At 69.3% G+C, this 57,671-nt stretch carries 43 protein-coding genes (1 of these 43 running past the window's edge); 15 read left to right on the top strand and 28 right to left on the bottom strand.

Features of this window, described 5'->3' with window-relative positions; all coding sequences use genetic code 11:
- From VGV60_04010 to VGV60_03945, 14 genes are all read right to left on the bottom strand, one after another.
- Positions 1–104 carry the start of a GNAT family N-acetyltransferase gene (locus VGV60_04010; protein HEV8700421.1) on the bottom strand. Its footprint begins 361 nt before the window's first position, so only the first 104 of its 465 coding nucleotides appear in the window; the start codon lies at positions 102–104; its stop codon lies beyond the left edge, outside the window.
- Positions 105–165: 61 nt separating this feature from the next.
- Entirely contained in the window at positions 166–783 is a 618-nt protein-coding gene (locus tag VGV60_04005; GenBank protein HEV8700420.1) for a hypothetical protein, read from the bottom strand.
- A gap of 34 nt (positions 784–817) precedes the next feature.
- Positions 818–1,159, bottom strand: coding sequence for a cupin domain-containing protein (locus VGV60_04000; protein HEV8700419.1), 342 nt, complete (start codon positions 1,157–1,159; stop codon positions 818–820).
- Positions 1,156–1,500, bottom strand: a complete 345-nt coding sequence (locus VGV60_03995) for a YbjQ family protein (GenBank protein HEV8700418.1) — start codon at positions 1,498–1,500, stop codon at positions 1,156–1,158. Before VGV60_03995 ends, VGV60_04000 begins: the two co-directional genes overlap by 4 nt.
- Positions 1,501–1,791: 291 nt before the next feature.
- Positions 1,792–3,681 (bottom strand): C1 family peptidase, encoded by a 1,890-nt coding sequence (locus VGV60_03990; GenBank protein ID HEV8700417.1) that lies wholly within the window; start codon positions 3,679–3,681, stop codon positions 1,792–1,794.
- A gap of 15 nt (positions 3,682–3,696) precedes the next feature.
- The gene (locus VGV60_03985; GenBank protein ID HEV8700416.1) at positions 3,697–5,112 is read right to left on the bottom strand and encodes a hypothetical protein; all 1,416 of its coding nucleotides are present in this window, start codon (positions 5,110–5,112) and stop codon (positions 3,697–3,699) included.
- Positions 5,113–5,230: 118 nt separating this feature from the next.
- Positions 5,231–6,490, bottom strand: coding sequence for a bifunctional glutamate N-acetyltransferase/amino-acid acetyltransferase ArgJ (gene argJ / locus VGV60_03980; GenBank protein ID HEV8700415.1), 1,260 nt, complete (start codon positions 6,488–6,490; stop codon positions 5,231–5,233).
- Positions 6,487–6,984: a GNAT family N-acetyltransferase gene (locus tag VGV60_03975; protein ID HEV8700414.1), complete on the bottom strand. Its 498-nt coding sequence runs from the start codon at positions 6,982–6,984 to the stop codon at positions 6,487–6,489. The genes argJ and VGV60_03975 overlap by 4 nt, the downstream gene beginning before the upstream one ends.
- Positions 6,971–8,482 (bottom strand): argininosuccinate lyase, encoded by a 1,512-nt coding sequence (gene argH, locus VGV60_03970; GenBank protein ID HEV8700413.1) that lies wholly within the window; start codon positions 8,480–8,482, stop codon positions 6,971–6,973. Before argH ends, VGV60_03975 begins: the two co-directional genes overlap by 14 nt.
- Positions 8,483–8,583: 101 nt before the next feature.
- The gene (locus tag VGV60_03965) at positions 8,584–9,891 is read right to left on the bottom strand and encodes an argininosuccinate synthase (protein HEV8700412.1); all 1,308 of its coding nucleotides are present in this window, start codon (positions 9,889–9,891) and stop codon (positions 8,584–8,586) included.
- A complete protein-coding gene (locus VGV60_03960; GenBank protein ID HEV8700411.1) occupies positions 9,888–11,162 on the bottom strand; it encodes an acetylornithine transaminase in 1,275 nt (424 codons plus the stop codon). Before VGV60_03960 ends, VGV60_03965 begins: the two co-directional genes overlap by 4 nt.
- Entirely contained in the window at positions 11,159–11,962 is an 804-nt protein-coding gene (gene argB, locus VGV60_03955) for an acetylglutamate kinase (GenBank protein HEV8700410.1), read from the bottom strand. Before argB ends, VGV60_03960 begins: the two co-directional genes overlap by 4 nt.
- Complete coding sequence (gene argC, locus VGV60_03950) at positions 11,959–13,101, bottom strand: N-acetyl-gamma-glutamyl-phosphate reductase (GenBank protein HEV8700409.1); 1,143 nt, start codon at positions 13,099–13,101, stop codon at positions 11,959–11,961. Before argC ends, argB begins: the two co-directional genes overlap by 4 nt.
- 72 nt (positions 13,102–13,173) lie before the next feature.
- Positions 13,174–13,668 carry a hypothetical protein gene (locus tag VGV60_03945; GenBank protein ID HEV8700408.1) on the bottom strand — a complete coding sequence of 165 codons (495 nt, stop codon included), beginning with the start codon at positions 13,666–13,668 and terminating at the stop codon, positions 13,174–13,176.
- A 238-nt stretch (positions 13,669–13,906) separates the two neighbouring features.
- Here VGV60_03945 and VGV60_03940 point away from each other — a divergent pair, with 238 nt between their 5' ends.
- On the top strand, positions 13,907–16,342 hold the full coding sequence (locus VGV60_03940) for an ABC transporter permease (protein ID HEV8700407.1): 2,436 nt from the start codon (positions 13,907–13,909) through the stop codon (positions 16,340–16,342).
- Positions 16,343–16,387: 45 nt separating this feature from the next.
- Here the strand turns inward: VGV60_03940 and VGV60_03935 are convergent, their stop codons facing one another.
- Together VGV60_03935 and VGV60_03930 are read right to left on the bottom strand one after the other, a co-directional pair.
- The gene (locus VGV60_03935) at positions 16,388–17,797 is read right to left on the bottom strand and encodes an Nramp family divalent metal transporter (GenBank protein HEV8700406.1); all 1,410 of its coding nucleotides are present in this window, start codon (positions 17,795–17,797) and stop codon (positions 16,388–16,390) included.
- A 31-nt stretch (positions 17,798–17,828) separates the two neighbouring features.
- A complete protein-coding gene (locus VGV60_03930) occupies positions 17,829–18,062 on the bottom strand; it encodes a hypothetical protein (protein ID HEV8700405.1) in 234 nt (77 codons plus the stop codon).
- A gap of 93 nt (positions 18,063–18,155) precedes the next feature.
- Between VGV60_03930 and VGV60_03925 the strand changes: the two genes are divergently transcribed.
- Together VGV60_03925 and VGV60_03920 are read left to right on the top strand one after the other, a co-directional pair.
- On the top strand, positions 18,156–18,371 hold the full coding sequence (locus VGV60_03925) for a hypothetical protein (protein ID HEV8700404.1): 216 nt from the start codon (positions 18,156–18,158) through the stop codon (positions 18,369–18,371).
- 42 nt (positions 18,372–18,413) lie between these two features.
- Positions 18,414–18,830, top strand: a complete 417-nt coding sequence (locus VGV60_03920; protein ID HEV8700403.1) for a hypothetical protein — start codon at positions 18,414–18,416, stop codon at positions 18,828–18,830.
- Here the strand turns inward: VGV60_03920 and VGV60_03915 are convergent.
- On the bottom strand, positions 18,827–19,315 hold the full coding sequence (locus VGV60_03915) for a hypothetical protein (GenBank protein HEV8700402.1): 489 nt from the start codon (positions 19,313–19,315) through the stop codon (positions 18,827–18,829). The two genes, VGV60_03920 and VGV60_03915, sit on opposite strands and share 4 nt — an antisense overlap.
- Positions 19,316–19,552: 237 nt before the next feature.
- On the opposite strand from VGV60_03915, the gene VGV60_03910 reads away from it, so the two are divergent.
- The 5 genes from VGV60_03910 (at position 19,553) to VGV60_03890 (ending at position 34,181) form a co-directional block, all read left to right on the top strand.
- Positions 19,553–21,658: an ATP-binding protein gene (locus VGV60_03910; protein HEV8700401.1), complete on the top strand. Its 2,106-nt coding sequence runs from the start codon at positions 19,553–19,555 to the stop codon at positions 21,656–21,658.
- 353 nt (positions 21,659–22,011) lie between these two features.
- The gene (locus VGV60_03905; GenBank protein HEV8700400.1) at positions 22,012–24,762 is read left to right on the top strand and encodes a S41 family peptidase; all 2,751 of its coding nucleotides are present in this window, start codon (positions 22,012–22,014) and stop codon (positions 24,760–24,762) included.
- A gap of 320 nt (positions 24,763–25,082) precedes the next feature.
- Positions 25,083–26,168 carry a hypothetical protein gene (locus tag VGV60_03900; GenBank protein HEV8700399.1) on the top strand — a complete coding sequence of 362 codons (1,086 nt, stop codon included), beginning with the start codon at positions 25,083–25,085 and terminating at the stop codon, positions 26,166–26,168.
- A 195-nt stretch (positions 26,169–26,363) separates the two neighbouring features.
- Complete coding sequence (locus VGV60_03895; protein HEV8700398.1) at positions 26,364–27,632, top strand: hypothetical protein; 1,269 nt, start codon at positions 26,364–26,366, stop codon at positions 27,630–27,632.
- Between the two features lie 21 nt (positions 27,633–27,653).
- Entirely contained in the window at positions 27,654–34,181 is a 6,528-nt protein-coding gene (locus VGV60_03890) for a translocation/assembly module TamB domain-containing protein (GenBank protein HEV8700397.1), read from the top strand.
- A gap of 56 nt (positions 34,182–34,237) precedes the next feature.
- Here VGV60_03890 and VGV60_03885 read toward each other — a convergent pair whose 3' ends face one another.
- From VGV60_03885 to VGV60_03875, 3 genes are read right to left on the bottom strand one after another with little or no spacing between them, the layout of a single operon-like run.
- Positions 34,238–35,659 carry an FAD-dependent oxidoreductase gene (locus tag VGV60_03885; protein ID HEV8700396.1) on the bottom strand — a complete coding sequence of 474 codons (1,422 nt, stop codon included), beginning with the start codon at positions 35,657–35,659 and terminating at the stop codon, positions 34,238–34,240.
- Positions 35,660–35,709: 50 nt separating this feature from the next.
- Positions 35,710–36,975, bottom strand: coding sequence for a PP2C family protein-serine/threonine phosphatase (locus tag VGV60_03880; GenBank protein ID HEV8700395.1), 1,266 nt, complete (start codon positions 36,973–36,975; stop codon positions 35,710–35,712).
- Between the two features lie 27 nt (positions 36,976–37,002).
- On the bottom strand, positions 37,003–38,928 hold the full coding sequence (locus tag VGV60_03875) for a tetratricopeptide repeat protein (protein HEV8700394.1): 1,926 nt from the start codon (positions 38,926–38,928) through the stop codon (positions 37,003–37,005).
- An 87-nt stretch (positions 38,929–39,015) separates the two neighbouring features.
- On the opposite strand from VGV60_03875, the gene VGV60_03870 reads away from it, so the two are divergent.
- Both VGV60_03870 and VGV60_03865 read left to right on the top strand, forming a co-directional pair.
- Entirely contained in the window at positions 39,016–39,561 is a 546-nt protein-coding gene (locus tag VGV60_03870) for a heavy-metal-associated domain-containing protein (protein ID HEV8700393.1), read from the top strand.
- On the top strand, positions 39,558–40,103 hold the full coding sequence (locus VGV60_03865) for a TlpA disulfide reductase family protein (GenBank protein HEV8700392.1): 546 nt from the start codon (positions 39,558–39,560) through the stop codon (positions 40,101–40,103). The genes VGV60_03870 and VGV60_03865 overlap by 4 nt, the downstream gene beginning before the upstream one ends.
- A gap of 62 nt (positions 40,104–40,165) precedes the next feature.
- Here VGV60_03865 and VGV60_03860 read toward each other — a convergent pair whose 3' ends face one another.
- Positions 40,166–40,510 (bottom strand): hypothetical protein, encoded by a 345-nt coding sequence (locus VGV60_03860; protein ID HEV8700391.1) that lies wholly within the window; start codon positions 40,508–40,510, stop codon positions 40,166–40,168.
- Between the two features lie 112 nt (positions 40,511–40,622).
- Here VGV60_03860 and VGV60_03855 point away from each other — a divergent pair, with 112 nt between their 5' ends.
- The 4 genes from VGV60_03855 (at position 40,623) to VGV60_03840 (ending at position 44,351) form a co-directional block, all read left to right on the top strand.
- The gene (locus VGV60_03855; GenBank protein HEV8700390.1) at positions 40,623–40,976 is read left to right on the top strand and encodes a hypothetical protein; all 354 of its coding nucleotides are present in this window, start codon (positions 40,623–40,625) and stop codon (positions 40,974–40,976) included.
- Entirely contained in the window at positions 40,976–42,604 is a 1,629-nt protein-coding gene (locus tag VGV60_03850; protein ID HEV8700389.1) for a sigma-70 family RNA polymerase sigma factor, read from the top strand. Before VGV60_03855 ends, VGV60_03850 begins: the two co-directional genes overlap by 1 nt.
- A 110-nt stretch (positions 42,605–42,714) precedes the next feature.
- Complete coding sequence (locus tag VGV60_03845) at positions 42,715–44,226, top strand: sodium:solute symporter family protein (protein HEV8700388.1); 1,512 nt, start codon at positions 42,715–42,717, stop codon at positions 44,224–44,226.
- The gene (locus tag VGV60_03840) at positions 44,223–44,351 is read left to right on the top strand and encodes a hypothetical protein (protein ID HEV8700387.1); all 129 of its coding nucleotides are present in this window, start codon (positions 44,223–44,225) and stop codon (positions 44,349–44,351) included. Before VGV60_03845 ends, VGV60_03840 begins: the two co-directional genes overlap by 4 nt.
- Here the strand turns inward: VGV60_03840 and VGV60_03835 are convergent, their stop codons facing one another.
- The gene (locus VGV60_03835) at positions 44,352–45,728 is read right to left on the bottom strand and encodes a cysteine synthase A (GenBank protein ID HEV8700386.1); all 1,377 of its coding nucleotides are present in this window, start codon (positions 45,726–45,728) and stop codon (positions 44,352–44,354) included. It abuts the gene before it with no gap.
- Positions 45,729–45,784: 56 nt separating this feature from the next.
- Positions 45,785–49,453: a carboxypeptidase regulatory-like domain-containing protein gene (locus tag VGV60_03830; GenBank protein HEV8700385.1), complete on the bottom strand. Its 3,669-nt coding sequence runs from the start codon at positions 49,451–49,453 to the stop codon at positions 45,785–45,787.
- Positions 49,454–50,565: 1,112 nt separating this feature from the next.
- Between VGV60_03830 and VGV60_03825 the strand changes: the two genes are divergently transcribed.
- On the top strand, positions 50,566–50,946 hold the full coding sequence (locus VGV60_03825; protein ID HEV8700384.1) for a DUF4440 domain-containing protein: 381 nt from the start codon (positions 50,566–50,568) through the stop codon (positions 50,944–50,946).
- Positions 50,947–51,000: 54 nt separating this feature from the next.
- On the opposite strand, the gene VGV60_03820 is transcribed toward VGV60_03825, so the two are convergent.
- The 5 genes from VGV60_03820 to uvrA form a co-directional block, all read right to left on the bottom strand.
- The gene (locus tag VGV60_03820) at positions 51,001–53,040 is read right to left on the bottom strand and encodes a S9 family peptidase (protein HEV8700383.1); all 2,040 of its coding nucleotides are present in this window, start codon (positions 53,038–53,040) and stop codon (positions 51,001–51,003) included.
- Positions 53,037–53,939, bottom strand: a complete 903-nt coding sequence (locus VGV60_03815; GenBank protein ID HEV8700382.1) for an NAD(P)-dependent oxidoreductase — start codon at positions 53,937–53,939, stop codon at positions 53,037–53,039. The genes VGV60_03820 and VGV60_03815 overlap by 4 nt, the downstream gene beginning before the upstream one ends.
- Positions 53,936–54,406, bottom strand: a complete 471-nt coding sequence (locus VGV60_03810) for an N-acetyltransferase (GenBank protein ID HEV8700381.1) — start codon at positions 54,404–54,406, stop codon at positions 53,936–53,938. Before VGV60_03810 ends, VGV60_03815 begins: the two co-directional genes overlap by 4 nt.
- A gap of 32 nt (positions 54,407–54,438) precedes the next feature.
- Positions 54,439–55,326 (bottom strand): CPBP family intramembrane glutamic endopeptidase, encoded by an 888-nt coding sequence (locus tag VGV60_03805; protein ID HEV8700380.1) that lies wholly within the window; start codon positions 55,324–55,326, stop codon positions 54,439–54,441.
- On the bottom strand, positions 55,323–57,671 hold a 2,349-nt coding region (gene uvrA / locus VGV60_03800; protein ID HEV8700379.1), incomplete at its 5' end, for an excinuclease ABC subunit UvrA. The genes VGV60_03805 and uvrA, both read right to left, overlap by 4 nt.

Below are 57,671 nucleotides of genomic sequence, written 5' to 3'. Positions count from 1 at the left end.
GCCTGGTGATCCGTGAAGCCCATGTCCTCGAACATGCGCCGGCGGTGGTAGAGCACGGTATCAAGATCCTGCGGAGTCGCCGGCCGAATCTGATAAGTGTTCACCAGGCCTCCTCGGACGATTGCTGGGCCGCCCGCGATCTCACCAACACTTGGGCCCACGAATTCACTCCTGCGTAGGCGAACGCCGGGCTCCGGCGAGAACGCGGTTGACCAGAACCCACTGCCACCCTACGAGCGCGACGCCAATCACGTTCTGGGCGCTCTGGATTCCACCCGACCGGAACATCAGCACCTCGAGCGGTATGATCGCGACGAGAAGCAACAATCTTACACGTGCCGCGCGTGTCCAGTCCCATTCCGCCACCTGTCGCGGCCGCCGGGCGCGGAGGTCCCGGAGGACCCAGAAGATGGCGGCACAGGCGATGCCGCAGAACAGGACGGGACCGATCAGGGCAAGGGACACGTCGAGGCCGAGCGTCGCTCCTTCGAATCGGAAGCCTTTAGGGTCGGTCCAGGCGGCGTACGTGACGGCCGCAGCCAACGGCACTTGAAACCCCAGAAGCAGCCAGTGAAATGGTTGTCGGCCGCCCCGCCACCCCAGATAGAGGAGTGCCAGAACGAACGCCGCCCCGATGATCAGCACCCAGTACGCCCCGCCGATCCCTCGGCCGCCGATCCCGGCGGTCAGGGCCCAGCTGTACGCAGTGCCCTGGGTCGCGCCCCGGACGAGCGGCAGCCACACCAGGACCCCCGCGAAAAGCGCTGTCCACAACAGAATCACGGCAAGCAGGGGATCCTTTCGCCACATGACCGGGCTAGCTCGCCGTTCGTCGGGTCGCGTCCAGGCTGACGACTGGCTCGTCGCCGACGACCTCGGCGCTGTGCAGCGCCCCTCGCGGCACGGCGATGCTGTCGCCCGCCTGCAGGATGAATCGGCTCCCCCCCATGATGATGCAAAAGCGGCCGGAGAGCACCGCGTCGATCTTGTCCACCTTGTGGTCGTGCTGGGGAAAGAACGTCCCGGGCGCATAGACGTAGCGCGCTACGGTGTAACCGAGTCTCTCCAGCCTCAGCCTGAGCGCCTTCTCGGAGAGTGGCCCGTCCTTCTTCTCGTCCCAGCGCTCGATCCCGGCGGGTCGATCAGTTCGCGGGCTCACGCCTGATTCGCGGCTTCCGGCTCGACGACGACGGCCGTTCCGTAGCACAGGACTTCGGTCACTCCCTGCATGATCTCGTTGGCATCATATCGGACGCCCACGACGGCGTTCGCCCCCACTTCCTCGGCATGCCGCAGCATCTCCTGGAACGCCTCCAGCCGGGTCTTCTCGCATAACTCGGTGAACAGCGTGATATTTCCCCCGACGAGGGTCTGCAGCGATGCGCCGATGGTGCCGAACACCGACCGGGAACGGACCGTGATCCCCCGCACGACCCCGAGCATCCGCCTGACTCGGAAGCCGTCGAGCGTGAAGGTCGTCGTGGTCATCGATGGCTTCATCGTCCTCCCCCCATTGCGCTCCGTCCGGGAACGTGGGCGCTCATTCGATCACGGTACGTGGTTTGCTGGCCGGCGGTTCCAGCCAGATCCGGGCTCGCTCGTGGTCGCCAAGAGCCAGCGACACAGGGTCGCATGGGCCTCGCTGCCCGGGTCGAGGTAGGACGACCACCACGTCGTCTACCGCTCGAGGCGAGGCGGCGACCGGCTCGACAATCGCGTCTGCGTGTGTCGCTTCCGCAACGAGCGCCGGGTCGTGAGGCAACCTGGATGAGCCCCGGGCGGAAATCCTGGCTAAAACTCCCGGGCGAGCGCGTTGCCGCCCGTGATGATCCGCAGGGTCGAGTTCAGGGTGCCCTCGTCGTTGTCGAATCCGCCGTGCGAGGTGCAGCGCGAAGCGAGCTTGATGCCCGCGGGGACGCCGGCGGTGCGGATGACCGTGGGGCCCGCGGCGACGGCCGGCTGCCCGAGCGCCTTCTTGATCGCCGCGTCTTCCGTGAGGAACTTCTCCATCCCGAGGAGCGCATCGTGCTTCCCCTCTTCGAAGGCCTCGGAGACCAGGTAGAGCAGGCTCTTGTTGTAGGCGGGCCCGATCGAGTCGGCGCGCTCCGTCTCATCATTCATGTTGAAGACCGCCAGCTGCTCGATGGCGCGTCCGACGTGGGGGAGGATGTTGGCCTCGAACAGCTCCGTGGTGCAAGCAGCGGCGTACAGGGTCAGCGTCTTGATGGGCACCTTCATCTCGACGAGCAGGGGGATGAGGTAGGCATAGAAGATGCTGCCCGCGCTGTGGCCGATGAGGTGCAGCTCCGCATCGGGATGCCGGCCGACGTGGGCCGCGATCCGGGAGGCGACGATGCGCGCGCCCCCGTCGGCCTCGACGCTGGCGCGCCGGGCGTTGTCCTTGATTTGCCGCCAGATCGGCCGGCCGAGAGGCCGCGCGCCCAGCTCGATCGCCTCGTCGAGGAGGTCCCTGAAGCGCTCCTTCAGGTCGGGGCGCCATCCCACGAGGCGGTCCCGCCGGAAGGCGTCCTGGACGATGCCGGTGCAGGAGTCCAGGAAACCGGTGTGCCAGATGAAGCTGAGAGGGTAGATCCGGTTGCCGAGGAAGTACGGCTGCAGGCTGGCGATGCGCGAGGCGGCCGCCTTCTCGTTGTTCAGCCCGCCATGGGCATAGAGCGCGAGCCTCTTCTTGCCGCGCCAGCCGGCCGTCTTGTTGTCGAACTCCTGGCCGATGATCCGCTCCACCTCCGCGGGGCCCGTCGCATACCGCCCCGAGGATTCGAGCCGCCCGTCGTTCCCCAGGCTGACGTAGTGGGAGCGGATCTCGGCCTGCACCACCTCCTCGTGGGGGATGTAGTCGAAGGTCGCCACGCGGCCACGGGCCGCCTCGCCCGCCATGGCGGCGCTGACGGCCGGCACGCCCAGGCGGGCGACCCAGCAGTCGTAGCTGTTCTCGAGCCAGTCGTCGTAGCTGATCCGGCAGAATCCCTTCAGCCCCCATTTCGGTCCCCACGAGTTCTGGATCCAGAAGCCCACGTCGTCGTACCCGACGATGGCGAACGCGTGTCCTCCGGCCTTCTTCCTGCTGTACGGGATCTGCCCGGTCCGGGGATCGACGTCGTACCATCCCTCGTGCACGTCCGAGCTGGCGTAGAGGATCCCCGCTTCCCGCAGCGCGCTCTGCATGTGGTTCAGGTGCAGGTGCCGCACGCGGAAGTAGGCGCCCAGGGGACGGCGGCAGGCGTCCTTCTCCCGCTCCTTGGTGAACGTGCCCGGCTCGTTCTCGACGTAACGCCAGACCTCGTCCCGGCAGACGCCGTGCCGGTGCCACCCCTTCATGGCGCCGCGGATGCTCGAGCCGTCGTAGTTCTCCCCGCGCCACTCGTCGTAGCGCTTCGCCATCTCGTAGAGCATGCGGGGGCTGACACGATCCTTCATGGGAGGGGGATACTCCCGATTGCGAAACAGGAAATTCACCACCGCCGCCAGGCCGAAGCCGGTGCAGGCCCCCTCCTTCTTCTGGTCGAGGATCTTCGGCACCTTCTTCCGGTTGTCGAGCTTGAACGGGAGCTCGAGGAGGCTCCCCTCGTACATGAAGTCGCGCAGGTCGAGGGGGTCCTTCGTCACGCCCGCGAAGGGGCGTTGTGTCCTGAGGGCCGCGATTCGCGCCTTGGGGGGCATGCCACACCTCCGGAATTATTGCTCGATCAGGAAATCCACCGCCACGCTCGCGGCGAAGGGGCGGCCATCGGCCAGCCGGCCGCGCACGCCGATCGTCAGCGCGCTCTGGCCATAGCCGGGGCGCATGAAGCGCACCACGCTCCAGCCGTCGAATACGCATTCCCAGCCGTCGCGCGCTCGTGCGATGCGGGAGGGCTTCACGGGATTCGGAAGCGGCAAGCCCCCGACGGCATGCACCTGCGCCTCCGACGGCTCGACCGGTGAGGCGAGGAGGATCTTCAGATCATCCGGCCTGTACCCCTTGTGTGGATTGAAGTGAACCGAATCGGGGCCGCGCGCCTCCAGAACGACGGCGGCCGCGGTTGTGCTGTCTTCAGTCGACGCGCCGCCGGCGGCTTCGGTCCGTGGCCGCTCGGCCGCGCCGGGATCGGAACCCGGCTGGACCCAGGCCTCTCCGCGCGTCCGGGCCTTGATCAGGTCGCCCGCCAGACAAAACGCCTCCCTGCCGCGCACGGCCAGGCCCGGAAGAAGGCCAAGCTGGAACCCGGCCACAACGTCTTCGCGCCCCTTTCCGGCCGGCGCCAGCTGGGCAACAAGCGGCAACTTCGTGCCGTCGGTCGCCTGCAGGAATGGGACGACAATCTCGAGGACTCCCGCCTTCCCGAGCCCGCCGGCCTGCTCGGCCTCCCGCACGACCCCTTCCACAGGCGTCCCCTGGCGTACGAAAACGTGGCCGTCCACGGAGGCGTCCTCCGCGACGCGAAAATGAACCGGAGAACCAGGTGGACTGAACTCCGACGTGACGCTTTCCAGGAGCTCCAGCTCGATGGTGGTGTACGCGGGGATCCTGAGCATTCCTTCGGCGTGTTCCGGTGCCGGAGGCGCGTCCACCTCCCCCACCGGGGCCTTCTCCTTCAGGGCCTCGTTGTCCACGGCGTCGCTGTAACGATTCCGGATATGGGAGGCCGAAGTCTTGACCTCGCGGGCCGTGGCGGTGACCAGTTCTCCCACTTTGGATATGAGCGCTTTCCCCCGCTCCTCGTCCACGACGGCGACGTCCTTCCAGACTTCCAAGTAGTAGGTCTCGCCCGGCACCAGGTCGAGCTCGCGCGTCACGACGGTCCAGTTGGTCCAGATCAGGTGCCGGCCGGGATCCACGTACGCGACGCCGTAGGACCCGTTGTCGATGACGCCGAGGAAGGTCTGGTCCGCATAGACAAACATCGTCCTGGCTCCTCCAGTCATCCGGCCAGTCCGGATGAAGTAGACCAGCGCCTTGTCGGGCCGGGGCTCGGCGAAGCTGACCGGGTGCTTCTCGCCTGCGAAACCCAGGGGAGAGGCAACAGACGCGAGCAGCACGACAAGCGCCGGAAGCCGGCGCGGCTTCGACGCAGGGAGCCGATCTTCGGAGATTGCGGTGGTCTTGATCATCGCGATTTGCCTCGGTTGGGTCCAGCCTGCCTGTCCAAAACATGACGCAGCGCGCATGCCGCGCGGAGCGAAGCCTGGCGCTACAGTACCAAAGACTTCGATGTTGCGCGCGATTTTTTCAGGTCGTATAGCGTGCGTTGATGTCGATGTAGCGGCGGGTCAAGTCGCAGGTCCAGAGAACGGCGCGGCCGGGGCCGGAGGCGAGGTCGAGCCGCACCCGGACGCGCGGGGTGGCGAACAGGTGGCGGAGGCCGTTGCCGTTCCGCGCGCCGTTCCCGGACGGGACGGCGCGGCCGCGGCGGACGACGGGGACGTCGCCGATGTTCATGGAGACGCCGGCGGGGGAGAAGTCGATGCCGGCGGCGCCGGCCGCGGAGAGGATGCGCCCCCAGTTGGGATCGCCGCCGGCCAGGGCGGTCTTGACCAGGGGGGAATTGGCGATCGACCGGGCGACGCGGTCGGCCGCGGTCTCGCTGGGGGCGCCGGTCACCTCCACCTCCAGGATGCGGCGCGCGCCCTCGCCGTCCGTGACAATGTCGAGGGCGAGGGCGCGGCAGACCGCGCGCAGGGCGCGGACGAACGGCTGCTCGTGAGGTCCGGACCGCAGGAGAGCGCGATGGGTGGCGGCGCCGCTGGCCATCAGGAGGACGGTATCGTTGGTGGAGCAGTCGCCGTCCACGGAAATGGCGTTGAACGAATCCCGCACGGCCTCGCGCAGCAGGCGGTCGAGCAGCCGCGGGTGCACGCTGGCGTCGGTGAGGATGAACGCCAGCATGGTCGCCATGCGCGGGTGAATCATCCCCGAGCCTTTGGCGAAGCCGGTCACGGTCACCGTGCGGCCGCCGAGGACCGCCTCGGCGCAACGGATCTTCGGGCGCGTGTCGGTGGTCATGATGGCGCGCGCGGCGGCGCCGAGTCCCGCGCTCTCATGCGACAGCGCGCGCCGCGCCACGGGGAGGGCGCCCACGAGGCGCCGATGGGCGAGCGGGCGGCCGATGACCCCGGTCGAGGCCACCAGGATCTCCTCCGGCCGGCAGTCCACGAGACGGGCCGCGGCCGCGGCCACGGCGCGGGCTCGGCGCTCTCCCTCGAGGCCGGTGGCGGCGTTGGCGCAGCCGGAGTTGATCACCACGCCGCGGGCCTGTCCCAGCGAGCGCTCGAGGTGATCGCGGCACACGACGATCGGAGCCGCCGCGAACCGGTTGGTCGTGAACACGCCGGCGGTCACCGCCCTTCCCTCGGAAACGATCAGGGCCAGATCGAGCGGCTTCCCGGCGCGCCCCCGCTTCTTCAGGCCGCAGGCGACGCCCGCGAGGCGGAACCCCCGCGGGACGCGCGGGTGCCGCAGCAGGAGGCCGGCATCGGGGCTGCGTGTCACGTCATCTCCTTCACGAGCGCCATCTCGTCGCAGCGCTCGCGCCGCCGGCAGATCGAGCAGTCGACGAACACCTTCTGCGGCAGGCTCTCGCGCGGCACCTGGGAGAATCGCAGTCTTTCGAAGAGGCCGGGGGCCCGGGTCAGCACGAAGACGCGCTCGAGGCCGTGCAGGCGCGCCTCGTCGAGCAGCTCGTCGACCAGGAGGCGGCCGAAGCCGAGCCCCTGGAACGGGTCGCCCACGACGAGCGACCGGATCTCCGCCAGGCGCGAGGAATAGCGGCGCAGGGCCCCGAACCCGAGCACGATAGGCGGGCCGAATGCGGGGGAGAGGATGCGGAAATCCGGAAGGGCGGCGCGCAGCGCTCCGCCGGACAGCGGCAGGAGGACCTGACGGTCGGACCACTTCCTGATCCACGCCTCGATCACGGGCAGGTCGTCGTGTTCGGCCGGCCGGATGCGCACTTCGAGAACCGCCGATCCGTCAGCGCGGGGCATCGGCACGCTCCCTTCCGCGGGCGCCGGAAAACGGCGCGCCGCCCCGAGCCGCGGCGGCCAGACGCCCCGAGGCCCAGGCGCGCGTGCGATCGAGCGCGTCGGCGACCCTCCCGGGGGCGGTCCCGCCTGCGCAGCCGCGCCGCGCGATCGCGGCGCGCAGATCGAGCCAGGCGAACACGTCGTCCTGGAACAGGGGAGTCACCGCGCGCAGCGTCGCGAGCGGCAGGCGCGACAGCGACAGCCCGGCATCGCGCGCCCGTGCCGCCGCCTCCCCGGCGAGATGGTGCGCCCGGGCGAACGGCACGCCGCGCTCCGCCAGGTACTCGGCGAGGTCGGTCGCGAGCAGGTCGCCGCCGTCGGCCAGGCCCCGCCCCGGCACCGGCTTCAGGTAGGCGATGACGTTCGCCAGGACCTCGAGAGAGGCGCGGGTCGTGTCGAGGCCGTCGAACAGCGCCTCCTTGTCTTCCTGCAGGTCGCGGTTGTAGGCGGCCGGCAGCCCCTTCAGCGTCGCCAGGAGCCCCGCCAGGCGGCCGGCGACCCGTCCCGCCTTGCCGCGCATCAGCTCGAGGGGGTCGGGATTCTTCTTCTGCGGCATGAGGCTCGATCCGGTCGCCGCGGCGTCGTCGAGCGCCAGCCAGCCGAACTCGTCGGCGGTGCCGAGGATGAAGTCCTCGGCGATCTGCGACAGGTGCACCATCGTCAACGAGCAGGCGTACAGCGTGTCCACGACGAAGTCGCGATCCGAGACGGCATCGAGGCTGTTGGCCGTCGGGCGCGAGAACCCGAGGCGCCGCGCCAGCGCCTGGCGGTCGACGGCGATCGTCGTGCCGGCCAGGGCGGCGGAGCCGAGCGGGCAGGCGTCGAGGTGCAGCTGGGCCTCGGCGAAGCGGAGGTCGTCCCGGATCAGCCGCTCGGCGTGCGCCAGGACGAGGTGCGCCAGGAGGATCGGCTGCGCCCGCCGCAGATGCGTGTACCCCGGGATCGCGAGTGTGCCGGCGCGCTCGGCCAGGGAGGCGCACTCCAGGACGGTGGCCGCGAGCGCCCGGCGCATCAGGGCAATCTGCTCCCGGCAGAAGAGCCTCAGGTCGGTCGCCACCAGATCGTTCCGCGATCGGCCGGTGCGGAGCCTGCCCGCCAGGGCGGATCCCGCCAGCCCTTCGACCGCCGCCTCGACGTACGAGTGGACGTCCTCGAAGGCGGGCTGCGCGGCGCCGCCGTCCGGGCCGTCCGGCCCGATGCCGGCGCCGTCCGGGATCGGCGTCTCGCCGACCTGCCGCAGGGCGTCGTCGAGGCGGGCCGCCTCGCCGGCGGACAGGATGCCGGCGCCGCGGAGGCCTTCGACCCAGGCGCGATTGGCGGCGATGTCGGCGGAGAGCAGCCGCCGATCGAAGGCGAACGAGGCGCAGTACCGCTCGATCGTCTCATCGAGCGGCGCGCCGAAGCCGCCCCCCCACAGTCGTCCGGGGAGGGCGCCCGAGCCCGACGATCCCCGCGGCACCGCCGCGCGGAATGCCGCCCCACGCCGCGCCGTCGCGCGGAATGCCGCCCCACGCCGCGACGTCGCGCCCGGGGCGCGACGCGGCTTCCGCGCGCGGCGGCTCAAGGCCGCACCCCTTTGAGCGCGCCACCTGAGCGCGCCGCGGTCCGCGGGCGGATGGGCAGGGCGGGAGCGTGCGAGGACGCGGCATCGGACGCCGCGTCCCCGTCGATCGCTTCGGGCTGCGCCCCGCGCGTCGAGAGGCCGAACAGACGGATGAACCCCTCGGCGTGCTTCGGGTCGTACTCCTCTCCCATGACGAACGAGCCGAGAGCGGCGTCGTAGAGCGAGTGCGGCGAGCGGCGCCCGACGACGGTGATCGTCCCGCGCCGCAGGCGGAGGGTCACCTCTCCGGCCAGGTTCTCCTGGGTCCTGGCGACGAACGCGTCGAGCGCCAGGCGGAGCGGCGTGTACCAGAGGCCGTCGTAGACCAGCTCGGCATAGCGCTCGGCGAGGCGCTGCTTGACATGCTGCGTGGCGCGGTCGAGGCAGAGCGACTCGAGCTCGCGGTGCGCCCGCACGAGAACCGTGCCGGCCGGCGTCTCGTACACGCCGCGCGACTTGATGCCGACGAGGCGGTTCTCGACCAGGTCCGCGCGCCCGACCCCCTGCTCGCCGGCGAGACGGTTCAGGCGCTCGATGAGGGGGACGCCGTCCAGTCGCTCTCCGTCCAGCGCCACCGGCACGCCGGCTTCGAACCCCACGGTGACCTCGATCCCCGCCGCCGGCGCTCCGTCCGGATCGCGGGTCAGCACGAACACGTCCGCGGACGGCTCGACGGCCGGGTCCTCCAGGGGGCCTCCCTCGTGGCTGACGTGCCACAGATTCCGGTCGCGGCTGTAAGGGGACTGCCGGGTGACGGGAACGGGGACGCCGCGCGCGGCGGCATAGTCGATCGCCTCCTCACGCGAGCGGATGGACCATTCCCGCCAGGGCGCGAGGATGCGCAGGCCGGGAGCCAGCGACTGGTACACCAGCTCGAAGCGCACCTGGTCGTTCCCCTTGCCGGTGCAGCCGTGGGCCAGCGCATCGGCGCCGTGCATGAGCGCCACGCGCACCTGCTCGCGCGCGATGACCGGGCGTGCGAGCGCCGTGCCGAGCAGGTAGCCGTTCTCGTACACGGCCCCCGCGCGGAGCGCCGGCCAGATCTGCTCGTGGACGAAGGCGGCCCGGAGATCGCGCCGCACGAAGTGGTCGGCCCCGGAGTTGAGCGCCCGGCGCTCGAGCCCGGACAGCTCGTCACCCTGGCCGACGTCGGCCACCATGGCGATCACCTCGCAGCCGTAGGTCTCCTTGAGCCAGGGGATGATGATCGAGGTGTCCAGGCCGCCCGAATAGGCGAGCACGGCGCGCTTGACCCCGGGCCTCATTCCCCGCCTCCACGCAGCACGGACGCGAACGCGTCGAGAAAGCGATCGATCTCCCCGTCCGAGATGACATAGGGGGGCAGCAGGCGCAGCACCCGCTCTCCCGCGGTGCCGGTGACGATGCCCCGCTCGAACAGCGCCTCCACGACCCCGGCCGCCGGCCGGCGCAGGGCGACGCCGATCATCAGCCCCCGCCCGCGGACCTCCTCGATGGGACCGGCCGGATCGACCGTGGCGAAGCCGCCCGCGCCGTTCGCGGCGATCGCCGCGAGCCCGGCGGCCAGCCTCCGGCCGCGCTCCTGGGCGGCGGCGAGCAGGCCCTCCGCCTCGACCGCGTCGAGAAAGGCGAGAGCCAGGCGGCAGGCGAGCGGGCCGCCGCCGAAGGTCGAGCCGTGCGAGCCGGGACCGAAATCCTCGGCCAGATCGTCGCGGCCGAGCAGGGCGCCGAGCGGCAGGCCGGCGGCGAGCGGCTTGGCGAGGGTGATCAGGTCGGGCGCGACGCCGGCCTGGCGGCAGGCCGACCAGGCGCCGGTGCGCCCCAGGCCGCACTGCACCTCATCGGCGATGAGCAGCGCCCCCGTGGCGTCGCATGCGGCCCGCGCCGCCTGCACGAATCCCGGAGACAGGGGGCGCACGCCCCCCTCACCCTGCACGGGCTCGAGGAGGATCGCCGCGGTCCGCGGTGAGGCGGCGCGCGCCAGCGCCTCGGTGTCGTCGGGCGCGACGAAGGTGACGCCGGGCACCAGCGGCACGAACGGCGCGCGGTATGTCTCCTGGCCGGTGACCGAGAGAGCCAGCGCCGTCCGTCCGTGAAACGATCCATGCAGCGCGACGATCTCCGGTGGCTCCGAGGCGGCGAGACCCAGGACGCGCCGTGCCCGGGCGCGCGCCAGCTTCAGCGCCGCCTCGACCGCCTCGCTGCCGCTGTTGCAGAAGAAGGCGCGCGGCAGGCCGAAGAGCGCCGCCAGGCGCGCCGCCAGCGGCCCCTGATACGGGTGGTGGTAGAGATTCGAGCAGTGCAGCAGGAGCCGCTCCTCCCCGGCCGCCTCGCGCAGCGCGGCGACGATCCGCGGGTGCGCGTGGCCGAGGGCGTTCACCGCGATCCCTCCGAGCATGTCGAGATACTCGCGACCGGCGTCGTCGTAAAGCCGGCAGCCCGAACCCCCCACCGCGCGAAGCCCCGAGCGCGCGTACGTCGGAAACAGGTGGCGCGCCTCCAGGCCGAGGGCGTGGTCCATCGCCGCCGTGCCGGTCTCGAGCGATCGGGCGCTCACGGCAGGCCTCCTCCTGGCCGGGCGGAGCGCGCCGCCGGCGCGGCGACGATGCGCGTCCCGCAGACGGCGCCGGGCGATCCGGGGAAGCGCGGGGCGATCCGGATCTCGGGCACGCGCGAGCGCAGCGCCTGCCGGCAGGCGAGGAGCTTCGGGATCATCCCGTCGTGGGCCGCTCCCGATTCGATGAGCCGATCGAGGCCGCGCCTCGTCAGGGTTCGGATGACCGACCCGTCTTCGGCCGCCACCCCCTCCACGTCGGTCATGAAGAGCAGGCGGCCCGCGCGCAGCCCGGCGGCCAGCGCCGCCGCCATCAGATCGGCGTTGACGTTCAGGAAGCCGTGGTCCGGGCCCAGGGCCAGGCTCGCGACGACCGGAAGGCGGCGCGCCGCGAGCAGGTCGCGGTAGAAGCGCGCATTCACCGACGCGACCCGCCCGACCGCCCCCAGACCGTCGCCGGCGGGCACGGCCAGGGTCCCCGATCCGTCGGCGCCCGTCAGGCCGATCGCGGCGCAGCCGCGCCGCACGAGTCCCTCGACGATCTGCCCGTTGACCAGGCCGCCCAGGACCATGAGCGCCACCTGGAGGACCTCCTCGCTGGTCGCCCGCTGGCCGCCGACGAACCGGCTGGGGATGCCGAGCCGCGACAGCCAGCGGCTCAGCTCCGCTCCGCCGCCGTGCACCACCAGAACGTCCTCGCCCGCCCTCCAGGCGGCGGCGATGCGATCGAGCACCGCCTCTCCGGCGGGGGAGCTCTCCAGGACGCTGCCGCCGATCTTGGCGACGGTGAGTCGGCGCGTCATCTCGGCAACCCCTCGGCCTCGGAACGGCCGGCCATGAGATTGAGGTTCTGCACCGCCTGGCCGGCGGCCCCCTTCACCAGGTTGTCGATGGCGGCGAAGAGCGTGGCGCGCCGATGGGCCGCATCGCAGGTCCAGCCGATGGCGCACGAGTTGGTGCCGCGCACGTCGCTCGTGGACGGAAGGCATCCTTCTCCCAGGAGCCGCACGAACGGCTCGCCGGCGTACGCGTTCTCGTACGCCGAGGCGACGTCGGGCGCGGCGGCCCCGTCCCGCAGTCGCGCGCTGATCGTGCAGAGGAGGCCGCGATCGATCGGCGCGAGGTGCGGCAGGAACAGGACCTCCTCCCCGGGCGCCAGTCCGGCGCCCTGGGCGATCTCCGCCAGGTGCCGGTGGCGCGGCTGGCCGTAGGGCCGGATCGAGCCTTCGACCTCGCAGAACAGCAGGTCTTCGCGCAGGCGCCGCCCCGCCCCCGAGGCGCCGGAGACCGCGTGGATCATCACGGGCGACCCGGTGTCGAGGAGCCCGGCGCGCCGCAGGGGCAGAAGGGCCAGGAGAGCGGCGGTCGGGTAGCAGCCCGGGTTGGCCACCAGGGAGGCAGGGCCGATCGCGGCGCGGCTCCACTCGCTGAGGCCGTAAGTCGCGCTCGCCAGCAGCTCCGGCGCTTCGTGCTCGAACCCGTACCACTCGGGATAGAGCCCCTTCGGACGCAGGCGGAACGCGCCGCTGAGATCGACGACGCGAATCCCGGCGTCGAGGAGCGGCCCGGCCAGTCGGATCGAAGTCTCCTCGGGGGTCGCGAGAAGCGCCAGCGCCGCGCCCTGCCGGCCGAGCTCCGCCACGACCCGGCCGATGCCGCGGTCCCCCGGCCCCGCGGCCGCCGCCCCCTGGCCGTCCGTGTCGAGGCCGCGGCACGGCAGGTCCACGACACCGCGCAGGGACGGATGGATCGATCCCAGGGGCGCGCCGTCGCGATCCGGCCCGCCGAAGACCGCGGCGAGCTGGAAGTACGGGTGGGCTTCGAGAAGGCGCGCCGCCTCGCGCCCGGCGTAGCCGGTGGCGCCGAAGATCGCCACGCCGGCGCGGCCGTCGCCGGCGCGCCCGCCCGCCTTTCGATCCACCACGATTCTGCCGTCGGACATCCTCGACTCCGCAAAAAAATTCGGCCGGCCCCTTCGTTCGGGACCGGCCGCAACGAATGGCGTTTCGCGTCGCTACCGGCACCCGAGGAGCCCGCGGAGCCTGCGCTCCAGGGCCCGGGCGCGCGACGGGCTCGGGGTGGCGGCGAAGAGCGTGTCGTCTCCCGATACGGTGCCGACCACCTCGTCGAGCGCGGCGCGGTCGAGGGCGACACCGAGCGCATGGGCCAGCCCGGGGGAGGTCTTGAGGACGACCAGGTTCCCGGCGCGGGCCGCGCCCGTCAGGTGGGTGCGCATCATGCGTTCCATCTGCTCCAGCATGCGGTCCGATGCGGGGCCGGATGCGGGCGCGTCCGCTTCGAGATAGCCGGACGGGCCCTTGACCAGGCCCAGCTCGTGCAGGTCGCGGGACAGCGTCGCCTGGGTGACGCGCACCCCGGCGGTCTGCAGGCGCCCCAGCATCTCCCGCTGGCTGCGGGCCGGTCCGGTGCGCACGAACGACCGGATGATCCCCTGTCGGTGCGCCTTGGTCGTCGGACGGCTCTTGTCGAAGACTGCAACTTTATTCATAAGCTTGCATAAAATACCACTGTGTCCCGGCGCGTCAACCAAAAAAGCGCAAACATTCCGCCGCGGTCCGCATCCTGCAACAACGGGACCCGTGCGGGCCGCTCGCGGCAGGAGCTGTCCGAACATGAGGCCGGGACCGGCCGAACACGCGGACCGCCTCCGAGGGGATAGAATCGTGGGCGCGAACCAGGAGGCCGGCCCGATACTCGGACAGGCTCCTATCCGTGGAGGGGACGTGATGGACACTCTGCTGCAGGATCTGCGCTACGGCCTCAGGATGCTCCGGTCGCGGCCCGCCTTCACGGTCGTGGCCCTCCTGGCGCTGGCGCTCGGGATCGGCGCCAACACCGCCATGTTCAGCGTCGTCGACGCGGTCCTTCTGCGCCCGCTGCCGTATCGGGACCCCGGGCGGCTCGTGATGATCTGGCACGAGTACGCGCAGATGAACCTGCCGAAGGCGTCGCTGTCGGTCCCGTCCTACCTCGAGTACCGGGACCACGTGCAGGGGTTCGAGAGCGTGGCGGCCGCGGCCAACTGGAGCGCCAACCTCACCGGCGCGGGGGACCCGGAGCGCGTCCAGGGGGCGCGGGTGACGGGCAACTTCCTGGCGACCCTCGGCGTGCCGCCGATGCTCGGCCGGGATTTCCTGAAGGAGGAGGACGCTCCGGGCGGCGAGCGGGTCGTGATCCTCAGCCACGGACTCTGGCAGCGGCGCTTTGGCGGCGACGCCGGGATCCTCGGGAAGACGCTCGAGCTCAACGGCGAGACGCACACCGTCGTCGGCGTCATGCCGCCACACTTCGTCTTCTTCCAGCCGGCCGACCTGTACAAGCCGATCGCCTTCACCGTCGAGCAGACGGCTCCCGGCAACCACGGCAACGAGTTCCTGATCGGCGTGGCGCGCCTGAAGCCGGGCGTGACGCTTCAGCAGGCCGGTTCGGAGATGGACGGAATCGGCTCGCGACTTCGGAAGGAGTTCTACGTCGAAGGCTGGAGCCCGCGCCTGTTCCCACTCCTGGACGAGATGACCGGCGAGGTCAGGCCCTCGCTCCTGGTGCTCCTGGCGGCGGTCGGCTGCGTGCTGCTCATCGCCTGCTCGAACGTCGCCAACCTGCTCCTGGCCCGCGCCACCGCGCGGCAGAGGGAGATGGCGATCCGCTCGGCCCTCGGCGCGGGGCGCCTCCGCGTGGTCCGCCAGCTCCTGACCGAGAGCGTCGTGCTCGGGGCGGCGGGCGGGGCGCTCGGGCTCCTCGTCGCCTTCCTCGGGCTCAAGGTCCTCGTGGCTGCGGCGCCGGACGCGGCGGTGCAGATGGTCCTGGGGGGCCGGACGATCGGCCTCGACGCGACGGCGCTCGTCTTCACGCTCGTCGTGTCGATTCTGACCGGGATGGTCTTCGGGCTGGCGCCGGCGCTGCAGACCGCGCGGCTCGACTTCAACAGCATGCTCAAGGAGGGGGGGCGCGGCGAGGGGCTCGGCCGGCGCGGCCATCGGCTGCTCGGGGTCTTCGTGGTATCGCAGGTGGCCGTGGCGCTCGTGCTCCTGGTCGGGGCGGGGCTGCTCATCCGCAGCTTCGTCCGGCTGCGCGCCGTCGATCCGGGCTTCCGGCCCGACCACGTCCTGACGATGCGCCTGACCCTGCCGCAGAGCCGGTACGCCGAGGACGGCCAAGTGGCCGCCTTCTTCGACGAGCTGCTGCGCCGGGCATCGGCCCTCCCCGGCGTGGTGTCGGCCGCGACCATCTCCAACCTGCCGATGGGGGGGGACAACGCCAGCGCCTCGTTCGCCATCGAAGGGCTGCAGGTCCAGGAGGGACAGCCGTCCCCGCACGGCGACTCGCACGTCATCAGCCACGACTACTTCAGGGCCCTCGGCATCCCGCTCGTCACAGGGCGCTTCTTCGAGCCGCGCGACGGGCCCGAGGCGACGAAGGTCGCGGTCATCGACCAGGTGCTGGCCGATCGGTACTGGCCGGCCGGGGATGCGGTCGGGCACCGGATGAGGCTCTACTTCGAGGGCTCGGACGACAAGCCGGTCTGGCGCGAGATCGTCGGCGTCGTCGGACACGTCAAGAAGTACGGGCTCGACGGGAGGGTGAAGGAGCAGTATTACATCCCCTCGACCCAGATGCCCCGCCGCGGGATGACCCTGGTGCTGCGCACCGCCACCCATCCCGCTTCGATGGTCCCGGCGGCGCGGGGGGCCGTGCGCGACCTCGACGGCGGCCTGCCGGTGTTCCGCGTCGAGACCATGGAGCAGGTCCTGGATTCCACCCTGGTCACGCGCCGCTTCGCGATGCTGCTCCTGGGGATCTTCGCGTCCGTCGCGCTGGTCCTGGCGGCGGTCGGGCTGTACGGCGTCATCTCGTACTCGGTGGCGCAGCGGACGCGCGAGATCGGCATCCGGATGGCGCTCGGGGCGCGCTCGGGCGACGTCGTCCGGATGGTCGTCCGCCACGGGATGAAGCTGACCGCGATCGGCCTGGTCCTCGGTGCCGGCGCCGCGCTCGCGGTCACGCGCTTCCTGGCAAGCCTGCTCTTCGCCGTCCAGCCGAACGACCTGTCCACCTTCCTGACCATCGCGGCGATCCTCGCCGCCGTCGCCTGGTGGGCGTCCTTCCTTCCGGCCCGCCGCGCCTCGCGCATCGATCCGATGCGGGCGCTGCGGGAGGAGTGACCGCGGGGATCCGGCCCGGGGCACGGACAGGCTCCCGGGCCCCGGTCAGCGCAGGAGCGCCATGAGGTACAGCACCGCGAGGAGGGTGTAGGCGACGCCCGAGAGGACGAGCAGGCTGCGTGACGCGGCCCCCGCGGGGTCGAGATCCGGGGCGAGGCGCGGCAGGACGATCCGGTCGAGGAAGACGAGAGCCCAGGTGTAGATGACCGTGCCGACGAACCCGATCACCGCGGTCATGAGGATGAGGGCCCCCGGCTCGCCGAGCGGCAGCGTGACGATCGTGAGCCCCGACCCGGCCCCCAGGAAGATGTAGTAAAGCCGCCGCGCCGGAACGGCCGCGCAGCGCGGGAAGACGGCGCGGCAGACGTCCGCGTGCACGCGCGCGACCGTATCCATCGTGCCGATCCAGGTGTCGCACAGGAAGGCGGCCGCGACGATCAGGAACAGGACGCGCCCGACGCCGCCGAAGCGCACGGAGAAGAACTCGCTCTGCACCACCGCCAGGTGGTACCCCTCGGGGTAGAGGCCCCGCGGAAAGAGAAGCGCCCAGGCCAGGAGGCAGGTCATCAGGGTCGTCGCCAGGTTTCCGAGGACGCCGACGCCGGAATCGAACAGCAGAAAGCGCTGCCAGAGGCGAAGCTGCGGCCCGCCCCGATCCGGAAGGAGCGGCTCCTCCTGCGCCGCCGACGCGACGGCGCCGGCCGCGGGAGCGGCCGCCTCGAGGTGGCCCGCCATCCCGGCCCCCTTGGCGCGCAGCCAGTAGGAATAGAACAGCGTCCAGAAGCCGCCGAGGCCGGCGAACGTGATGGCGGTCAGCAGACGCGTCGCGTCGCCCGGGTCCCATGGCCGGGGTGGGGGCCATTCGGGGCGCACCAGGCCCGCGAGGAACGAGGGGAGGGCGGCGAGCACCGCCGGGTGGGAGCAGGCCAGCACGAGCCCCGCCAGAGTGCCCAGCGACACGATCCACATGAACCATTCGATGAACCGGTAGAAGCGGCGGCTGACGAGAAACGCTCCGAGCAGGAGCGTCATCGACACATAGGCCCACAGGATGGTGCGGGCGCGGTCGCCCCATCCGGCCGGCCAGTCGACGAGCGCGGCGAGGGCGGTCCCGCCGGCGGAGGCGAACGCCCCGACCCAGACGAACGACAGCGCGAGCAGGACCCAGAGAGCGATCCCGAAGCCGCGGTTCAGGCGCAGGAACCCGCGCACGATCGACTCGCCGGTCAGGATCGTGTAACGGCCGATCGCGTAGTTCACCGGCCACTGGATGAGGCAGGCGGGGACGAGCAGAAACAGGAACGCCAGGCCGTAGCGCGCCACGACGTACGGCCACCAGATCAGCTCGCCGCTGCCCTGCGCCAGCGCCAGCCAGACGATGCCCGGGCCCAGCGCCTTGAGATACCCGGGGAACGGAGGCAGGGGGAGCCTGCGGAACGGCCGGAGCCCGCTCACGCAGGCGGCGGGATCGGCATTCCGCCCGGCGTCAAGCGACGCGCTCCTCGCGATTGGCCCCCTCCGCCCGGGACGGGCGACGGCGGCCGAACAGGGTCGAGGCCCAGCGCGAGGCATAGTACAGGGCGGTCATGCAGATCATCGCCGGCACCGCGACGATCGCCAGGAGCAGGAGCGAGAGGAGGCCGAGGGGCACCCGCACGATGTAGTCGGTCAGGGTCAGGCGCCGCCGCGGGCGCCCCCGCGCGTTGTCCGCACCGCTCATGGCGGGCGATTCTACCATCACGCGCTTGACGCGTGGCGCCGGGCGATGCTACGCTCCCGCCCCTTCCATCAAGGGTTCGACTGGAGGCGCCACATGGCCACATCCGGCCAATTGAAGACGAGAATCGACCGGCTCACGAAGAAGATCGCCGAGAAGGGGCCGTCCATGGCTCCGGACAAGCGGCGGTTGTTCGCCAAGAAGCTGAAGAGATGGCAGCGCGCGCGCCGCGTCGCCCTGGCCATGGAGAAGCGCCGGGCGGCGCCGGCCAAGAAGGACGAGAAGGTGGCGGCCCCCACCCCGGCGAGCTAGACAGTCCACCCAGGATCCACGAATCGAGGAGGAGACAGGAGCATGAACGCTGCGCGCAGCACGAGCGTCGTGATCGGGGCCGCGCTGATCGGGATGGCCCTGGTCGGATGCGGCTCGAGCGTCGACGAGATGATCATGAACCCGACCACCAAGGACGAGCTCATCGGCAAGCTCGTCACCGACGAGGTGGCCAAGCGGGACATCATGACGAAGCTGGCCACGAACAACGATTCGAAGAAGGAGATGGCCGAGACGCTTCTGGGCGATGTGTCCGTCAAGGCGCTCGCCGTCGAGAAGCTCATGGCCGACCCCACCCAGAAGGCGGCGATTGTCGGGAAGCTCCTGGCGGACGCCACGTCACGCGGCGAGCTGATCGCCACCCTGACGGGCGACGAGGCCAGCCGGAAGGAGCTGCAGGAAGCCCTGAAGAAGCCGCTCCCGAAGAAAGAGGGTTCCTAGAGCGCGTTCACCTGGACGGCGTTCGAGATGGCCCGGTGGCCGGTGTGGTCCACCATGCTCAGGCGGACCCGGTACACCCCGGGGCGATCGAAGCGCATCTCGTGCTTGTAGTCGAAGCCGTCCGCCGTCCGTACCAGGGTCCCGGTGGAGCAGGCCGGTTCGTTCGCGGAGTCACCGCGCTCGGGTCGCGATGTCGGGGCCATCGGATCGTCGCCCCCCCTGCCGTCGCGGGACCCGGTGAAATCGGACTGCATCGCGGCCTCGCGGCACAGCTCCAGCCGCCCGGGCTCGACCGAGCTGTTCACCTTTCCGTAAAGCGAGACCGTGAAGGGGACGAAGCCGGTCACCCGATCGGCGGCAATCCACAGCGCGGACCCGTTCTCCTTGGATCTCAAACCTTTGGACCAGGCGGGCGCGACCCCCGCCAGGATCAGAAGGACCCCCCCCGCCACCATCGCCGCTCGCGACCACCCGGTTCCATTCATTGTCCCGCCCTCCCAGCGCGACAGATCTTGCCCGTTCATTGCGTATATGTAATAGAGCAAATTTGACTATGAAACAAGACGTGAATCTATCACACTTCACACAGGAGTCAATGCTAATTTTCGTAATGTTGACTGTGGCTTACGATCAACTTATATTGCAAATGCGTCAGAGGAAATCGGTCTCTCTAGAGCCGCGCACGGCGGAGTCCCTTGCGCATCAGCGGCGAGACGAAACATTTGTCCGAAGAGATTCTTCAGCAGGTCTGCCGCGAAATCGGCGACCTGCTGCCATGCGATCGCATCTGCCTGGCGCTGCCATCCTCCGACGCGACACGGATCACCCTTCTGACCGCCCACCCGTCCAACGAGCGGCACGCCTCGCATTCGGTGCGCCGGAAGGGCTCCCGCGCCGCGCAGGTGCTGCGCAAGGGGGCGGTGGAGTACTCGTCGAACCTGCACAAGTCCACCCCTTTCCCCGAAGACAGGATCCTGAGGAAGCGGGGCGTCGCCGAGGCGGCGTTCGTCCCGCTCGGCGTGGGCGACAGCGCCGGCTGCGTCCTGATCCTGGGAAGCAACGTGCCGGGCGGCATGGAGGGGAAGGCGACGGGAATTCCGCCGGAGGCCCTGGGCCGGGTCGCGGCGGCGATCGGCGCGTCAGGCGGCGCTGTGGAGGCGTCCGGGAGCGTCCTGCGCCGGGTGGCCGAGTTCAGCAAGGTGGCCAACCGCATCGTCCAGGAGGACGATCTCGATACCGTGTGCCGGTTGTTTCTCGAAGCGGTGCGCGGCCACTCGGGCTACACGCGAGCGGTCCTCACGCTTCTGGACGATGACGGTGGCGATCTGAAGTTCTTCTTTACCGGTTTCGACGACCGCCAGGTCGACTATTTCCACGCCCACAAGCCGACGCGGGAACAGCGCGAATCCATCTTCCGGGAGGGCCGTCGGATCGGCAACTCGTACCTGGTCGCCATGTCCGCCTGCAACGACGGCGGCCTGCGTCCCGGCGCGGCGAAGGACCTCCTGTTCATTCCCCTCTACGGCTCCGGCGCCGCCCTGGTCGGTACGGTCATGCTCGTGGAGCCCGCGGCGGGGCCGCCGGCCGCCGAGTCGCTGTCGCTCATCGAGCTCTTCGCCGGACAGATGGGCCACGCCATCCAGAAGAAGCGCCTCGATCGCGACATCAAGAGCATGGAGGCGCAGTTGCTGTCCGCTCAGTCGCAGCTCCTGCAGGCCGAGAAGATGTCGGCGATCGGCCTTCTGATCTCGGGGGTGACGCACGAGCTCAACAACCCGCTCTCGGGGATCATGGGGTTCGCGCAGCTGCTGCTGGCCAGTGAGGTGAATCCCAAGACGCGCAAACACCTCGATCGCATCCACGGCGAGGCGGTGCGCTCGCAGAAGATCGTGCAGAACCTCCTGTCGTTCTCCCGCCGGCACAAGCCCGAGAAGACGTACGAGGACCTGGGCCGGGTCATCGACGGCGTCCTGGATCTGCGCCAGTACCAGCTCAAGGTGGACAACGTCGAGGTGGTGCGCCGCTACGACCCGCGCCTGCCCAAGACGATGCTGGATTTCCATCAGCTCCAGCAGGTCATCCTGAATGTGGTCAACAACTCGCACCACGCCATGATGGAGGTGGGCGACCGTCCGCGGCGGCTGGTGATCGAGACGCGACAGTCGGGCTCCATGCTGCGCGCCAGCTTCACCGACAGCGGCACCGGGATTCCGAAGGACCGGCTCGAGTCGATCTTCGACCCGTTCTTCACGACCAAGAGAGGCGGCAGAGGAACCGGCCTCGGCCTGAGCGTGTCGCGCGCCATCATCAAGGACCACCAGGGCGCCGTGACCGCCGAGAGCGTCGTGGGGGAAGGGACGACGATTCACGTCGACCTGCCGATCGTCGGCGAGAAGCGCGGAGACGGCGCCCCCGAAGAGGAGACCAAGACGACGGGCGCGCCACCCGCCCGCCTGCGGTTGCTGGTCGTCGACGACGAGATGATCCTGGTGGAGCTCCTCACCGAATTCCTGAGGATGCACGGACATCAGGTGGACGAGGCGCGCAACGGCCAGGCGGCGCTCAAGATGGCGACCGCCAACGAGTACGACGTGATCCTGTCCGATCTCAAGATGCCCGGCCTCGACGGCCAGGGATTCTACGAGCGCCTCCTGAAGGTCAAGCCCAGGATGGCGCGCCGCTTCATCTTCACGACGGGCGACCTGGCGAGCCCCAAGACCCAGGCCTTCTTCCAGGCCACCGGCTGTCCCTACCTCTCCAAGCCGTTCCGGCTCGAGATGGTGCTCACTCTCCTCCAGCAGATCACGCGCGACACCCAGGTCGCCTGAGGCGCCCTCGCCCGACCGCGGAGACATCCCCCCATCGAGTTGCGCGCCAGGCAGGGGCGCGGCGGTCTGACCCGCGACGCACCGCCGGGCATCTCTCCGCGCGCGGGTTCGTGTGGCTTCACGTGGAGCGGACTGCACGCGGACAGCGACGAGGGGCATCCTCAATCGCAGGTGGCGGGCGGCAGCGCGGCGCGCCGATTTCGAGCCGCGCGATGTGAGAGAGATGGGCGACCGCGATCCCGCGCGTGCGAGCCATGAGGCGCGCCGCGCTGCCGCCCGCCACCGGTGACTGAGGAGGTTGGGCGTCGCAGGTCGTTGACAGGCGTGTCTTGCCGCCGTACGCTTGGGATCCCGTGACTCCGCCGTCGAGACTCCGCGCCTTCCGCCGTCCCGGCAGATTGCCGGGGATCGCCGCGCTGCTCATCGCCTCGTGCCTGCCGCCGGCGTCGATGTCCGGGACCGCGTCCGCCGCGCCGCCGCCCGACGGAGAATCGAAAACCGAAGCGCAGTCGCCGGAAGCGATCCGGACGGGTCCGACGGGGGTGGAGGAGCTGGTCAAGCGGGGGAACCAGGCCCGGCGGGACGGCCAGGTGCGAGAGGCGATCGCAGCCTATCGCAAGGCGCGCGATCTGGCCCCTCACACGTACGAGATTCGCATCCTGCTGGCCGACACGCTGCGGCGCACGGGCGATGCGGTCCGGGCGCTGCCGGAATACGAGGCCGCTCTCGCCCTGAATCCGTCGCGTTACGAGGCGTATGCCGGGAAGGCCCAGATCCTGAGGACGGGCTACGACCACGAAGCGGCGGCCGTCCTGCTGCAGGAGGCACTGGAGCGGGTCGAACCCGCCGGGCGCCCGGACATCCTCCTGGTCCTGGCGGAGACCCGTCGCCGGCAGAAGCGCCTCGATGAGGCCGGCCACCTGATCGACGCCGTCCTCCAGGCGCGGCCCGGGGACGCTCCGGCGATCGGCATCCGGGCGCGCATGGCGGAGGATCGGGGCGACCTGTCCGCCGCGATCGCCGCATGGGACGCCTATCTCGCGGCCAGGCCGGACGACGAGCCGGCGGATCTGCGGCGCCGGGAGCTGCACGAGCTCAAGGCCTCGATCGCGGCGTTGCGCGAGGCCGCGTCCGGCCGGGCGAGTGGTCCGGTCCTGCGCGAGCTCGGGCGACTGCAGGCGGTGGCGGGGGACGCGGCGTCCGCCGCGGAGTCGTTCCGGGGCGCCCTGGGAATCGCGCCGGCCGACGACGAGGCGCGGCTCGGATTGGCGCAGGCACTGCGCGACACGGGCCCCGCGGGCGCCGCGCGGGCCGCGCGCGAGTTCAGACGGCTCCTGAAGTCGAGGCCCGGCGACCCGGTCGCACTGTTCAATCTCGCGGCGCTGGCCTTCGCCGCGGACGACGCCGCAGGCGAGGGGGACGCCTGGCGGGCGCTTCACGCCGCCCGGCCCGATGATCTGGTCGCCCTGCGCGGTTTCGTCTCGTATCTCGAACGCCAGGGCCCGGAGGCGCTGGCGCGGGCCGCCGGCGCCACACCGGAATCCACGGCCGGGGTGGAGGTCGCCGCCGGCGTGTTGCGCGGCCGGGCGCTCCTGCTCGCCGCCGCGGAACGCTGGGACGGGGCGGCGGACGCGCTCTACCAGGCCCTGCGGCGCGATCCGACCGATCCCTGGACGCTGGAGATCGCCGGCGACATCCTGTTCCTGAATCCGCGGCTCATGACCACGCTGGGGGACAGGCTGCGGGCCGGCCTCGCGGGGGGAGCGGGCTCGCCTGCCGAGCGCGTCCTCCTGGCCAGGCTGCACTGGTGGTCGGGACGGGGGGACGAGGCGCTGATCCTCCTGCGCCAGACGGTCGCGGCGTTCCCCGATTCGGCGCTGGCGCGCTCGGCGCTGGGGGAGGCCTACCAGGAGATCGGCCGCAACCAGGGCATGGCGCTCGAAGAGCTGAAGCGCGCGGTCGATCTCGACCCCGCGCGCGTCGCGGCGCACGTCGATCTGGCCCTCGCGATCCTGCGCACGGGCCGGCCGAAGCCGGCGGAAGCGGCGGCGCGGCGCGCGCTGGGCCTCCTTCCAGGGTCGGCCCCGATCCTCTCGGTCCTGGGCGCGGCCCTCGCCGAACAGGGAGACTTCCAGGCTGCGGCGGACGCCTATGCCGCCGCCCTGGCCGCCGATCCCGCCGACAACTTCGGCCTGGCCCGGGGCCAGCTGCCTCTGGCGCTTGCCGCGGCCGGGCGCCACGTGGAGGCGCGCCGGGCGTTGCGCGGATCGATTCCGCCGCTCCCCGACATCCTGTACCGCGAAGCATGGGCCTTCGCCCGCGACTCGTTCCGCGACCGGTCGTACAACGGCCAGGACTGGCTCGCGTGGAGGACGCGCTACCGCGGGGCGCTGCGGGGCGAGGAGGAGACCTGCCGCGCCATCGCGACCATGCTCGGCTCGCTCGGCGATCCGTACACGCGGCTCCGCGACCCGGAAGAGACCGCGGCGCTGTTCCTGACGGCGCGCGGATCGACGTCGGCGACCGATCCGCTCGGCCGGGCGGCGATCCAGAGCCGGACTCTGGCCACCGGCGAGCTGCCCGGCGGTCTCGGCTACATCCGGCTGGGCAATCTCACGGATCCCGGCGTCGTCGCGGAGGTGCGCGCGGCGCTGGAGCGGATGCGCAGGATGGAAGGGATCGTCCTCGACCTGCGGGGCAACACGGGCGGCCTCGCCCGATCGGCGGACGCGATTGGCGATCTCTTCGTCGGTCCGGGCAAGGAGGCCGGCGTCGATGTCGGCCGGTCCGGAGAGACGACCCAGGTGACGGGGGGCGACGGGGCCCTGATCGAGAGTCCGCTCATCGTCCTGGTGGACGGCCAGACCGGCAGCGCCGCCGAGCGGCTGGCGCGCACGCTCGAGACCACCGGCCGCGCCTCGCTCTCCGGGGCCGCGACGTTCGGCAAGGGGAGGGCGCAAATTTCCCGCGTCCTGCCCGGCGGCACGACCGTCCTGGTGACCGCGAGCGAAATGCTCGGTCCCGACCGGCGGCCGATCCAGGGCAAGGGGCTGCAGCCTGGCAAGAGCGTCGAGCCTCCCGCTCCCGACCCGTCCCGACCCTAGATCTCTGCAACGTGTGAGATCTTCACACGTGAGTCAAGTTTTCGGATGCGTCGGGTTGCCAGTCAAGTCATTGGACGCTCGTCGGTTTGAGGCCGTAGGCTTCGCTAGGAGCCTGTCCGAGTATTGGGCCGGCCCGGCCGAATACTCGGACAGGCTCCTATACAACCGCCCACGATTCGGAGTCGGTCCCCTGGTTGTCAGGCAACGATCCGAGTTCCGGGTCCAGCGGGGATGAAATTGACAGCAACCCTGGGGGGTTGTAGATTCATGGCATCTTGCCGCATCTGCGCGATCGATTCACGCGCCAGGGGAGGAAAAGCGTGCCTCCGAAGAGAATTCTCCGGCTTGCCGCCGCCGCGTGTGCCCTGTCTTGCCTGTGGCCGGGGCCTGTGCCGGCCGGGCCCGACCCGCCCATGTCGCACCGCGGATCCTACTTCCCGCTCCAGGTGGGAAACGAATGGGTTTACGGATTCACCGGCATATACTCCGGCCAGCTCCTGCGCGTCGAGGTGCTCGACCGCGTCACCGAGCCGAACGGGCGAACCTACTTCACCCTGAGAGGGTATCTCGGTCCGCCCGAAGTCTCTCCGGACCGTCCGGTCACGACCTCGCGGGACGGCGTCGTGTCGGAGTTCAATCCCGACGGGACCGAGGACAACCTGTGGTACCTCCTGAACGCCCCCGTCGGCACGACCTGGACCTTTAAACTGGAGCCGCTCCCTCCAGGCAACCCGGTCGATTTCTGTCACGATGGCGTGACCGCGAAAATCGGAAGCCGCAGCGGAGTCGTGGAGGTCCCGGCCGGCCGCTTCGCCGACGTGGTGCGCGTCGACTTCCTCCAAGGCTGCTTTGACGCCGGAGTTCTGGGCGAGTATTTCGCACCGGGTGTGGGGCTCGTGCTCCGCGTCGAGGACAGCTTCTTCGGCCCGTTCACGATGGACCTTCTGTGGGCCAAGGTCGGGGGCGAACTGCTACCCCGGCTACCGTACACGACCTCCCTTTCTCTCGACCGGGCCGACTACCGGCAGGACCCGGCGGCCACGGACCCCTCTGCCGCCCCGACGGTCACAGCGCTCTTCACCCTGCGCAACCGCACTGCGGACCCGCTCGTGTTCACCTTCGACGGCTGCAGGAGCGCGCGCGTGTCGCTCACCAACGAGGCGGGTGAGGTCGTGCGTCTCTCACGGGCAACGGACGGCGGCGGGTGTTGCGGCTGCGCTCCGCCGTTCGAGTTCCGGCTGGTGGACGACACGCTCGTCCTGAGAGCCCCGATCCGGCTGCTGACGCGCGACAACCATCTCCTGCCCTTCGGGCGCTACACCGTCGTCGCGACACTGGAGGATCTCGGCCCGGCAGCGCTTCATCCGTCCGCCGCCGCCACCTTCGAGCTGCGGGCCGCTCCGTGAGCGGCCGGGCCGCGCAGGGCAGCCTCCCGGGTGCCCGCGAGTCCTCACTCGCGAAGATAGACCGCCGGTGCCGCCCGGCATGACCTGCTCCGAATCGTGGACTCCAATTTAGCTCCCCGGAGCCCGTCCGTATGGTCGGACAGGCTCCCGGCCGCGCCGGGACCCGCGCTTCGGGCGTGCTAAGATACGCGCCCGATGAGCGAGCCGACGCAACGCCCGAAGGCGCCCGACGCCGTCTCCTCCGGCCCCCGCGATCGCGTCCGCCGCCGCGCGCTGGCCATCGTCGCGAGCCTCGCTCCGGGAGCGGCCCCGCAGGGGCTGGGCGGCTTCTGGGCCAACGCGTGGCCGTTTCCCGCCGTCGTCTTCTCGGCGTTCATGATCTCCTGGGGCGCCGAATGCGCGCAGTTCCTGGTGTCGCAGGGCATGGCGCTCGCCATCCTGGCCTGGCTCCAGGCGCTGCCGGAGTTCGCCGTCGAGGCGGTCATCGCCTGGTCGCAGCAGATTCACTTCATGACCGCGAACTTCACCGGGTCCCTGCGCCTGCTGGTCGGTCTCGGGTGGCCCTTGATCTACTTCGTCGCCGCCCTCGGGACCTGGGCGCGCGAGCGGCGCCTGCTGCGCACCATCCACCTCGAAGAAGAGCACTGCATCGAGGTGCTCGCCCTGGGCCCGCCGATCCTCTATTTCCTGTTCATCTACTTCAAGGGGACCCTGACGCTCGTCGACGCCGGAGTCCTGATGGGGCTCTACATCCTGTATCTCTGGGTGCTCAAAAAGGTGCCGCCGCGGGAGGCCGAGGAGATTGCGGATCTCGAGGCGATTCCGCGCCGCGTCATGGGCCTGTCCCGCCGCAATCAGATCCTGGTGATCACCTTCTTCTTCGTCGTCGGCGGCGGGATCCTGTTCATCGCGGCCGAGCCGTTCCTGCACAGCATGCTGCGCTTCGCGGTCTTCTTCGGCGTGTCGGAATACCTGTTCATCCAGTGGGTCGCGCCGTTCCTCTCCGAGTTCCCGGAGAAGATCAGCGCCCTGTACTGGGCGCGGCGGCCGGGCAAGGCGCCGATGGCCCTGATGAACATGGTCTCGGCCAATGTGAACCAGTGGACCATGCTCGCCGCGATGATTCCCGTCGTCTATAGTTTCAGCGTGGGGGCGCCGTCGACGATCCCGTTCGACGACTTCCAGCGGTCCGAGATCCTGCTGACCGTAGCGCAATCGATGCTTGGGCTCCTGCTCCTCTCCAACATGTCCTTTCACATCTTGGAGGCGGGCGGGATCTTCTGCCTCTGGGGTCTCCAGCTCGTCCGCCCCCACCTGCACACGGAGGTCACCCTCGTCTACTTTGCGTGGGTCGCGTACGAGCTGTTCATGGCCGTCGTGGTCCGCCGCCGACTCGACGCGCTCGGCGCGTTCGTCCGGACCTGGAAGGCCCACGGGACGCGGGTCCGTGTCTCCGCGCCGTAGCTGCCGGGATCCGAGTTCGCCGTGACCCGCGGTCGCCTCACGACACTCACGCTCACGGTCGCCGCCGTGATCGCCGCGGCGGTTTTCGGGCTGCCCCGTGCCAAGCGCTGGGGCGAGGGGAGGCTGCGCCGGGTCCTCGAAGAGCGCGCCAGCGCATTCTGCGGAGCCCCTGTGCGCATCGGGCGGCTCACCCTCGAGCTCGTGCCCGCCGGAATCCATCTGGAATCGATCGACGTGGAACGCCGCGGCAACCGCGGTTCGGAGGCGACCGCCTCCGCGGGCCGCCTGACGGTCCGCGCCTCGATTCTGACCTTCCTGCGCGCCAGGCCCGGCCCGGTGACCGTCCGGATCGAGCGCCCGAGCGTCAAGGTCCTTCTCGCCGAGGGACGGCCGTTCGACCTCTCCTCCCTGCTGGGCGGTGCGTCCGGGGGATCAGGCGGTCCGGGGGCTTCGCCCGGGGCCGGCGGCCTTGGCGGCTCCGCGGCGTGGCTGGCCGCGGTGCCGGCCGGCTCGTCGCTTGCGATCAAGGACGGTGTCGCGGACATCGAGCTGGTGGGCAGGTCGCGGGCCCGGCTGGCCGGGCTGCGACTCGATGCCAGCCCCGGGCCGGCCGGCCGGGTGGCGGGCCGCATGTCCTTCGACAAGGGGGACTACCAGGGACCGGGCGGCGCCTGGCAGGGTCTCAGCGGGGACACCGCCTTCACGGCCTCGCCCGCCGAGGTCCGTTTCGATCCTCTGGCGATCCACGCCGACGGCCTGGATCTCTCGGGCCGCGCCACGCTGGGCCTCGACGGCCCGCCCGCTCTCGAAGGCGCCCTCGATGGAGCCGTCCAGCTCGATCGGCTGGCGCGCTTCCTCCCCGAAGGCTCGGCACCCGCCGGCCAGCTCCGGGTCTCGCTCCAGGGCAGCCTGGGCCGCGGGAAAACCGAGGCGCGCGGCGGCCTCGAGATCGGCAACCTCGGCCTCTGGGGAATTTCCGTGGGCACCCTGCGCAGCGACGTGCTGATCGACGAGACGGTGCACCTGCGGGGCCTGCGGGCCCACCTTCTCGGCGGCGAAGCAACCGGATCGGCCGACATCACCCTCACCGGAGGCGGCTTCGAGGCGGAGACCGAGCTGCGTGTCGACGGCGTCGACGTGGCGCAGGTCCTGGAGCATGCCGCCTGGACGGGGCCGCCTCTCACCGGCACGATCCACTACAGCGGCCGGCACCATATCGGCAGCGGCGGGATCGCCAGCCTGCGAGGCTCCGGTGTCCTCGACGCCGTCGGCCAGTACCGCTCGGGACGCGGAAACGACCTGCCGCTGGAGGTCACCGCCGGGCTCGTCACCGAGGGGGGCTCCCTGCGGCTCACGAACGGGTCGTTGCGCGCCGGTTCGACCCGCGCCGGGTTCTCGGGCACGGTGGCGCCGGGCGAAGGCATCCGCCTGAAGCTCACGGGGGGCACCGGAAACCTGACGGAAATCCTCCCGCTCTTTGCGCCCCCCGGCAGGAAACCGCCGCGCCCGGACGCGCGACCACCGGGCGGCAAGGACCCCGGGGGACGTCCCGCCGCGCGTCCCGCGACCCGCCGCGCCCCTCGCATCGAGGCCGTCATCCTGCCACTTGTACAGCTAGGAGTGGGTCCGAGTATTCGGCCGGGCCAATACTCGGACACACTCCTTGCCTCCTGGCCGCCGCGCCCCCCGCGTTCGCGGTCCTCGAATCACGGCCGGGTTGTCCGCACGGCCGCGACCCCCGTCGCGGCCCGGTCAGGTGCCGTGCCGGAAGACGACGGCGCGCTCGTGCGCATCACGCGGTTGCTCGGCGGCCGCTGGGAATGGGACGGCGATCTCGGCTACGGCAAGGCGGGCGTGGAGTTCGACGGAACGCTGCGCGGCTTCGACCTGACCTACCGGGGCGTCGCGATCGGATCGCTGCGGGCGCGCATTGCCTACCACGACGGCGCCCTGGCCTTCGAGGAGGGGGACCTGCGGCTCGACGACGCGTCGTACGTGACGCTGCACGGGCGCATCGATTTTGGCGGCGAGGGATCGGTCACAGTCGAAGCCGCCGCCACGAATTTTCCGCTGGAGCCGGCGCTGGCGGCTCTCGGGATCCCGGCTCCGGCGCGCGGGCGACTGACCGGCCCGGTCGTCATCACCGGCCGGCCGGACGCCCTGGCCGGACGGGCCACCGTCGAGTCGGCGCCGTTCGCCCTGGCCGGGCTGGAGTTCGATCGCCTGCAGGGCGATCTGATCTTCACGCCCGACCTGCTCGAGTTCTCTGCCGTGACACTCTCCCGGGGACCGGGCCGTCTCGCGGTGGAGGGACGGATCCCCTATGTCGCCGGCGACTGGCTGCCGGCGGAGGGGGAGGCGCCGGCGGGGCTGGCGCTCAACGGCCATGATCTGGATCTCTCCCTCGATTCGAAGGCGCGCGCCCTGGGGCTCCAGGGCACGGCGTCCCTGGAGGGGCGGATCGAAGGGGCCCTGGCGGCGCCGGGGGGATCGATCACCATTCAGGCCGTCGACGTGCAGGCGCGCGGCGCGCGCATCGGGGAGGTGCGGGGACGGCTCGATCTCGAAGGCCGCGCCGCCCGGCTCGAGCTGCACGCGCCCGCCCGCGGCCTGTCGATCACCGGCCGGATCGGGTTCGGCGCCGAGGAGCCGTCCGACCTCCGCGCCGTCCTGTCCGGGACGGAGCTCAATGGCCAGGAGATCGTCCACGGCTCGCCCGAGGACGCGCGCCTCCTGCTGTCGGGCGAGGTCCAGGCACGCGGCCCTCTGGCCTCCCCGGAGCGACTCGAGGCGCGGGCGGTCCTCGATCGGGTCGAGGTCTCCATGGCGGGGATGCGTCTCGTGGCGCGGGCGCCCATGGAGGTGGCCCTGCACGAGGGGAAACTGGCCCTCGCTCCGGTCGCCTTCGGCGGCGAGGGGAGCGAGGTCGAGCTGCGCGGCATGCTGGATCCCGGAGCCGCCGGCCTGATCGATTTCGCCGCCTCCGGCGGAGTCGACCTGAAGCTCCTGCGCCTCTTCGTCAAGGGACTCCAGGCGAGCGGCACGGCGCAGTTCTCCATGCAGGTGGGGGGCCCGCTGGCGTCCCCGGTGTTCGAGGGGAGCCTCCAGGCGGAGGCGGAGGCGATCCGCCACCCGGACCTGCCATTCCCGATCAGCCGGTTGCATGCCGCGGCCGTCTTCGAGGAGAACCGCCTGAAGATCGAGACCCTCGAATTCCTGGCGGGAGGCGGCCTGGTGCAGGGGACGGGCGAGGTGCTCCTGGGGGACCTGGAGCGATCGGAGTCGCCGTTCGCCATCCGCCGGGCCGCGGTCCGCTTCCAGGGGGCGAACGTGCATGCCGATCTGCCCGACGGCCTGCGCTCGACGTCGGATGTGGACGTGACCCTGAGCCGGGAGCGCGGAGAGACCCGGCTCTCGGGGACGATCGATCTCATCCGCAGCGTGTACGGGAAGGATTTTCGCCTGGACAAGGGGATGGGTCCGGCGCGCGCGGGGGACTCTCTGCGGGCCGAGCCCGGAGGTCCGCTCGCCGGCATCCATCTCGACCTCCTGATCCGCGCCCAGCAGGACGCCTGGCTGCGCAACGACTTCGGCACGATCGAGGGGCAGGGGGAGCTGCGCGTCCGCGGCACCTCGGACCACCCCACGCTGTCCGGCCGGATCACCGCCGTCGAGGGAGGGACCATCCGCTTCCGCAACGTGTCCTACCGCGTCCTCGCCGGCAGCATGGACTTCACCGATCCCGAGGTGATCGACCCGGTGTACGACCTGCAGGCGGAGACCCACGTTTCCGAATACCAGATCACCCTCCACGCCGAGGGGACGATGGGCGATTTCCGCTACGAGCTGTCGAGCAACCCGCCCTTGCCCGAGCAAGACATCGTGGCCCTCCTGCTCACCGGGCGCACCCTCGGGGCCTTCGGCCAGGAAGGGGGGGGCCTCGCCGAGGAGACGATTTCCTCCTACCTGACCGGGCGCCTGACCGGCGAGCTGACCGACCGGATGACGGGACGGGCGGGAATCGACCTGTTCAGCATCGATCCACTGCAGGCGAACGCCCAGGGCGATCCGACGACGCGCATCACCCTGGGCAAGCAGGTCACGCCCGATCTCTTCGTGGCCTACTCGAGCGACCTGAGCTCGACCCAGGGGGCGATCTACCAGCTCGACTACGCCCTGAGCCGCGACTTTCACTTCGCCAGCCTGCGCGACCGCGACGGCTCCATCGGCGGTGACTTCAAATACATCCTCAGGGGGAAGCCGCCAGTGCTGCCGGGGATCGTCGAGCCCCCCCCTCCTCCGCCGATCCTGGGGACTATCAAGATCGACGGCGTCCTGAGGATGAGGGAGGCGAGGGTGCGCCGCATCCTGCGCGTCCGGAAGGGGAGGCCGCGCGATCGCTCGGCCATCAACCAGGGCGTCGATCGCCTCCTGAAGAGCTACCGCGATCGCGGCTACCTGATGGCCGACGTCGATTACCACGAGACGCGGGCGGCGGACGGCAGCGCCGAGATGACCTTTCACGTGCGGTCCGGACCGCGCGTCGCGATCGTCTTCGACGGGACCCGGGGGCGGGCCGCGCTGCGCCTGGAGATCGAGCCGTTGTGGCAGAAGGGCCTGTTCATGGAGGACATCGTCGAGCAGGCGCGGACCCGCGTCGAGACGCTCCTCAAGGACCGGGGGTACCAGAAGGCCTCGGTCGCCTCGAAGATCGAGCGGCACGATCCGGACCTCGCTCGCGTCCGCTTCACCGTGACCCGCGGCCCTCGCACCCGGGCCAGGGAGGTGCGCGTCGAGGGCGCGTCGCGGATGGCGGAGAAGGACATCCGCAAGGTCCTCCGGACGGTCCCCGACGGCCCGCTGACGCGGGGCCTGGTGCGCGACGCGATCCTGGCGCGGGACGCCGCCGCGGTCCTGTCGCTCTACCTGTCGCGCGGCTTCCCCTTCGCCAGGGTCCCTCCGCCCGGGGTGGTCCTCGACGAGACGGGGCGCACGGCGGAGGTGACGTTCCGCATCGAGGAGGGTCCCCGGGTGGTGTTCGGCCCCGCGCGCTTCGAGGGCGCCAGGGCCTTCTACCCCGCGCTGCTCGACAAGGCGGTCGCGTTCAAGCCGGGGGAGCCGTACACCGCGGAGGCGATCGACGCGGCCATCGTCGGCCTGCGCCGACTGTACGACGTGCACGGGTATCCGGACGCCCGCATCTCCCGGAGCCCCATGCAGGCCGGCGCCGCGGAGGCCCCGGCTCCCGCGGACTACCCTGTCGTCGAGCAGCCGCTGTTCGTGATCGAGGAGGGCCGGCATCAGATGGTCGGCGACGTGCGAGTGGCCGGCAACGTCCTGACGCACGACGAGGTGATCCGGAAGGCACTGACCGTCGAGCCGGGCAGGTCGTTGAGCCGCGGCGAGCTGCAGGCCAGCCAGACACGACTGTACGGACGCGGGGTGTTCCGATCGGTGGCGGTCGAGCCGGAGCCCCTCCCCGCCGGCCCGCCGGAGAGCGCGGCACCTCAGGGGATCGTGAAGCGTGACGTGCTCGTGTCGGTGCGCGAATTGGCCCCTCTGACGCAGGTGTTCGGGCTGGGGTACGACAGCGAAGAGAAGCTGCGCGGCCAGTACGAGATATCGAACCGCAACATCTTTGGAAGCGGCCGCTATCTGGGCCTGCAGGCCCGCGCCAGCGACGTGCAGCAGCGCGGCGCCCTGTCGTACCGCGAGAAGGGGCTCTTCGGGGGTCGTCACGACCTGCTGGCCTCGGCCTTCGCGGAGAACGAGAAGCGTCCGGCGTTCGACGTGCGGACCATCGGGTCATCGATCCAGATGAGCCGCCGCATCACGCGCGCCACACGCACCCTGTACCGCTTCTCGCTCAAGGACGTGGACCTCTCCGATACGACGGCGGCCTTCGAGGGGTCGACGCTGCGCCTGGCGAGCCTCGCCACCTCCGCCTTGCATGACACGCGCGACGCGCCGTTCGATCCCCTGCGCGGGCACTACCTGAGCGGCGAGGTGCAGTTCTTCGGTCGCGGGATAGGCTCGGAGGCGGACTTCGTGAAGATGTACGCCCAGATTTACCGCTTCAAGCAGGTGTTTCCCCGGACCGTCTGGGCCCAGGCGCTGCGCGCCGGAGCCGCCATCCCGTTCGGGCGCTCGAAGGACGACCCGGCCGCAACCGGAGACGCGCTGTCGGGCGTGCCTCCCACCGAGCGCTTCTTCGCCGGCGGCGACACGACCGTGCGCGGCTTCAAGCGCGACCACCTCGGCCCGGACGTCAACGGCGACCCGGTCGGCGGCGAGGGGCTGTTCGTCTTCAACCAGGAGCTGCGCTTTCCGATCTTCCGGATGCTGGGAGGCGTCGTCTTCTACGATGCCGGCAACGTCTATCGAACGCTGACGGAGTACGACGTCCGGGACGTGCGCCACGTCGCCGGGTTCGGGCTTCGCCTGGCGACGCCGATCGGCCCGTTCCGCGTGGAATACGGCGCCATCCTCGATCGCGAGCCTGACGAGTCGCGGGGGGAACTGTTCTTCTCGATCGGGCAGGCGTTCTGAGGACCCGGGAGTGCGGCCGCATGTTCCGGCACGCTCCTGGCAGCCGGCGGGCCGACTCAGTGACGGCTGAGGCGTTCGGCCAGCGTCGCTCCGGCCGGCGTCCGGCCCGTGCGCTCCCCATCCTCATCCAGGCGGGCCATGGCGCGCTGCACGTAGCGGACGCCGAGCCAGCGCAGCGGCTCGGGCTCCCAAAGGGGCGATCGGTGCCCGGCGATCGGCAGGTCGGTCAGGGCACTGCGACGGTTTGCCAGCAGGTCGGACAGCGTCCGGCCGGCCAGATTCGAAGCCGACACCCCGTGCCCGGTGTAGCCCCGCGCCGAGGCGATGCCGGTCTCCCGATCGTAGAGAACGTTCGGCATCCAGTCGCGCGGCATCCCGAGCGGCCCGCCCCAGGCGTGCGTGAAGCGCGTCTCTCCGAGACAGGGGAACCAGTCCCGCGCGAACCGGCGCAGCATCTCGTGCGTCCCCGGGTCGCGGTCGAAGGCGTCCTCGATCGCCGAGCCGAAGCGGTAGGGGGCACCCCGTCCGCCGAACAGGATGCGCCCGTCCCCCGTCCGCGCCAGGTAATCGATGGAGAGCCGGAAGGACGCCAGGCACTCGCGCCCCCGCCAGCCGATCTCCTCCCACTGCGCGTCGCTCAGGGGCTCGGTCAGGACGATGAGGGAATAGGCGGGGAGGACGCTCCGGCGCAGGGGGCGGAGGCGTGTCAGGTAGGCCTCGCCCGCCAGGACGATCGCCCGGGCGCGCGCGTCACCCCGCCCGGTCCGGAGGCCGGGGCGCGTCCCGGGTCCACCGGGCCGGATCGCGGTCACCTCCGTCTCCTCGTAAATCCTGCCGCCCAGCCGCTCGACCGCGCGCGCCAGCCCCCGTGCCAGGCGGGCGGGCTGCAGGTGGGCGTAATGCGGGCAGCGCCAGGCGCCGAGCGTCCCCTTGACGCGGACCCGGGCGTCGGTCTCGGCGGCGCTCAGCAGGCCCTGGCGGTCGCCGAAGCCGAAGCGCTCGAACATCTGCGCGTAGTCGCGCATCAGGGCGGCCTGGTACGGGAAGCGCGCCACGAAGAGAGCGCCGACGCGCGAGAACTCCGCCTCGATCCGCTCGGACTGGCAGACGCGGCCGATCTCGTCCACGGTGTCGTACAGCGCGCTCTGCAGCGCCCGCGCCCGGTCGTGGCCGTACATCTCGGCGATCCGGTCCAGGCTGATGTTCAGCTTGCTCGAGCACCAGCCGCCGTTGCGGCCCGACGCGCCGAACCCGGCGATCTTCCGCTCGACGATCGCGACGCGCAGCGAGGGATCCTGCTTGAGCAGGTAGTAGGCGGTCCACAGGCCGGTGTACCCGGCCCCGAGGATCGCCACGTCGACGTCGATCGAACGGTCGAGCGGGGGCCTCGGCGTCAGGTCGTCCCCGCAGGTCTCGAGCCAGTATGAATACCGGGCATAGGCAGACGCGGGCGATTCCGCGGGAGCGATTCGGGGCAATTCATTCATACGCGCCCACTATCGCACGCTTTTTTGGGCGGGCGCCCCGCTCAGGCGGGGTGCCGGACGACCACGACGGTCTGATCGTCCCGGGGGCGCGCGCGCCGGGTGAACGCGTCGACCCTCTGGAAGATCAGATCGGTCAGGGTCCTGGCCGTGAGGGTCTTGTGATCCGCGATGAGCCCCTGCAGGCGGGGCACGCCGAAGTCTTCCCCCTCGGGGCTCTGCGCCTCGGTGATCCCGTCGGAGTAGATCACGATGACGTCGGACGGCCGCAGCCTCAGGTAGCCGCGCTCGTAGCGCGCGTCCGGGTCGGGCCCGAGGACCATCCCCCCCTGGTCGAGCTCGTGGAACAGGCCGTCGTGCCAGTACAGCGCGGGCGGGTGGCCCGCGTTGCAGTAGATGAAGTTGCCGTTGCGCTCGAGCTCCCCGTAGAACAGGGACGCGAACCGGGTGACGAGCGTCGATCGGTTGATCACCTTGTTCAGCCGCTCGATGGTGCTGACGATCTTGAGATGCTCCGCCATCCCCATGCGCAGGCCGGTGATGACGTCGCGCGCCTGCAGAGCCGCGGGCAGGCCGTGACCCGAGGCGTCGGTCACGGCGATGCCGAGGATGCGGTCGGAGTACTGGATGAAGTCGTAGAGGTCGCCGCCGACCGCCTCGGCCGGCACCGTTTTTCCGTGGACGTCGTAGTTCATGAAGGAGGGGGGGCCCTTCGGGAGAAGGGAGAGCTGGATCTGGCGCGTCTCCTCCATGACGTTGTAGAACCGCTGCTGGCGGATCTTCTGCCCGATGACGTGCTGAACGGCGGAGAGCAGGTACAGGGTCTTCTCGCGGTTGAAGTCCCCCTCGATGCTGAACGACAGGAGGTACTGGTTGTCCCGGCCGATGGTCATGGCCGCGAACACCGTCACGCCGAGCGGATCCTCGATGGTGTGGTCGAAGCCGGGATCGGTCTCCTTCATGACGATGATGCCGCGCTCCAGGAGCTCCTGCACCGCGGCGTAGGTGATCGGCACGGCGTAGCCCAGCTTGTCCGGCGGGTTGTCGCCGTACCAGCGCCTCAGAACGTAGCGGCTGTCGTCCAGCTTCTCGTACAGCCGGCCGGCGACGAAGCCGAGCTCCTGCGGGAAGTCCTTCAGCAGCGTGCGCAGCATCTCGTCGAGAGCGGCGGTCAGGTCGTGCCCGCCCTCGACAGCGCTGAGCGCCGTGTCGAGCTTCCGCCAGAAGGAGCGGTAGACGGCGGAGCGTTCCCCTGGTGCGGTCCGCTCCGGCGGCGCCTCCGTGCTGGTTTCGGGCTTGCGGGATTCCATGGCGGGAAAAATCGTATCACACGGAGGTCAGCCGCCCAGGCGGGACAGCCCGGCCTGCGCCGCCCGGTCGGCCGGGTCGGCGGCGACGGAGAGGCGGAAGTGCTCGCGCGCCCGGGCGGTGTCGCCCCGGGCCGCGAGGATCTCCCCGAGGCGGGTGTGCGCCCGGGCGTACGACGGGTTGAGGCGCGTCGCCTCCTCGAACTCGCGCACCGCCTCGTCCAGGCGGTCCTGATTCTTCAGGGCGACGCCGAGGTAATAGCGCGCCTCCTCCCGGCCCTCGGCGAGGCCGCGGCGGTAGACCGCCTCCTCCCCTGCGTGGTCCTTCCTCCTGTGGAGGATGATCCCCTGCCCCTTGATGGCCGGCCAGAAGCCGGGGCGCTCCTCCTCCGCCCGGCCGTAGGACGCCAGGGCCTCGTCCTCCAGCCCGAGCTTGTCCAGGCTGTTGCCGCGGTTGACCCACGCGGGGGCGTTGCCGGGCCAGCGGGCCACGGCCCGATCGAACGAGAGGATCGCCTCGGCATGACGCCCGCGCTCGGCCAGGAGGTTCCCGATGTTGTAGTGCACGTTCCCTTCGGCCGAGTCCATCTGGGCGCCGAGAGGGAAGAAGGAGACGATCGCCAGGACGCCGGCGAGCGCCAGGGCGCGCAGGTCGGCGCGTGGCGGCGCCCCCTCGCGGCGCGCCGCCGACCATGCCCCGTCGGCCAGATGCGCCCCGTAGATCAGGAGGGCCGGGACGAGGGGCTGGCGGTAGCGCGAGGACACGTAGAAGATGAGCGGCGTCGCCGCGGCCTGCACGGTGTACAGGAAGAGCGCCGTCGCCGGGGGGCGCGGCATGCCGGCCCGCAGCAGGCCGGCGATGCCGGCTCCGGCGATGGCCGCGAACGGCAGGGCCAGGAGCCGCAGCCAGGGGACCTGGTCGCGCTCGTAATAGATGCTGTACTCGGTCGACGCCTCATAGTCGCCCAGAAGCGCCGCCAGCTTGCGGGCCTCGAGAAGGAGCCAGGCACCGGGAGACAAGACGATCCAGGCCAGCCCCTTCCGGAGGAAATACGCGCTCGTCTCCGAGCGCCGCATCCCCCGGCCGGTCTCGCGCTGGGCGATCGATTGCTCCTCGGCGGCCTGGCTCTCGGGCGCGCCGCTGAATCCGGGCGCGACACTGTATCGTCCGACGGCCAGCGGGTTGTTCCCCTGGTAGAACGTCGTCCCGCCCTGGCCGGAGAGCGGCAGAAAATCCCCGGCGACGTAGAGATTGTGGGCGGTCACCGGCAGGAGCCCCAGGATCGTCCCGATCAGAAGCGTCAGGGCGGCCCGGACCGCGCGGCGCCACGCGAGACTGGCGGCATAGAGCGGCGCCAGGAGCACCGTGCCGGGCAGGCACGCGGAGGCGACGCCGATCGCGAGCCCCGCCGCGAGCCAGCGCATCGGGACGCCGCCCCCCCGGCCCGCGCCGGCCGACCGGGCCCAGGCCGACTCGGCGCCGACCAGCAGGGCGAGCGACAGGAGACTCAGGGTCAGGCCGAGGGTCGTGCCCAGGACCTTCATTTCGTGGAAGGCGAACGGGCCGTACAGGGCCGCCCCCGCGGCGGCCAGGACGCCGGCGCGCGGCCCGAACAGGACGGCCCCGATGCGATGGATCAAGAAGATGTTGACCACGCCCAGGAGCCCCTGCAGCAGGTAGACGAGGGGGAGGGAATGCCCGGCGACCTTGAACAGGAGTCCCAGGACGTAAGGGTAGAGCGGCGGAAAATAGAAGGCCTGGGGGCCCAGCCACTGTCCGCCGGCAATGCGCTCCGCCCAGGCGTCGTACACCGCCGAATCGAGGATCAACCCGTCGAACAGGATGCCGTTCCGGGAGTAGACGATGAAATACACCGCCCGGAAAAGGGCCGCGGCGACCAGGATGATCGCCAGCGGCGTCGGGATCGCCAGGAGCGAGGGACCCGCGGATGGCATCGCGGGCTTGTTTTCGCCGCCGGGGCGAATTATTGTCTCGGCATGCACACGGCGAGAATACCGCAGAACCCGCCGGGAGCCGCGGCCATGGTGGCCGTCCTGACGGCGCTCTCCGTGGCGCATGTGTCCGCCGCCCCGACGGTCCGAGGCGCGGCGTCGCCCGGGACGGTCAGGGTGCTCACCCTCCCGGTCAAGGGAATGACCTGCGCGCTCTGCACCAGGGGCGTCGAGGAGTCGGTCAAGCGCCTCGACGGAGTGGTCGGGGCCGCCGCGGACCTGGGGAGCGGGCTGGTGCGCGTGGAGGCGGCGGAGGGGAAATCCCTGAGCCTCAACGAGGTGAAGGACCGGGTGGTGAAGGCGGGCTTCAAGGTCGGCGGCGAGTGCCAGATCGAGGCGGACGGCCGGTTCAGCATCTCTCCGGATGGCCGGATCATGTTCCGCATTCCCGGGACCGCCTATGCCTACCAGGTCCTGGAAGGAAGCGAGCTGCTACGCCTCTACAAGAGCCACCCCGGGCTGAGGGGGGACTTCTCCGTCTCGTTCCGCCTGCACGATCATCCACGCTGGAAGCCGGCCGCCATCTCGATCATCCGTGCCGAGCGGCTCGGTGCGGCGCCGGCTCCGGGACCATGAAGCCGGACCTCGTCATCCCGGCCGCGTCGCGGTGGCTGCTGGCCGCCCTCCTCACGGTCCCATCCTGTGCGGCCGCGGCGGCCGCGAAGCCCGCCGGCCCTCCCGTAGATCCCTACTCGAAGGTGGTCCTGGAGGACACGCAAGGACGCGCGATCCAGCTGGGGCGCTATGCCGGCAAGGTGCGCCTGTTCGACATCTGGGCGTCCTGGTGCGGCCCGTGCCGCATGGGGATTCCTCACCTGAACCGCCTCTACGATCGCTATCGCGACCGCGGGCTGGTGGTGATCGGCGTGTCCGTCGACGATCGGCCGGCCGACGTGGAGGCGTTCGTCCGCGTCACTCCCATCAAGTATCCGTCCGGGATGATGAACCCTGGTCTGGCGAAGCTCCTGGGAAACACGGACGCGGTGCCGACGAGCCTCCTGGTCGATCGCCATGGCAAGATGCGAAGGAAATTCGTGGGCTACGTCGAGCCCGAGCTCATGGAGCGCGAGATCGCGAAATTCCTGACGGACTCCCAGGGCGCACGCGCCGGCCCGTGAGGCGCGCCGGAGCGATGCGGCCCCATACCCGGAGCGGCGCGGCCCCCTGCTCGGACCGGCTCCTAGGAATTCAGGAAGCGCTGGACCGCGGCGAGATAACGGACCGCGAAATAGAGGAACGAGATCATCGGCAGGGCCAGCGCGAGCAGGACGCTCGTGAAGCCGCGCACCGGCCGGCCGGCGTGCACCTCGATGATCACCACGAACAGCGCGATGATGCCGGAGCTGATCAGGACGAAATGGATCGCGAACAGCCCCAGCGAGAAGGCGGCGTACGCCGGACCGCCGCGCGCCGTGCCGAGCAGGCCGGTGGCATCGGGGCCCAGGACGTACAGCACCCAGAACGCCAGGAAGATCCAGTTCAAATGGAAACAGGCCCGGGCGATGCCCGGATACCGCTCGCTCATGGAGCGCCCCTTCTGCCACACGATCCCCGCAAAGTCAATCGCGGCGCGCCCTGCCGTCGCCGTGTAGTATGATGAGCCTCTTCATGCGCCGCCGCCCCGGGGGAACTCACTGATGGAGTCTCGTCGCGTCCGTCTGGGGGATGTGATCGACGACTACTGCCCCAAATGCCGGCTCATCATGAACCACGGCGTCGTCAGCCTGGTGGTGGACGAGGTCAAGAAGGTCCGCTGCAACACCTGCCTGTCGGAGCACCAGTTCCGTCGCGGGCAGCTGCCCAAGAGCCGGAGCAAGGCCCAGGCGAAGCTGTTCGAGGAAGTCCTCAAGGGCATTTCCGGACCCCAGGATCCTCCGGCTTCCGAGCCGAAGCCGCCGGAGCCTCCGCCGCAGTCGGCGCACAGAAGGCTCTACACGATCCACCGCGCCATCGGCGGCAAATCGTCCGGAAAAGGCCCCAAGAAGGCCTGATGGATCTGGGCACCACTCCCGTCGACGGGGACGACATCATCCAGCGGCACGGGCGGCGACTGTTCGTGCTCGCCTACCACCTGACAGGAGACGGTCCCCGGGCGCACGAGCTGACGCAGGAGTGCCTGGTCCGGAGCCTCCTGGAGCCGGCCTTCCCGACGGGCGAGCGCGAGGCGGCGATCCACCTGATTCGCGGGCTCGTCTCGCTCTGGAGGGAGAGGCTCGATCCGCCAGCCCGATCCGGCCGGCCCCGGGGCAAGGTTGCGGCCGCCCCGGCGCCCGCCATCCCGTCGAGCGAGCGCGCGGCCCTGTGGAGCGCCCTGTCGCGGCTCGATCCCACCTCGCGCGCCGTCCTGGTGCTCCGCGTCGCCGGCGACCTGGAGTACGAGGCCATCGGCAGGATCCTGGACATGGCGGCCGACGTCGTCTACGCCCGGTTGCTCCAGGCGAGGTCCCGGCTTCGGCCCGGGGAAACGGCCCTCGCGGAGCCCGTGTTCGAGGCGATGAATCTGTACCTCGACGGCCGCCTTGCCGGCGCCGAGCGCAGCGAGTTCGAGCGCCGGCTGCTGACGGACGCCGCGCTCCGCCTGCGGGTCGAGTTCCATCGCGGCTTGACCCTCGAGCTGCACGAAGACGCGCCCCCGCTGCCGCGGGACTTCGCCGCGCGGATCCACGATCAGCTGGATCGGACGCGCGAGACGCTGGCCCTTGTCGATCAGGCCGTCGAATCGGCGGGCTGGGATCCGGCCGTCGGGCCCCCCGTGCCCGTCGCGCCGGCCCGCAGCTCGTGGTGGGGGAGGGCCGGCGGAATCGCCGCGCTCGTGGTCGCCGTCGCCGGCATCACGTTCTGGGCCGCCCGGCGCCTGCCGGTGACCCCTCCGGCGGCCTCGTCGTCCGAGGCGCCCCCCGCGTCCCCCTCCGGGAGCCCCTCCGCCACTCCGGACGAGGCGACGATTCAGGCGCTGCGATCGCTCGGGTACCTGGCCCCCGCCCCCGGGCGGAGACCTCCGCGACCCGCCGCCACACCGGCCCGGCCGGGAACGCGACCACGCACGACCCCGCCGGCTCCCGCCGCCCTTCCGGCTCCCACGGCCCTTCCGCCTCCCGCGGCCCTTCCGGCTCCCGCGGCCACGCCGGGGGACACGCCGGTCGATCCACGACCGACGCCGGCTCCCGCGGCCTCCGTCCCCGCGGTTCCGGCCGCCCCGCCGGCGGTGGAGCAGCCGGCCGCTTCACCGCCGGCCGCGCAGCCGACCGCCTCGCCGGAAGGGGAGCCGGCGCCGGGCGGATCCACGGCGGGGGGCACCGTGCGCTGGCGCACGATCCGGATCGGCAGGGCTCCCGAGAAGGACGGCCAGCATCGCGTCGTCCGCACCGCCGCGGAGTGGACCGCGCTCCTGGACGGATCGGGGGCCCCGGTTCCCGAGGTCGCCTTCGATCGCGAGATGGTCGTGCTGCTGCCCAAGGTGCTCGCCGTCGCGTCGGTCCAGCAGACGGCCGAAGCGGTCGTCGTCGAATGCCGGCAGGGGCCTCCCCCTTCGGGGGATGAAGATCCGGCGGCAGCCGCCTCGGGGCTGGCGGTGATCCTGCCACTCTCCGATCAACCGGTGCGCATCGTGATCCGTTAGCGGTCAAGGGGCAGGGCGAGGCGCGCCCCTCCGGTTGACGCACCGAGCTTGCGTGTGGTACCTAGCGCCCGTTCGTCGCGGCGTGCGCGGCGGCGCCGCTGGAGACCCGCGTGGATTTCGTGATCAACGCCCACATGTCGTGGTTCGACTTCGTCGTCATCGCGGCCTACCTCGTCTTCATGCTGTGGATCGGCTGGTACGTCTCGAAGAAGATGGCGAACTTCGACGACTTCTTCATCGCCGGGCGCACCATGACGACCCCGGTTCTCATCTGCACGCTGGTCTCGACGTACTACGGCATCGACGTGCTGTTCGGGACCTCGGAGCTGGCCTACAACGAGGGGATCGTCGCCTGGTTCGGCTACTCGCGCCCGACTTACCTGTTCTTCATCATCGCCGCCTTCTTCCTCGCCGACCGCCTGCGCCAGCACGGCCACCGCTCGCTGCCGGACATCCTCCAGTGGCACTACGGCAAGGAAGCGGGGGTCTTCGCCGCGGTGGCCTCGTTCGTCTATTCGCTCCCGTCCCTCGGCCTGTTCGGCATGGGCAAGCTGGCGCAGGTGGTGTTCGGCATCGATCTGTGGATCGGCGGACTGCTCTTCGGCGGCGTGGCGCTCGTGTACACGCTGTGGGGCGGGCTCTGGGCGGACGCCCTCACCGACACGGTGCAGTTCGTCCTCATGTGCGTCACCCTGGCGATCGCCATCCCGATCGTCATGTCGCACGTCGGTGGCTTCGACTACGTAGCGCAGAACCTGCCGGCGACGTTCTTCCAGCCGATGGGCAGCGTGCCGATCTGGCTGGTGGTGGTGTACGCGGCCACCGGCCTCACCATCCTGGTCGAGCCGGCGTTCTACCAGCGGGTGTTCGCGGCGCGCTCTTCGCGCGAGGTGCGCAACGCCCTCCTGATCGGCATCCTGATGTGGGGGGCCTACGACTGGTGCGTGACGGCCGGTGGCATGCTCGCCCGGGCCGCGGTGCACAACGGCATCCTGCCGGAGGGGACGCACCCGAACGAGGCGCTCCTGCGGATCGTCGTGTTCGCGCTTCCGGCCGGCCTGACCGGAATCTTCCTGGCCGGCGTCCTGGCGGCGGAGATGTCGACGATCGATTCCTACTGCCTGGTCGCCGGCGGCAATATCGTGTACGACATCTACCGCCCGGTCTTCAAGCCGGACGCCAGCGACGCCAGCCTCAGCCGGTTGACCAAGTGGGGCATCGTGGGATCGTGGGCCCTCGGGTTCGTCCTCGCCTTCTACTTCGAGCGGCTGATGGCCCTGTGGGTCTTCATGTCGAGCATCCTGTCGTCCACGGTCTTCGTGCCGATCATGGCCGGCCTGTTCTGGAAGGGAAGGAAGACCAGGCTCGCCGGCCTCCTGGGATGCGCCACGGGCCTCGTGACCGTCGTGCTGTACTACCTCGCGGTGCATCGTCTCGGGGTGCGCGACGAGGAGTACGCGACGTTCATCTGGACCTTCACCGTCGGAGGGCGCGAGATCAGCCTCTGGCAGGAGTACGCGATCTTCTTCAGCCTGCCGCTGTCCCTGGCGGGATTCGTTCTGGGGAACCTGCTGGGGCGGGAGGTCCATCAGCCGCCGGCTGCGGCGGGGGCCGCTGCATGAACCGCTGGGACCTGTTCACCTGGATCTGCGTCGTCCTGCTGTCCGTCGGGTCGGTCGTGATCTTCGGGTTCTTCCTGCGCGATCTGGGGGGGATCCTGAAGGGGAGCGCGGGGAGAAAGAAGTAGCTACTTCATCACCCCCGCCATGTGATCGATGAGATCGATCTTCGTGACCACGGCGGCGATCTTGCCGTTCTCCTCGACCAGCGCGACCTTCCCTTCGCTGAAGATCGCGGCCAGGCGGCTGACCGGCGCGTCGGGGGGGACGAGCACGAAATTCTGGTCCACCAGCTCGCCGACCGGGCGGCCCACGGCGTCGGGGTCCTTCAGGAGCGCGTTCAATAGATCAATCTCGGAGATGATGCCGATCATCCTGCCGCCTTCCATGACGGGCAGCTGCGAGATGCCGTGCGTCTTCATCAGCTTGATGACCGGCTGCACGCCGTCGGCGGCGTCGGCGGTGAACAGGGGATGGCGCCGCTGGCGCTCCACGATGTCCTTCAGGCTGCCGTAGGTGGCCTCCTCGTCGAGGAAGGAGTTCTCGCGCAGCCAGTCGTCGTCGAACACCTTGCTCAGGTAGCGCGACCCCGAGTCCGGAAGGAGGACGACGATGGTCCTGCACTGCGGGTACTCCTTCGCGAACTTGATCGCGCCGCAGACGGCGCCGCCGGCCGAGCCGCCCGAGAACAGCCCTTCCTTGCGGGTCAGCTCGCGCGCCGTCAGGAAGCACTCCTTGTCGGTCACCTGGTAGCACTCGTCGACCAGGGAGAAGTCGAGCGTGGTCGGCAGGAAGTCCTCCCCGAACCCCTCGACCTTGTAGGTCTTGAAGCTGCTCAGGATCGTCTTCGTCTTGAAGTAGTCGTACAGGATCGAGCCCACCGGGTCGATCAGGACGAACTTCACCGCAGGCTTCCGCGTCTTGATGTAGCGGGCGATGCCGCTCAGGGTGCCCCCGGTCCCCGTGGCGATGACCACGGCGTCGACCTTGCCGTCCGTCTGCTCCCAGATCTCGGGTCCGGTCGTCCGGAAGTGCGCCTCCGGGTTGCTCGGGTTGTGGTACTGGTTGGCGAAGAAGCAGTTCGGCGTCTGCTGGGCGATCCGCTTCGCGACCGAATAGTACGAGCGCGGGTCCTCCGGCGACACCGCCGTGGGCGTCGTGACCACCTTCGCGCCGAAGGCGCGCAGCGCCTTGATCTTCTCGCTGCTGACCTTGTCGGGCATGACGAAGATCATGCGGTAGCCGCGCGCCGCGCCGACCATGGCCAGCCCCATCCCGGTGTTGCCGCTGGTGCACTCGATGATCGTCCCGCCCGGCTTGAGGGAGCCGCCGCGCTCCGCGTCGTCGACGATCTGCACGGCGATGCGGTCCTTCACCGAGTGGCCGGGATTGGTGTACTCGAGCTTGGCGTAGAACGTCGCCCCGGTGTCCTGGCCGATGCGGTTCAGCCGGACGAGGGGCGTGTGCCCGATCGCCCTGGTGACGTCGTCGAAAACGTTGGTCATGCGGGCATTCTACATGTTGGCGCGCAGCGTGGTGCGGAGAAAGTGGTGTCTGTAATTCAATACCGCAGCTGAAAACCGACCTGGAACCGACGGCCGAAGCGTCGTTCAGCGTCGAGTTGAAGTGGGCTGGCCAGGAGCACGCCGTCGCCCGCCTTGAAGTCACCTCGGTTGGGCTCGAAGGTGAAAATGCGCAGGTCGTCGGAATTGAGAAGGTTGAGGATATCCAGGCTGATGGCAGCGGTTGCCTTCCCGAGAGCCAGGTGTTTTCGCACTCCGAGGTCGATGTTGAGGGTGGCGTCGTTGCGCTCACTGTTTCGACGGAGGCTGTGGAAGCGGGCGCCGGATCCCGGCTCAACCGTCGTGAACCCATATCTCGTCCTGAACTGCTGCATGTCGATGTTGTCCAAGGCGAAGAAGCGGGACACAATCGAGAACGGCAGGCCCGAAGCCCAGTTGCCCACGAAGCCGACCTGCCAGTCCTTGGGCAGAAATGTAGAGGCGTTCACTTTGACGACGTGCCTCTGGTCGAAATCAAGGTAGCCGAACTCTGACTCGACGGTGGAGGGGTCGTTCCCCAGGCGCGACTGGAAGTCTTCGGCGTCCCCCAGTGCTCTCGAGTAAGTGTAGGAGCCCTGCAACTCCCAGCGGCGCGCCTGCCGCTTGCTCAAGCGCAACTCGAGGCCGTGGTAGAACCCCTCGTTGAGGTTGCCGATCCTCAGGATCTGGTTGAAGAACACATTGTTGCTATAGAGATCGGGACGACCGTCCGGGAGGCGATTGGCCTGGAGCTCGTTGCCTCCGCCCGCGAACACCAACTCGCCGATGACGTCCAGGGGCTTGCCGTCTGGACCAAACCGCAGGGAATGATTGACGTCAACGTCCTGGAGCTGGTCGCGATAGCGGCGGTTGACGTAGGTGACTGCCACGGCGACATCGGGAGCCAGCTCTCTCTCTAAACCGATGGTGAACTCGTCACTGAAGGGAGTGCCGAGCTGGCGGTCGATCTGCGTGGTTGACGGAGGTGACTTCGAAATCAGGGTGCCAATGTAGTGGTTCGGGGTCCCGGTGACCGCCACACCCAAGACTCCTAGGGATTTTCTGACGCCAGTTTCGTCGAATAAGTAGTACCGGTTCAGCTGATCGGGTCCCTTCTCTGCCACGATCGTGCTCAGGAACAGCTTGTCGAAGTAGCGGCCCCAGGTGGCGAATAGCTTCGTCCGCCCATTGGCAGCCGGGTCCCAGGACACCGATAGGCGGGGCGAGAGGTTGTTGTTGGTAAGCCGGAAACGTTCCGCCCGCTGCGGCCTGATGCCGACCGACTGGAGTTTTGTCGTGTCCAGCTCCCCGCCGGAGAAAAGATCACCTATGAACAGGTTCGTTTGAGACGATCCGAAGCTGATATCTGAGTGATGTCGCGTCAGGCGTGAGAGCGCCCCCACCCGCATCGGGTCCGTGAGATAGGCTGCGGCCTGACGATTCCCGGAAATCAGGGGATCGCCAAGTATTCCGAAGCTTTGCACCCCGTTGTTGTCGCCCAGCAGAAAATCGTCGAGGCCGAACTCACCGCCCGCGAGTGCATTCACCCGATTGAAGGGGGCCGACTGAGCGACCGGGTCGAAATAGGAGTAGCCGAAGGAATCGGTCTGCTCGCGGTCAAGCCTCAAGCCAAGACCAAGGCTCAGGTTCGGATGAGGCTTGAAGCTATCCTGGATGTAGAGCCCTGTTGTCAGATTGGTCGCCTCGTTGTCAACCCTTGGCTCCGTGTGAAGGATCGCCTTGACTGTTGGCAAATCGGATTGAAGGGTGCAGAAGAAATTGCTCTCCACGCCGTTCCTGGCGTTCTCGACAACCTCCTGAAGAGTGTTCGCGCAGTCGTTGGGTTCGAGCAGGGACATGATGTCCCCGACTCGGGTAGTTCTGGAAAATCTCTCACGCTCCGCCGACAGTCCGAATTTCAGGTCGTGTGATCCGCCAGCCTGTGGCACGAAGACGCCCAGGTCCTGGCGAAACGTGAATCGCTTTCTCCGGTCGGAATAGTCCTCGAAGTAGGGGCCGGTGATGATGCCAGTTAGTTCACCGATGGTGAAATCGCGATCGGGAAGGATTGGAACAAGGTGGCCGTAGGGATACACATCAGACGGCACAGGGGCATCGTCAAGCCGGTGATTGCCATTCCGATCCTCGACTCCGAGGTCGAGTCGACGATCACCATCGAGATCCTCGTGCACGAAGTCAAATAGACCATTGCCGTCAGCGTCTTCATTCTGACGATCCAGGTTCCCGTCGCAGTCCAAGTCCTCCCTGAGGGCCCCCTCGCATCCGAAACTGGGTGTCAGGCGCCCGTCGTGATCCAGATCCTCCCCGGGGTCCAGCTTGCCATTGTGGTTTGCATCTTCGAACACGTCGAAGAACCCATCGCGGTCGAAATCGTCCCCGGGGTCGCGTTCCGACGCTTCGGGATAGCCATTCCGGTTCCGGTCATAGTAGAGAGCTCCATTGCCGTTCGTATCGCGGTCAAGATTCGGGACCAGACCGGGCCTGCCGACAAAATTGGAGACGGATGTCTCCAGTGCGACGAGCGGACTCAGAATGGAGGTTACCTTCATCGTGATGACCGTTCCACCTGCCTTGAGCTCGTAGCCACTCTCCGGGGCGGTGAAGCTGTTCAGCCCCTGATTGAGATACTTCTGCGGGTCGTAGTTGAACGAGAGGGCGGCGCGATGGTTGGCGGCGATCTGCCAGGTCAACTTGACGAAGTCACGGAACTCACGCACGCCACGTACGAACGCGAGATTGAGGGCGTTGACCGGCTCCTCGGTTTGCACGTATTCGTGGGCCATGAAAAACCAGGCACGGTCCCTCACGATGGGGCCTTCGAAGGACAGGAATGGCAGAAAATCATTGAACACGAGGCCGCGTAGTTCGAGTTCGCCTATGCCTGCGTGCAATCGCGCGTCATCGATGCCCGCGCCATCACCGTCCAGCAGCGAGCCGCGCCAGAAGAACTTGAACGCCCCACCGAACTGGTTGCCTCCCGATTTGGTGATGATGTTCGCGAAGCCCCCCTGAGCACGGCTGAACTCGGCGGTCGCTCCCGATGTCTTGATCTCGATCTCCTGGATCGACTCGATATTCAGCTGCGCTCCCAGCTTGCCCGTCAATGGATCCGTCGTGCTCACCCCGTCGACGAGCGTGACGACGCTGGTATCCCGTGCGCCGTGGATGTTCGGGTTCCCGTCGCCGTCGACATCGGTCACGCCAGGGGCCAGCGCAAGGACGTCCTGGTAGTTCCTGCCCAGGAGCGGCAGCGCTTCGATGAACTCGGAACCGAAACGCGTCTCCGTGGTCGGATTGTCGACGTCGATCATCTGAGGATGCGCCCGCACTTCGACGCGTTCACGTAACTGCGTGGCTGGCGCGAGCATGATGCGAACCATTGACGTGCGTCCCGACCACACTTCGATCGCGGAAAGAATTGTGCTCGCAAAGCCTGGGCACGAAACGCTGACGACATAATCGCCGGCGGGCGGCAGTGAGGTCACCTGGAAGACTCCCGTCCGGTCAGATAAAGTGCCTCGACCGCTCACCGTTTGACTCGTGCTGCTGATCATGATGGACACTCCTTCGAGAACAGAGCCGTTCTGATCAGTCACGGTTCCACGAATTCCTCCGGTCGTCTCGGCAAAGGCAGGCGAGAAAATGCTTGCGCACACAAACGCCAGCATGGACACTCGGCGGGAGCACTTATCGAGCCAAGACATCGCTGATATTCCAGTTAGTTGGCATTATAGCCGAACTTCGCTTGGGAGCCCTATCGTGTTCATCTCGTCGCTACCTGCTCGATTTTGGAGTGAACAATTGGATTCGTCCTCACACTCGTGCAGCACATGTCAGCGTAGAACTTGCAGTGCCCCATCGGCATGGGGTCTGCGATTCTTGTTGCACCCACGACGACAAGGCGCAACTCACGAGTTTCACGTGGTCTAGCCATTTTCGTGGAAGCTGGCCCTAAGAGAATCGCCAAGTCTGTTTGCCAGTTTACATCGGACGAGCCACGGATGGAATTATAATCAAAATTCTTGTTGACACGGCCCCAGGTCTCGTGAAAGACACAAAACCAAGCCTGTCTCGTTGGCACTTCAACGCTGTTCGTACTGCGTAGAGTTCATGGATCCCCGGGACGCAGCCACGAGCACCAATTCCTGTCTGGGGGTTGAAATGAAACCCAAGTCATGGACTCTCTTGACACTGATCCTGGTCAGTATCGTGTTGGTCGGCGGTTACGCCACGGGTAACTTCGGCTCAGGCTCCCGCGCATCCAGTGGAATAGCACTGCTCTCTGAGAACACGCCCCAGCCCTGTGCAGAGGCCGGAGAGCTTGGTATGTCAGTCATGGACAACGGCGCGCTCGCACCCGCAGGGATTTCGGGTCCGTCAGACCTGAGATGCCCTGGGGTCATCTGCTATACCAATGCTGAATGCGACGCTTGTTGCGAGTCGGGCAGCGGCTGGTGTAGGAATCCGGGGTTCGTGGGGTGCGTGTGCGCCTAGTCTAAACAGGATCGTTTGGGACAACGGTAAGAGACAGGCGTATTTTCAGGGGCTCGGCTGAGGCACCATATGTCAGCCGAGCCCCTGACTGCGTTTCGGCGGCTTGAGGAGTAACGACCGGAGCAATCCAATGATGACGAGACTCAAACACGTGGCGGGCAGGGTTGCGAGAGGGGAACGATACTCCTTCCAACTGCTGATCCTGGCAGGGCTATGTGCGTGTGTGCTGGTCGTCGCACTAGGCGGGGACTCCGTCGATCAGACGGCCGCGTTAGCCGAGGGGACGGTGAAGGCGGAGGAGCATCCCATCCGGATGGTCCTCGTCCAGCAAGAGAAGGCGTGGAACCGCGGCGATCTCGAGGGGTACATGCAGGGCTACTGGAAATCACCGGACCTCACGTTCTACTCGGGCGGCACGGTCACGCGTGGCTGGGAGGCCACGCTGGAGCGCTATCACAAGCGCTACCGATCGGAGGGAAAAGAGATGGGCCGGCTCGATTTCACTGAGGACACGATCGAGATGCTGGGGCCCGATTCCGCGGTCGGGCACGGCCGCTGGAACCTCACCCTCTCCGGCGGCAGGAAGCTGACCGGTTTGTACACGGTGATCCTGAAGCGCCTGCCGGAAGGCTGGCGCATCGTGCACGACCACTCATCGTCCGAGTAGGCGCCGCGGTGCAGCAGGCGCCGCCGCCCTGCAATGAGTGGTGGCGCCCGCCCCCTACGGCTTCAGATACTTGGCGTACCAGGCGAGGTAGCGCTCGTCCTGGTCCTTCAGGTAGCTCGGCTTCTGGATGCCGTGGTACTGGCCCGGGTAGATGATCAGCTGCGTGTCGATCCCCTGGCTGCGCAGCGCCTGGTACATCTGCTCGGAGTTGAGGAGCGGCACGTTGAAATCGCTCTCGCCGCACAGGAACAGGGTGGGCGTCTTGATCCGGTCGGCGTGCAGGAACGGGAACGAGACCTTCACCCAGGCGTCGAACGTCTTCCAGGGCTGCCCCAGCTCCTCCTCGTACTCGACGATGTACTGGTCGGTGCCGTAGCCGGCCAGGATGTTCGAGATGCTGGCGCCGCTCGTCGCCGCCTTGAACCGGGTGTCCTGGGCGATGACGTAGTTGGTCAGCATGCCGCCGTAGCTCCAGCCGCCGACGCCGAGGCGCTGCGGGTCGGCGATCCCCTTCGCGACGGCGTAGTCGACCGCCGCCAGGACGTCCTGGGCGTCCTTGTTCCCCCAGTCCGCGAAGATCGCCTTGCAGAACTCCTCGCCGCGCCCCGACGAGCCGCGTGGATTGGCGCCGATGACCACGTAGCCGTTCGCGGCGAACTCCTGGAATTCCATCATGAACTCGTGCTGGAACTGGCCGACGGGGCCGCCGTGGATGCGCAGGATCGCCGGGTACTTCTTGCCGGCCTGGTAGTCGGGCGGCTTGACGATGAAGGCGGTGACCATCGTGCCATCCTTGCTCTTGACGCTGACCTGCTCGGTCGCTCCGATTCGCACCTTCGCCATGAACGCGTCGTTCTGGCGGGACAGAGGGCGCAGGTTCGTCCCCTCGAGGGCGAACACCTCGTACGGCTGCGTCGACGTGCCGTTGAGGACGGCGATCTTGCCGCCGGGGCCGAGCGAGAAATCGGCGAGGGTGCGCTGACCGGTGAGAAGCTTCTCGACCTTGCCGGACGAGGCCTCGATCTTCGCGAGGTGGACGGATCCGTCCTCCTCGAAGAGGGTGTAGATCGATCTCCCGTCGGGGGCCCAGGTCAGGTGGCCGAGCGTGCGGTCCAGGTCCGGCGCGACCAGCCGCGGCGCCCCGCCCGCGGCCGGGACGATGGCCAGCTTCGGCACGGCGTAGTAGATGAGCTTCGGCGGCCCGACCTGCAGGTAGGCGATCTGCTTGCCGTCGGGGCTCCAGACCGGGGGCGAGGCAGAGTCGGGCGAGCCGTCCGCCCCCTCGTACGTCGTCAGCTGGCGCGGTGTGGCGCCGGCCTTCGCTTCGATGACGAACACGTCCCAGTTGTCGCCGGAGTCCGGCTCCTTGCCGCGCTTGCTCACGAATGAGATCTGCTTGCCGTCGGGCGACCAGGCGGGCTGCAGGTCGTCGTGGCTCCCCGAGGTCAGGGCCTCCCCCTTGCGGGTCGCCAGGTCGAACAGGACGAGGTGGTCGTACTGCCTGACGAGGTAGCCGGTCTCGTCCTGCTTGAACTTGTAGCGATCGATGACGATCGGCTTCGGCGTCTTGTCCTCGCACTTCTCCTTCTCGGAGTCGCAGGCGTCGGGGTCGGGGTCGTAGACGATGAGCGCCAGGCGGGTGCCGTCAGGGGACCAGGCGTAGTCGTCCACGCCTCCCTTGAAGTCGGTGATGCGCTCCGCCTCCCCCCCGGCCCGGCTCATGATCCAGACCTGGTCGGTGTCCTCGTCGTAGTCGCGGCTCGAGAGGAACGCCACGTACTTGCCGTCGGGGCTGAAGCGCGGCGTCTTCTCCCTCTCCTTGCTGGTCGTGATGCGGATCGACTGCGACCCGTCCCAGCGCGTCATCCAGATGTCCCGGTCCCCCTTGTCCTCCTTGAGATCCATCTTCGCGACGGAGTAGGCGACCCAGTTGCCGTCGGGGGAGATCTGCGGGTCCTCGACCTCCCGGATCTCGAACTGGTCGTCGACGGTCAGGAGCCGCCCCTGGGCCGCCCGGGTGTCACCTCCCGGACCGAGGATCGAGCCGACTGCGAAAATGAGGACCGCCGCCCCTGCCGCCGCCAACCGTCTCATGGTCTTCCCTCCAGAACGGACAACCGCTCCACAACCTTTCCCAGGCTTTGCGTCCCCTCCCGGCCGGAGCCGTGCGCCTGCGCCGAACGGAACAGCTGGTGCACCAGCCCCGTTGCAGGCAGTGAAACGCCGGCGGTCTCGGCGGCCTCCAGGACCAGCCGCAGGTCCTTTTGTACCAGATCGACCATGAAGCCGGGCGCGAAGTCCCGCTTAATAATCCGCGGGCCCAGATTTGTCAATTGCCAGCTCTGGGCCGCGCCTCCGGAGACCGCCTCGATCATGACTTCGGGATCGAGACCGTTCCTGCGGGCGAAGACCAGCGCCTCGCTGACCCCCAGGAGCGTCACCGAAATCAGGATCTGATTGCACAACTTGGCGATCTGTCCGCTGCCCGACGGGCCGCAGTAGGTGAGGCTTTTCCCCAGCAGGCCGAGCACCGGCCGGACGCGCTCGAACGCCTGCCGATCGCCGCCGGCCATGATGGCGAGGGTCGCGTTCCTCGCCCCGACGTCGCCGCCCGACACCGGCGCATCGAGGAGCGATGCGCCGCGCTCGCGCAGCAGGCCGTCCAGACGGCGCTCGAGAGCCGGCGCGACGGTGCTCATGTCGACGACCACCGTTCCGGGGCGGATCCCCTCGAGGACCCCCCGCGGACCGGCCACCACCTGCTCGACGTCCGGGGTGTCGGAGACCATGGTGATGACGATCTCGGACCGCTCCGCGACCTCGGCCGGAGAGCCGGCGCCGCTGGCGCCCCGCGCCTCCAGGTCGGCGGTCTTCGACCGCGTGCGGTTGAACACGGTCAGGGGATGCCCCCCCTTGAGAATGTGCCCGGCCATCGGGGCCCCCATGATTCCCAATCCGATGAAGCCGACCGGCGCTTTTGCGGCTGCGGTCATTCGCTTTCCCCCTTCCCGGGACGCCCGCGCTCCCGGATGATCGACAGGATCGTGAGCCCGTCGGGCGTGGTGCTCTCGGCCGAGTACCCTTCCTGTTCGTACAGCCGCCACGCCCTCGGGTTGTTGGCGCGCACGTCGAGCCACAGCCTCCTGGTCCCGAGAACGTCGAGGGCCAGCCCGGCGATCAGGCGCAGCGTCTCGCGGCCGTATCCGCGCCCCTTCTCGGTGACCACAATCCGCCGGAGCTCGACGGCGTCCCGGGGCGACGCCAGGCCGGCGAGGATGACATAGCCCGCTGTCCGGCCGTCGGCCAGGCTCTCGATGACCAGGTGCGCTTGATCGGGGTGCGTGAGAGTCTCCTCGTGCTGCGCGCGAGTCCACTGCGCCACGAACGGGCGGTTCTCGGGGTGCCCCTCGGCGGCCATCACCCAGTCCAGGTCGTCGGGGCGTGTCGGCCGCAGGCGCACGCGGCTCCCCTCCGGTAGGGGTCCCGCGTGCTTCAGCATGCGACCGGCGGAGCCGTTGCGGGCAAGCGCCGCCGCCAGGGGACTGCGATGAAGCGCTTCAACCCGTGCGCCTTGACCAGGAGGAACACGCCGGCCGCCAGGCAGTAGACCACCGCGAAGACCGAGGCCTCGGCGCCGAACTCGCCGCCGGACAGGATCGCGGGGCCGCTCAGCCGGCCGTTCAGGAGACCGCCCATGGTATGTCCCGAGACGGCGACGCCGAACACGCCCCCCTGGACGAAATTCCAGGCGGCATGCAGGCCGATCGCGAGCCACAGCCTGCGCGTCAGGATGAACGCGGCGGCGAGCAGGACGCCGGCCTCGAGCGCGATCGCGACGACGCTGACCGTCGAGGCATTTGGATTCGCGGCGTGCGCCAGGCCGAACAGCGCCGACGAGATCGCGATCGCCAGCCACGTCCCGAGCCCCTCCTCGGTGATCCTGAAGATCACGCCACGGACCAGGATCTCCTCGGCGAACCCCGATCCCAGGGCCAGGGACAGCGCCGGCGCCGCCGCCATGACGCCATTCCACCCGGCCACGTCATAGCCGCCGGCGGCCCAGATCGAGACGATGGTTAGTGTGAACAGGCCCGCGCCGACGAAGCCGCCGGCCAGAAGCTCGAGCAGGGCCCCCTTGGGGGACAGCTCGCGCACCCGCCGGCGCTCCACCAGAAGGACATACAGAACGTAGACCAGCGCGAAGGCGACGGCCGTGGCGATCGACGCCAGGTGGGGAGACGAGACCGGATCGCCGATGTCGGTCGACGCTCCCGTGGCCACGAGGAGGAGCTGGACGGCGTACCACGTCCCGCCGAGCGCGCTCGCGGCGATCAGCAAGCGGGTCAGCGGAAACCTGAGGATCCGCAACAACAGTGTCATGCCCGGACCGCCGCGCTCCCGCCGCGGGCGAGAGACGGCTCGGGCTGGGCGCGCCTGGCGCGGGCGAAGATGCGTTTCAGGAACGCGCCGGTGGCGGAGCCGGGGTTCTGGGCGATCTCCTCGGGGGGCCCTTCGGCGACGATCCGGCCCCCTTCGTCCCCGCCCTCGGGGCCGAGGTCGAGGATCCAGTCGGCCGTCTTGATGACGTCGAGGTTGTGCTCGATGACGATCACCGTGTTCCCCTGGTCGACCAGGGCGTTGAGGACGTCGAGCAGGCGGCGGATGTCCTCGAAGTGCAGGCCGGTCGTGGGCTCGTCCAGGATGTACACCGTGCGCCCGGTGGCCCGCCGGCTCAGCTCCTTCGACAGCTTGATGCGCTGCGCCTCCCCCCCGGACAGGGTGGTCGCCGACTGGCCGAGCTTGATGTACGACAGCCCGACGGCATCGAGGGTCTCGAGCTTCCGGTGGATGGCCGGCACGTTGGTGAAGAACTGCAGAGCCTCCTTGACCGCCATCTCCAGGACGTCGGCGATGCTCTTCCCCTTGTACAGGACCTCCAGCGTCTCCCGATTGTAGCGCCGCCCCTTGCACTCCTCGCAGGTGACGTAGACGTCGGACAGGAAGTGCATCTCGATCTTGATGATGCCGTCCCCCTCGCACGACTCGCAGCGCCCCCCCTTGACGTTGAACGAGAAGCGGCCGGGGTGATAGCCGCGCATGCGCGACTCGGGGACCGAGGAAAACAGCTCGCGGATCGGCGTGAACAGGCCTGTGTAGGTCGCCGGGTTGCTGCGCGGTGTGCGTCCGATCGGCGACTGGTCGATGTCGATGACCTTGTCGACCTCCTTCACCCCCTGCAGGGCGCGGTGCCGGCCGGGGCGGATCGGCGTCCGGTACAGCGAGCGCGCCAGCGCCTTGTACAGGGTCTCGTTGACCAGCGTGCTCTTTCCCGATCCGGAAAGGCCGCACACCGCGGTCAGCAGTCCGAGCGGGAAGCTTGCGTCGAGGGCTTTCAGGTTGTTTTCCTCGGCCCCGAGCACGGCGAGCCAGCCCTTCTCCCCCTTGACGCCGGCGGGCGACCGCCGACGATCGGGTAGGGGAATCGACCGCCGGCCGGAGAGATACTGGCCGGTGAGCGACGCCGGGGCGGCGGCGATCTCGTCCGGCGTCCCCTGGGCGACCACCCGGCCGCCGTCCTCTCCCGCACCCGGCCCCAGATCGACGACGTGGTCGGCCGAGCGGATCGTCTCCTCGTCGTGCTCGACCACGATGACCGTGTTCCCCAGGTCGCGCATGGCGCAGAGGGTGTCGAGGAGCTTGCGGTTGTCCCGCTGGTGCAGGCCGATGGAGGGCTCGTCCAGGACGTACAGCACCCCGGTCAGGCGCGAGCCGATCTGGGTGGCCAGCCGGATGCGCTGGCCCTCCCCCCCCGAGAGCGTCGCGGCGGTGCGCGACAGCGTCAGGTAGCTCAGCCCGACATTCAACAGGAAGCCGAGCCGCTCGTTGATCTCCTTCAGGACCTGGTGGGCGACCTGCCGGTCCCTCTCCGACAGGCCGAGCCCGGCGAATGCGGCGACCGCCTGCTTGATCGTCAGGCCGGTATAGTGGGCGATGCTGTGCCCGGCGACCTTGACCGCCAGGGACTCCGGCTTCAGCCGGGCCCCTTCGCAGGCGCCGCACGGCTCGAGCGACATGTAGCGCTCGATCTCCTCCCGTAGCCCCGGCGACTCGCTCGCCTTGTAACGCCGCATCATGGACGGGATGACCCCCTCGAAGGCCTTGCGGAAGCGATAGTGGCTGCGCCCCTCGATGTACTCGAAGTCGAACTCCTGCGCGCCGCTCCCGTAGAGCAGGACACGCTGCGCCTCCTTCGGCAGCTTGCTATACGGCAGGTCGGGGTCGAAGCGCATGGCGCGCGCGATCGCCGTGAGCGCCATGTGCAGCATCGCCTTGCCGTAACCCCAGGTCCCCTCGATCGCCCCCTCTCGCACGGTCCGGGACGGGTTGGTCACGATCTTCCCCGGGTCGATCTCGAGATGGGCGCCCAGCCCGTCGCAGGAGGGGCAGGCCCCGTAGGGGGAGTTGAAGGAGAACATCCGCGGCGCCAGCTCGGGCATCGACACGCCGCAGTTGATGCAGGCCATCTGGTCGGAATACAGGACGTCGCGCCCGCCCTTCTCGCCGAGGATGTTGACCGTGACCAGGCCCTCGGCCAGCTTGATGGAGGTCTCGATCGAGTCGGTCAGGCGGTTCCTGATCTCCGGCTTGAGCGCCAGGCGGTCGACCACGATGTCGACCGAGTGCTTTTTCTTCTTGTCCATCGGGATGCCGTCGGCGATCTCCAT

Source organism: Candidatus Polarisedimenticolia bacterium (genome assembly GCA_036001465.1).
Taxonomy (GTDB): Bacteria; Acidobacteriota; Polarisedimenticolia; order Gp22-AA2; family Gp22-AA2; genus Gp22-AA3.
Note: the sequence above shows the minus strand (reverse complement) of the source record. Positions and strands in the feature narration are given on the sequence as shown.

Excerpts from the sequence above, each read along its gene's own strand:
- VGV60_03995 (HEV8700418.1), bottom strand. The coding sequence starts at position 1,500 with ATGAAGCCATCGATGACCACGACGACCTTCACGCTCGACGGCTTCCGA.
- VGV60_03990 (HEV8700417.1), bottom strand. The coding sequence starts at position 3,681 with ATGCCCCCCAAGGCGCGAATCGCGGCCCTCAGGACACAACGCCCCTTC.
- VGV60_03985 (HEV8700416.1), bottom strand. The coding sequence starts at position 5,112 with ATGATCAAGACCACCGCAATCTCCGAAGATCGGCTCCCTGCGTCGAAG.
- VGV60_03975 (HEV8700414.1), bottom strand. The coding sequence starts at position 6,984 with ATGCCCCGCGCTGACGGATCGGCGGTTCTCGAAGTGCGCATCCGGCCG.
- VGV60_03965 (HEV8700412.1), bottom strand. The coding sequence starts at position 9,891 with ATGAGGCCCGGGGTCAAGCGCGCCGTGCTCGCCTATTCGGGCGGCCTG.
- argB (HEV8700410.1), bottom strand. The coding sequence starts at position 11,962 with ATGACGCGCCGACTCACCGTCGCCAAGATCGGCGGCAGCGTCCTGGAG.
- argC (HEV8700409.1), bottom strand. The coding sequence starts at position 13,101 with ATGTCCGACGGCAGAATCGTGGTGGATCGAAAGGCGGGCGGGCGCGCC.
- VGV60_03945 (HEV8700408.1), bottom strand. The coding sequence starts at position 13,668 with ATGAATAAAGTTGCAGTCTTCGACAAGAGCCGTCCGACGACCAAGGCG.
- VGV60_03940 (HEV8700407.1), top strand. The coding sequence starts at position 13,907 with ATGGACACTCTGCTGCAGGATCTGCGCTACGGCCTCAGGATGCTCCGG.
- VGV60_03930 (HEV8700405.1), bottom strand. The coding sequence starts at position 18,062 with ATGAGCGGTGCGGACAACGCGCGGGGGCGCCCGCGGCGGCGCCTGACC.
- VGV60_03925 (HEV8700404.1), top strand. The coding sequence starts at position 18,156 with ATGGCCACATCCGGCCAATTGAAGACGAGAATCGACCGGCTCACGAAG.
- VGV60_03920 (HEV8700403.1), top strand. The coding sequence starts at position 18,414 with ATGAACGCTGCGCGCAGCACGAGCGTCGTGATCGGGGCCGCGCTGATC.
- VGV60_03915 (HEV8700402.1), bottom strand. The coding sequence starts at position 19,315 with ATGAATGGAACCGGGTGGTCGCGAGCGGCGATGGTGGCGGGGGGGGTC.
- VGV60_03895 (HEV8700398.1), top strand. The coding sequence starts at position 26,364 with ATGAGCGAGCCGACGCAACGCCCGAAGGCGCCCGACGCCGTCTCCTCC.
- VGV60_03880 (HEV8700395.1), bottom strand. The coding sequence starts at position 36,975 with ATGGAATCCCGCAAGCCCGAAACCAGCACGGAGGCGCCGCCGGAGCGG.
- VGV60_03875 (HEV8700394.1), bottom strand. The coding sequence starts at position 38,928 with ATGCCATCCGCGGGTCCCTCGCTCCTGGCGATCCCGACGCCGCTGGCG.
- VGV60_03870 (HEV8700393.1), top strand. The coding sequence starts at position 39,016 with ATGGTGGCCGTCCTGACGGCGCTCTCCGTGGCGCATGTGTCCGCCGCC.
- VGV60_03865 (HEV8700392.1), top strand. The coding sequence starts at position 39,558 with ATGAAGCCGGACCTCGTCATCCCGGCCGCGTCGCGGTGGCTGCTGGCC.
- VGV60_03860 (HEV8700391.1), bottom strand. The coding sequence starts at position 40,510 with ATGAGCGAGCGGTATCCGGGCATCGCCCGGGCCTGTTTCCATTTGAAC.
- VGV60_03855 (HEV8700390.1), top strand. The coding sequence starts at position 40,623 with ATGGAGTCTCGTCGCGTCCGTCTGGGGGATGTGATCGACGACTACTGC.
- VGV60_03850 (HEV8700389.1), top strand. The coding sequence starts at position 40,976 with ATGGATCTGGGCACCACTCCCGTCGACGGGGACGACATCATCCAGCGG.
- VGV60_03840 (HEV8700387.1), top strand. The coding sequence starts at position 44,223 with ATGAACCGCTGGGACCTGTTCACCTGGATCTGCGTCGTCCTGCTGTCC.
- VGV60_03835 (HEV8700386.1), bottom strand. The coding sequence starts at position 45,728 with ATGACCAACGTTTTCGACGACGTCACCAGGGCGATCGGGCACACGCCC.
- VGV60_03830 (HEV8700385.1), bottom strand. The coding sequence starts at position 49,453 with ATGCTGGCGTTTGTGTGCGCAAGCATTTTCTCGCCTGCCTTTGCCGAG.
- VGV60_03820 (HEV8700383.1), bottom strand. The coding sequence starts at position 53,040 with ATGAGACGGTTGGCGGCGGCAGGGGCGGCGGTCCTCATTTTCGCAGTC.
- VGV60_03815 (HEV8700382.1), bottom strand. The coding sequence starts at position 53,939 with ATGACCGCAGCCGCAAAAGCGCCGGTCGGCTTCATCGGATTGGGAATC.
- VGV60_03805 (HEV8700380.1), bottom strand. The coding sequence starts at position 55,326 with ATGACACTGTTGTTGCGGATCCTCAGGTTTCCGCTGACCCGCTTGCTG.